Source organism: Mucilaginibacter sp. UYP27 (genome assembly GCF_040547175.1).
Taxonomy (GTDB): domain Bacteria; phylum Bacteroidota; class Bacteroidia; order Sphingobacteriales; family Sphingobacteriaceae; genus Mucilaginibacter.
This window is the reverse complement of the sequence record NZ_JBEPPE010000001.1, coordinates 57,672-115,342: the sequence shown is the minus strand read 5'-3', so window position 1 is coordinate 115,342 and position 57,671 is coordinate 57,672. Positions and strand designations below refer to the sequence as shown.

General features: G+C 43.4%; 48 protein-coding genes (2 of these 48 cut by a window edge). 38 read left to right on the top strand and 10 right to left on the bottom strand.

The features are described 5' to 3' along the window. From ABIB39_RS00425 to ABIB39_RS00405, 5 genes are all read right to left on the bottom strand, one after another. Nucleotides 1–142, bottom strand: partial view of a glutaminyl-peptide cyclotransferase gene (locus ABIB39_RS00425; RefSeq protein ID WP_354426616.1) — the 5' end (the start) only. It extends 938 nt beyond the left edge of the window; 142 of the gene's 1,080 nt are visible here — the first part of the coding sequence; its start codon is at nucleotides 140–142; its stop codon lies beyond the left edge, outside the window. Beyond that, nucleotides 117–485: a YraN family protein gene (locus ABIB39_RS00420; protein WP_354426615.1), complete on the bottom strand. Its 369-nt coding sequence runs from the start codon at nucleotides 483–485 to the stop codon at nucleotides 117–119. Before ABIB39_RS00420 ends, ABIB39_RS00425 begins: the two co-directional genes overlap by 26 nt. Continuing rightward, nucleotides 485–2,419, bottom strand: coding sequence for a DNA primase (dnaG, locus tag ABIB39_RS00415; RefSeq protein WP_354426614.1), 1,935 nt, complete (start codon nucleotides 2,417–2,419; stop codon nucleotides 485–487). Before dnaG ends, ABIB39_RS00420 begins: the two co-directional genes overlap by 1 nt. 11 nt (nucleotides 2,420–2,430) lie before the next feature. Continuing rightward, complete coding sequence (locus ABIB39_RS00410; RefSeq protein ID WP_354426613.1) at nucleotides 2,431–2,889, bottom strand: WapI family immunity protein; 459 nt, start codon at nucleotides 2,887–2,889, stop codon at nucleotides 2,431–2,433. A 212-nt stretch (nucleotides 2,890–3,101) separates the two neighbouring features. After that, nucleotides 3,102–3,962 carry a transglutaminase-like domain-containing protein gene (locus ABIB39_RS00405; protein WP_354426612.1) on the bottom strand — a complete coding sequence of 287 codons (861 nt, stop codon included), beginning with the start codon at nucleotides 3,960–3,962 and terminating at the stop codon, nucleotides 3,102–3,104. Nucleotides 3,963–4,007: 45 nt separating this feature from the next. Here ABIB39_RS00405 and ABIB39_RS00400 point away from each other — a divergent pair, with 45 nt between their 5' ends. Next, nucleotides 4,008–4,793, top strand: a complete 786-nt coding sequence (locus ABIB39_RS00400; protein ID WP_354426611.1) for an O-methyltransferase — start codon at nucleotides 4,008–4,010, stop codon at nucleotides 4,791–4,793. 106 nt (nucleotides 4,794–4,899) lie between these two features. On the opposite strand, the gene ABIB39_RS00395 is transcribed toward ABIB39_RS00400, so the two are convergent. Further along, nucleotides 4,900–6,036 carry a BamA/TamA family outer membrane protein gene (locus ABIB39_RS00395; RefSeq protein ID WP_354426610.1) on the bottom strand — a complete coding sequence of 379 codons (1,137 nt, stop codon included), beginning with the start codon at nucleotides 6,034–6,036 and terminating at the stop codon, nucleotides 4,900–4,902. A 112-nt stretch (nucleotides 6,037–6,148) separates the two neighbouring features. Between ABIB39_RS00395 and ABIB39_RS00390 the strand changes: the two genes are divergently transcribed. The 21 genes from ABIB39_RS00390 to ABIB39_RS00290 all read left to right on the top strand — a co-directional run bounded on the left by ABIB39_RS00390 (nucleotide 6,149) and on the right by ABIB39_RS00290 (nucleotide 28,595). Next, nucleotides 6,149–7,129, top strand: a complete 981-nt coding sequence (locus tag ABIB39_RS00390) for a deoxyhypusine synthase family protein (protein ID WP_354426609.1) — start codon at nucleotides 6,149–6,151, stop codon at nucleotides 7,127–7,129. A gap of 426 nt (nucleotides 7,130–7,555) precedes the next feature. Further along, on the top strand, nucleotides 7,556–8,824 hold the full coding sequence (locus ABIB39_RS00385) for a c-type cytochrome (RefSeq protein ID WP_354426608.1): 1,269 nt from the start codon (nucleotides 7,556–7,558) through the stop codon (nucleotides 8,822–8,824). Nucleotides 8,825–8,865: 41 nt separating this feature from the next. Next, on the top strand, nucleotides 8,866–11,949 hold the full coding sequence (locus ABIB39_RS00380; RefSeq protein ID WP_354426607.1) for a TAT-variant-translocated molybdopterin oxidoreductase: 3,084 nt from the start codon (nucleotides 8,866–8,868) through the stop codon (nucleotides 11,947–11,949). Nucleotides 11,950–11,976: 27 nt separating this feature from the next. After that, entirely contained in the window at nucleotides 11,977–13,449 is a 1,473-nt protein-coding gene (gene nrfD / locus ABIB39_RS00375; RefSeq protein ID WP_354426606.1) for an NrfD/PsrC family molybdoenzyme membrane anchor subunit, read from the top strand. Nucleotides 13,450–13,451: 2 nt separating this feature from the next. Further along, on the top strand, nucleotides 13,452–13,988 hold the full coding sequence (locus ABIB39_RS00370) for a DUF3341 domain-containing protein (RefSeq protein ID WP_354426605.1): 537 nt from the start codon (nucleotides 13,452–13,454) through the stop codon (nucleotides 13,986–13,988). Next, nucleotides 13,981–14,556: a c-type cytochrome gene (locus ABIB39_RS00365; protein ID WP_354426604.1), complete on the top strand. Its 576-nt coding sequence runs from the start codon at nucleotides 13,981–13,983 to the stop codon at nucleotides 14,554–14,556. The genes ABIB39_RS00370 and ABIB39_RS00365 overlap by 8 nt, the downstream gene beginning before the upstream one ends. A 12-nt stretch (nucleotides 14,557–14,568) precedes the next feature. After that, nucleotides 14,569–15,819, top strand: coding sequence for a quinol:cytochrome C oxidoreductase (locus ABIB39_RS00360; protein ID WP_354426603.1), 1,251 nt, complete (start codon nucleotides 14,569–14,571; stop codon nucleotides 15,817–15,819). 48 nt (nucleotides 15,820–15,867) lie between these two features. After that, on the top strand, nucleotides 15,868–17,067 hold the full coding sequence (locus ABIB39_RS00355) for a cytochrome c oxidase subunit II (protein ID WP_354426602.1): 1,200 nt from the start codon (nucleotides 15,868–15,870) through the stop codon (nucleotides 17,065–17,067). 115 nt (nucleotides 17,068–17,182) lie between these two features. After that, nucleotides 17,183–18,973, top strand: coding sequence for a cytochrome c oxidase subunit I (locus ABIB39_RS00350; RefSeq protein ID WP_502916180.1), 1,791 nt, complete (start codon nucleotides 17,183–17,185; stop codon nucleotides 18,971–18,973). 142 nt (nucleotides 18,974–19,115) lie between these two features. Further along, nucleotides 19,116–20,177 carry a COX15/CtaA family protein gene (locus ABIB39_RS00345; RefSeq protein WP_354426600.1) on the top strand — a complete coding sequence of 354 codons (1,062 nt, stop codon included), beginning with the start codon at nucleotides 19,116–19,118 and terminating at the stop codon, nucleotides 20,175–20,177. Then, nucleotides 20,174–21,064 carry a heme o synthase gene (gene cyoE / locus ABIB39_RS00340; protein WP_322230817.1) on the top strand — a complete coding sequence of 297 codons (891 nt, stop codon included), beginning with the start codon at nucleotides 20,174–20,176 and terminating at the stop codon, nucleotides 21,062–21,064. The genes ABIB39_RS00345 and cyoE overlap by 4 nt, the downstream gene beginning before the upstream one ends. Continuing rightward, on the top strand, nucleotides 21,061–21,639 hold the full coding sequence (locus ABIB39_RS00335) for a cytochrome c oxidase subunit 3 (protein WP_354426599.1): 579 nt from the start codon (nucleotides 21,061–21,063) through the stop codon (nucleotides 21,637–21,639). Before cyoE ends, ABIB39_RS00335 begins: the two co-directional genes overlap by 4 nt. A 9-nt stretch (nucleotides 21,640–21,648) precedes the next feature. Beyond that, nucleotides 21,649–22,368: a cytochrome c oxidase subunit 3 gene (locus tag ABIB39_RS00330; RefSeq protein WP_354426598.1), complete on the top strand. Its 720-nt coding sequence runs from the start codon at nucleotides 21,649–21,651 to the stop codon at nucleotides 22,366–22,368. Between the two features lie 19 nt (nucleotides 22,369–22,387). Continuing rightward, nucleotides 22,388–22,735: a cytochrome C oxidase subunit IV family protein gene (locus tag ABIB39_RS00325; RefSeq protein ID WP_354426597.1), complete on the top strand. Its 348-nt coding sequence runs from the start codon at nucleotides 22,388–22,390 to the stop codon at nucleotides 22,733–22,735. Further along, nucleotides 22,735–23,433: an SCO family protein gene (locus ABIB39_RS00320; protein ID WP_354426596.1), complete on the top strand. Its 699-nt coding sequence runs from the start codon at nucleotides 22,735–22,737 to the stop codon at nucleotides 23,431–23,433. The genes ABIB39_RS00325 and ABIB39_RS00320 overlap by 1 nt, the downstream gene beginning before the upstream one ends. A gap of 103 nt (nucleotides 23,434–23,536) precedes the next feature. Next, nucleotides 23,537–24,112 carry a DUF420 domain-containing protein gene (locus tag ABIB39_RS00315; protein ID WP_354426595.1) on the top strand — a complete coding sequence of 192 codons (576 nt, stop codon included), beginning with the start codon at nucleotides 23,537–23,539 and terminating at the stop codon, nucleotides 24,110–24,112. An 11-nt stretch (nucleotides 24,113–24,123) separates the two neighbouring features. Further along, complete coding sequence (locus tag ABIB39_RS00310) at nucleotides 24,124–24,399, top strand: CAMCR motif-containing small membrane protein (protein WP_354426594.1); 276 nt, start codon at nucleotides 24,124–24,126, stop codon at nucleotides 24,397–24,399. Nucleotides 24,400–24,470: 71 nt separating this feature from the next. Beyond that, nucleotides 24,471–25,133, top strand: a complete 663-nt coding sequence (locus tag ABIB39_RS00305) for a DUF2461 domain-containing protein (RefSeq protein ID WP_354426593.1) — start codon at nucleotides 24,471–24,473, stop codon at nucleotides 25,131–25,133. Between the two features lie 22 nt (nucleotides 25,134–25,155). After that, nucleotides 25,156–25,983 carry an OmpA/MotB family protein gene (locus ABIB39_RS00300; RefSeq protein WP_354426592.1) on the top strand — a complete coding sequence of 276 codons (828 nt, stop codon included), beginning with the start codon at nucleotides 25,156–25,158 and terminating at the stop codon, nucleotides 25,981–25,983. Between the two features lie 92 nt (nucleotides 25,984–26,075). Next, the gene (locus tag ABIB39_RS00295) at nucleotides 26,076–26,906 is read left to right on the top strand and encodes an amidohydrolase family protein (protein WP_354426591.1); all 831 of its coding nucleotides are present in this window, start codon (nucleotides 26,076–26,078) and stop codon (nucleotides 26,904–26,906) included. 27 nt (nucleotides 26,907–26,933) lie between these two features. After that, on the top strand, nucleotides 26,934–28,595 hold the full coding sequence (locus ABIB39_RS00290; RefSeq protein ID WP_354426590.1) for a tetratricopeptide repeat protein: 1,662 nt from the start codon (nucleotides 26,934–26,936) through the stop codon (nucleotides 28,593–28,595). A gap of 1 nt (nucleotide 28,596) precedes the next feature. Here ABIB39_RS00290 and ABIB39_RS00285 read toward each other — a convergent pair whose 3' ends face one another. Then, the gene (locus tag ABIB39_RS00285; protein WP_354426589.1) at nucleotides 28,597–29,949 is read right to left on the bottom strand and encodes an APC family permease; all 1,353 of its coding nucleotides are present in this window, start codon (nucleotides 29,947–29,949) and stop codon (nucleotides 28,597–28,599) included. Nucleotides 29,950–30,330: 381 nt separating this feature from the next. Between ABIB39_RS00285 and ABIB39_RS00280 the strand changes: the two genes are divergently transcribed. Both ABIB39_RS00280 and ABIB39_RS00275 read left to right on the top strand, forming a co-directional pair. Beyond that, a complete protein-coding gene (locus tag ABIB39_RS00280; RefSeq protein ID WP_354426588.1) occupies nucleotides 30,331–31,128 on the top strand; it encodes a glycoside hydrolase family 16 protein in 798 nt (265 codons plus the stop codon). A 291-nt stretch (nucleotides 31,129–31,419) separates the two neighbouring features. Beyond that, complete coding sequence (locus ABIB39_RS00275) at nucleotides 31,420–32,760, top strand: NHL repeat-containing protein (RefSeq protein ID WP_354426587.1); 1,341 nt, start codon at nucleotides 31,420–31,422, stop codon at nucleotides 32,758–32,760. Nucleotides 32,761–32,805: 45 nt separating this feature from the next. Here the strand turns inward: ABIB39_RS00275 and ABIB39_RS00270 are convergent, their stop codons facing one another. The 3 genes from ABIB39_RS00270 to ABIB39_RS00260 all read right to left on the bottom strand — a co-directional run bounded on the left by ABIB39_RS00270 (nucleotide 32,806) and on the right by ABIB39_RS00260 (nucleotide 36,829). Continuing rightward, a complete protein-coding gene (locus ABIB39_RS00270; RefSeq protein ID WP_354426586.1) occupies nucleotides 32,806–35,691 on the bottom strand; it encodes a glycoside hydrolase family 38 N-terminal domain-containing protein in 2,886 nt (961 codons plus the stop codon). An 88-nt stretch (nucleotides 35,692–35,779) separates the two neighbouring features. Next, on the bottom strand, nucleotides 35,780–36,568 hold the full coding sequence (gene truA, locus ABIB39_RS00265) for a tRNA pseudouridine(38-40) synthase TruA (protein ID WP_354426585.1): 789 nt from the start codon (nucleotides 36,566–36,568) through the stop codon (nucleotides 35,780–35,782). Nucleotides 36,569–36,580: 12 nt separating this feature from the next. Beyond that, complete coding sequence (locus tag ABIB39_RS00260; protein WP_354426584.1) at nucleotides 36,581–36,829, bottom strand: hypothetical protein; 249 nt, start codon at nucleotides 36,827–36,829, stop codon at nucleotides 36,581–36,583. A 268-nt stretch (nucleotides 36,830–37,097) separates the two neighbouring features. On the opposite strand from ABIB39_RS00260, the gene ABIB39_RS00255 reads away from it, so the two are divergent. The 14 genes from ABIB39_RS00255 to ABIB39_RS00190 all read left to right on the top strand — a co-directional run. Next, a complete protein-coding gene (locus ABIB39_RS00255; RefSeq protein WP_354426583.1) occupies nucleotides 37,098–37,919 on the top strand; it encodes an alpha/beta fold hydrolase in 822 nt (273 codons plus the stop codon). Between the two features lie 178 nt (nucleotides 37,920–38,097). Continuing rightward, complete coding sequence (locus ABIB39_RS00250) at nucleotides 38,098–39,612, top strand: sialate O-acetylesterase (protein WP_354426582.1); 1,515 nt, start codon at nucleotides 38,098–38,100, stop codon at nucleotides 39,610–39,612. A gap of 8 nt (nucleotides 39,613–39,620) precedes the next feature. Continuing rightward, nucleotides 39,621–40,370, top strand: coding sequence for an SGNH/GDSL hydrolase family protein (locus ABIB39_RS00245; RefSeq protein ID WP_354426581.1), 750 nt, complete (start codon nucleotides 39,621–39,623; stop codon nucleotides 40,368–40,370). A 31-nt stretch (nucleotides 40,371–40,401) separates the two neighbouring features. After that, nucleotides 40,402–41,829, top strand: a complete 1,428-nt coding sequence (locus ABIB39_RS00240) for an SGNH/GDSL hydrolase family protein (RefSeq protein WP_354426580.1) — start codon at nucleotides 40,402–40,404, stop codon at nucleotides 41,827–41,829. Further along, nucleotides 41,810–44,386, top strand: a complete 2,577-nt coding sequence (locus tag ABIB39_RS00235; RefSeq protein ID WP_354426579.1) for a glycoside hydrolase family 38 C-terminal domain-containing protein — start codon at nucleotides 41,810–41,812, stop codon at nucleotides 44,384–44,386. Before ABIB39_RS00240 ends, ABIB39_RS00235 begins: the two co-directional genes overlap by 20 nt. Before the next feature lie 207 nt (nucleotides 44,387–44,593). Further along, a complete protein-coding gene (locus ABIB39_RS00230) occupies nucleotides 44,594–46,918 on the top strand; it encodes a GH92 family glycosyl hydrolase (RefSeq protein WP_354426578.1) in 2,325 nt (774 codons plus the stop codon). Between the two features lie 5 nt (nucleotides 46,919–46,923). Continuing rightward, a complete protein-coding gene (locus ABIB39_RS00225; RefSeq protein ID WP_354426577.1) occupies nucleotides 46,924–48,309 on the top strand; it encodes an SGNH/GDSL hydrolase family protein in 1,386 nt (461 codons plus the stop codon). A 13-nt stretch (nucleotides 48,310–48,322) separates the two neighbouring features. Continuing rightward, on the top strand, nucleotides 48,323–49,150 hold the full coding sequence (locus ABIB39_RS00220) for an alpha/beta hydrolase (protein WP_354426576.1): 828 nt from the start codon (nucleotides 48,323–48,325) through the stop codon (nucleotides 49,148–49,150). Between the two features lie 300 nt (nucleotides 49,151–49,450). After that, nucleotides 49,451–51,202, top strand: coding sequence for a RagB/SusD family nutrient uptake outer membrane protein (locus ABIB39_RS00215; RefSeq protein WP_354426575.1), 1,752 nt, complete (start codon nucleotides 49,451–49,453; stop codon nucleotides 51,200–51,202). Between the two features lie 16 nt (nucleotides 51,203–51,218). Continuing rightward, nucleotides 51,219–51,656 (top strand): DUF5004 domain-containing protein, encoded by a 438-nt coding sequence (locus tag ABIB39_RS00210; RefSeq protein WP_354426574.1) that lies wholly within the window; start codon nucleotides 51,219–51,221, stop codon nucleotides 51,654–51,656. A 21-nt stretch (nucleotides 51,657–51,677) separates the two neighbouring features. Continuing rightward, nucleotides 51,678–52,685: a DUF4961 domain-containing protein gene (locus ABIB39_RS00205; RefSeq protein ID WP_354426573.1), complete on the top strand. Its 1,008-nt coding sequence runs from the start codon at nucleotides 51,678–51,680 to the stop codon at nucleotides 52,683–52,685. 94 nt (nucleotides 52,686–52,779) lie between these two features. Then, a complete protein-coding gene (locus tag ABIB39_RS00200) occupies nucleotides 52,780–55,875 on the top strand; it encodes a SusC/RagA family TonB-linked outer membrane protein (RefSeq protein WP_354426572.1) in 3,096 nt (1,031 codons plus the stop codon). A 26-nt stretch (nucleotides 55,876–55,901) separates the two neighbouring features. Next, nucleotides 55,902–57,608, top strand: a complete 1,707-nt coding sequence (locus ABIB39_RS00195) for a RagB/SusD family nutrient uptake outer membrane protein (RefSeq protein ID WP_354426571.1) — start codon at nucleotides 55,902–55,904, stop codon at nucleotides 57,606–57,608. A gap of 39 nt (nucleotides 57,609–57,647) precedes the next feature. After that, a protein-coding gene (locus tag ABIB39_RS00190) for a SusC/RagA family TonB-linked outer membrane protein (RefSeq protein ID WP_354426570.1) crosses the window boundary here: on the top strand, nucleotides 57,648–57,671 show its beginning. Its footprint extends 3,093 nt past the window's final position; only the first 24 of its 3,117 coding nucleotides appear in the window; the start codon lies at nucleotides 57,648–57,650; the stop codon falls past the right edge of the window.

Below are 57,671 nucleotides of genomic sequence, written 5' to 3'. Positions count from 1 at the left end.
CTTTGTAGTTGCTGCCCGCATCGGGGCTAATGGTAAATTCGTCTTCTTTTTTATCGGTTCTACAGCTGTAGGCCAGCATTGCTATTACTGCGAAAAGTGCTATGCGTTTATTCATCTTAAATGGCAGAAGGCCAAAAGGCATCTTCAATATGTTTTAGTGTGTGGTTACTATTACGGTCAAACAGGATAGATATTATATCAAACCTAACTTCTCCCTGGTGATCCATCAAATATATGTACTCGTCGGCAGCTTCTACCAGTAAACGCTGCTTGCGGGCGTCAACAAAATCTTCGGGTTCGCCAAAGGCATTGCCGGTGCGGGTTTTAACTTCGGTAAATATAATTATCCCGGCTTTATAGGTAATCAGGTCTATCTCGGCTTTGCCGAAAACCCAATTCTCATCCATTATCTCATACCCATTGGCTTCCATATGTGCCTTAGCCATTGCTTCGCCTTTTTTGCCGAGATCGTTATGGGATGCCATTATTTAATAATTACCGAGCCTAAGTAATCGGAAATGGTTTTCTCTACCTTTTTCATGTGCATGTATTGGTTCAGCAGAATTTCCTGGTCGGCCTCTCCTGTGGTCGTCTTTAGTTCGTTACGCAGGTTAAGTAAGATCTTGCCTACTTTTTGTTTTTTTAGGTGGAAGATAGCACCCAGAATGGTGGCCTTCATATTAACTTGCTCATCGGGTACCAAAATTTTATGCATCTCGTACCAGTTCTCGCTCAATACGTATTTTGTAGCCAGCATGGTTACCACCAGGTCAACAATGCCCTTATCATGGTAATGGATAAAATGCTGTTCTTCGGGTAATACACCGTTCTCTACTTCCTGTCGGTAGATCTCCATGAACTTTTTAGTTTCCGGTTGCTCAAATTCCACGTCGCTCAACTCGGCTATCATAAACGGACCGATGTAGGTATTGGCAATGCCATCCCAATCGATCATCTTGTTGCCGTAATGTAACAGCAAGCGTACTATCTCGCGCTCCTGCGTGTCCGATTCTTTGGCAATATGCTCCTGCGGCTCGTCAAAAAACAAAAGGTCTTCCGGCGTGGCATCTGGCCTGCGGTTTTGATTCTGCTGTTGCTGGCTATCCTTTCTTGCCTTGGCCTGGCGCATTTTATTCAGTTCGGAAAGCAGCGCGCGCTCATCAATTTCCAGTCTGTTACTGCACTCTTTCAGGAACACCGAAGCCTTGATAGAATCGGGGATCTTGGCGATGCTTTCTACGATCTCGCGTATAACCTCGGCCTTTTTTATCGGGTCGTTACCAACATCCTTTAGCAGGATCTCGGTCTTATATAAAATGAAATCTTTTTTGTTTTTATCAACGTGCGTTTTAAACGCATTGGTGCCAAACTTCTGCACGTACGAATCCGGGTCATGCCCATCCGGAAACAGCACCACTTTTACGTTTAGGCCTTCCTCCAATATCATATCCAGCCCGCGCAGGGATGCTTTGATACCCGCCGCATCGCCATCATAAAGTATGGTGATGTTTTTGGTAAGGCGGCCTATTAGCCTGATCTGCTCTACGGTTAAGGATGTACCCGACGATGCCACCACATTTTCGATACCCGCCTGGTGCACCGATATTACATCGGCATAACCTTCCACCAAATAACAATTATCTTCTTCACGGATGGCTTTCTTAGCAAAATATAACCCGTAAAGGATGCTCGATTTATGGTAGATCTCCGACTCGGGCGAGTTTACATACTTAGGTACGTTCTTGTCGTTTTTTAAAGTACGGCCGCCAAAGGCGATAACCCTGCCTGTAAAACTGTGGATTGGGAACATCACCCGGCCACGGTAACGGTCATAAAGCGAACCATTATCCCGTTTAACAGACAGGCCGCTTTCTACTATAAATTCTTCCTTGTATCCTTGTTTAAGTGCTTCGCCCGTAAAGGCTTCCCATTGATCGGGCGAGTAACCCAACTCAAACTTTTTGATGGTATCGTTGGTAAAGCCGCGCTCTTTAAAATAGCTGTAGCCAATGCTTTTGCCTTCATCGGTTTCCAGCAGGCTCTCGTGGAAAAACTTGGCCGCAAAGCCCGATACGATCATCAAACTTTCGCGGTGGTTTTGTTCCTCCAGGTTCTCGGCCGATTCTACCGTTTCCTCTACCTCAATGCCGTATTTTTTGGCAAGCCATTTCAATGCTTCGGGGTAGGTAAATTTCTCCAGCTCCATTAAAAAGGTTACAGCGCTGCCACCCTTGCCCGACGAGAAATCTTTAAAGATGCCCTTGGCCGGCGATACCGTGAAAGACGGTGTGCGCTCGTTAGCAAAGGGAGAAAGGCCTACGTAGTTGGCCCCTCGCTTTTTCAATTGTACAAATTCGCCAATCACCTCCACAATATCTGTGGCTTCCATTATGCGGTCTACGGTGGGTTTGGTGATCATGTTTTTAAAAGCTACGCCCTAAAATTACCTATAACTGGGTATTGTTGAAGAATTGTATCTAACATTTTAATAAACCCGGGGATATAAGATTGATCAAAATGGAGTGTGAAATATAATTTTGCACAATATTCCGAAGAGCTACCATAAGCTATGCCTTCTAATTCAAAGTTTCCATTACCATTTCCTTTAATTTCAAAAGATAACTGATTTTCGCGGTCTTTAAATAATGTAGAGGCAGTTAAATTATGATACAAGTAATCGAATTGATTTCTTAATTCTTTAAATTCTAATGTCATTAATTCGGCGATATATGTACCCGAAAAATCTCCACATCCGACACTTATTTCTGTCCTAAGCCAATTATTATCCCAGTCAAGATCAGAGTTATATGTTATATATTCCAATACTTCAATTTTAAGGCTATCGCCGAAAGTTCGGATTTCAAAATACGTTGTCAAACTGTCGTCCATGTTTTAGGGTTACAAAAGTAATTGTTAAGCGGGTAAGTCTTTGATTAAATATAGAAAAATATCTGCAATATTACTCAGCCCGCGACACTTCGTGCGCGTCCTTCTCTGCGCAGCAGATAGGGTTCTAAAACATATTCTCAAAAAAATCACCCCCTCTTTGCGCAGCAGAGAGGGGGCAGGGGGTGAGTCAACTCGTAAACTTCGCTAAAAAGTTATCCACCCATTATATCCAACAACTCATTTAACTCGTCTACCTTTTCTGCTGAGCCCAGGTGCTCGTAGGCACTGATGAGGTTGCGGATAACGCGTTTAATAATATCAGAGTTGGAGCAGGGCTCGTAAAATTGCTTATCGAACTGAAGGTTCAGCTGTTTCAGGAACATATCCACATCCCTGCGGCCAAAAATGAAACCTTTATTAAACGCGTTGATATAGAATAGGATGCCGCCTTCAAATTCGTTTTCGCGGCTTTCGTCAAGATAGGCAAGTATAAAATGCTGCGGCAGGTTTACACCATAAACCGGGATATCCAGCTTTTGGGCTATGATGGAATAAATGATGGCTAACGAGATCTGGTTGCCTTTTTTAATATCCAGCACCTGGCTTATGTAGCTGTTTTGCGGGTCGCGGTGGTTGGTGGTGTTGCCACTAAAGCCGTGGATGCTGTAAAAAACATGGTTCATCAGCTTAATCTGTTCCACCGGGCTGGCCTCGTTTGTCATCTGGATCCAGATATCGCGCTTAATGGATTCAATCTGGTTTATTACCTTTTGCTCATCAAGATCAGGGTACTGATAGCGGTTAACTATCAGGATGCCTTGTAGCAGGTCGAACGCGCCGCTCTGGTGCCAAAGCTTCAGGTCGTTTTTTAAGGTGCCGAACTGGATCTCGTGTACAAGGTTGGCAATACGTTCCTGCTGTATGGGGTCAAAGGCTTGCTCAAAAGCACTTTCCAGGTAATTGATAGCCTCGATACCATAAGATAGCAGTTTTTCGTGAACGTGGCCGAAGATCTCAGCGTCCGGGTCGTCCAGCAAACGGATAAGTGAATTTACTTCTGTAGGATTTATCATATATCTCTTAGCTAAAATACTAAACCTTTTAATAGTTTTACAGCTATGTTCAATTTAACGTTCGCAAAAGATTTTCTGTTGCACAGGCTTACGTCAAAAAATCGTCATGGTTTGCACTCGCCATTTGTTTACCGACTGGTAGACCAGGTTATATATGATAAAGCGGATAAACCTGTTTATCAAAAAATAGAGCAGGAGCGCGATAACCTGCTTACAGATAACCGCTCCATCACCGTTACCGATTTAGGTGCAGGATCGCACGTGAACAACAACAAGCAGAAAAAGATAAGCGCTATCACCCTAAACGCGCTTAAGCCGCCTAAGCTTGCTAAATTGCTTTACCGACTGGCCGCGTCAACAAAACCTAAAAGCATTGTTGAACTGGGCACTTGCCTGGGTATTACCACGCTTTATCTGCAGGCCGCCGCGCCAAATGCAAAAGTGTACACCTTAGAAGGCTGCCCCCAAACCGCGGGTGTTGCCAAAGAGGTATTTAGCAGGGCAGGGGCGAAAGAGATTAAGGTAATAACCGGCAACTTTGACGATACCCTACCGGATGTTATTGCCGGACTGGATAAGCTCGACTTTGTGTACATAGATGGCAATCACCAGCGCGACGCTACCCTACGGTATTTTGAATGGTGCCTGCCAAAAGTGCACGAAGATACCATGCTAATATTTGACGATATTTACTGGAGCGACGGCATGAAACAAGCCTGGGCCGAGATAAAGGCCAACCCCCAGGTAACCGCCACGGTAGATTTATTTTGGATAGGCCTGGTGTTTTTTAAAACCGGCCAGGCGAAGGAAGATTTTAAGATAAAGGTGTAGGGGATGTGCGGATTTCAGATGTGCAAATGAATAATACCTAATCTGAATTTTTTGATATTCGCTTGCTTCTAATTTGCACATCTGCACATTGAAATCTGCACATCTTCTAAAACGCTTCGCCTAACCCCACATAAACCCCGCTTTGCCTGCTTTCGCCGGGGCGTTTTTCGCCAACACCGTAATCTACGCGGATGCTGAGGCCTTTTTGCACATCAAAAAAGTAACGCAGGCCGCCACCGTAATTCGGCTTTAGCTGGTTCAGGTTAAAATCTTTGTTAAATACTTCTCCGCCGCCTATAAAGCCTACAATGCCGAAACGCTCAGTCATGCGGTAACGCAGTTCGGTTTGGCCTGCCAACAGGTTACGGTCGCGGAAACGGCCGTTGTAATAGCCACGCATCATTTCATCGCTGCCTAAAGCAGGCAGCAGGTAAAATGGCGATTGGCTGCCCGTCATGTTCTGGCTTTGCACGTCAACCCCTAAAACAAACTTTTTGCTTAAGGCAAAGAAATGCGTAACCTCTATATTTAAAAAACCGCCGCTATAACCGCAATTGCCACCCACTCCGTTCATGATGTTTAAATAACTGGTTAGCGTACCGCCGCTTGTGGTATAGGTGTTGTTGTTGCGGCTATCTAATGTAAAGCTTGGGCCAAAGTAAAGTATAGTACCCCCGTTTTTACCTTCGATGGTAGGGTCTGTAGCGAAAATGCCGCCGGGCTGCTGGTCGTGAAAGCGGTAGTCGTAACCACCGGCCACTAATCCCACATAAATATAATCGCCTATCTTTTTCTCCCCTGTAAGAGTAACGCGGACGCGTTTCTGGCCAAGGCGGTCAGCGTCGGCTTTGTCAGTATTATTGCCTATTCCGTAAAAATCGAACGGGAAATTGATGTACCCAATTGCCCCGGTAAAATGGTAATTGTTGTTAGGTGCCCAGTAGCTGCTGCTTAGATTTACGCGGCTTTGCCCCTTAGTGGTCAATGTGGCATATGCAAAAATGTTAGATACACGGGTGTTCTTGCTTATAGTATCGGTATAAAAAGAATACAGGGCCGAGCCACCTCCTTCCAATCCTGTTTCGGGTGCCGAACTGATAACCGGTAGCAACACAAAGCTGCCGCGTTTGCTGGTATCTTTCTCAAAATACATTCTGCGGATGAATTTTGGCAGGATCTTTACCTGCGCGAAAGCGGGTATTATAGCTACGGAAAGTATAAAAATGAGGATAAGTTTTTTCATGGGCTGTAGTGCCGCAAAGGTAATTTTAAAGCACTTGTTTTGTAGAATGTGTAATTTAAAATTCTGATGTGCGCAAAATACCTACTTTTGCAAAATAATAACAGGAAATAATATGAGCACAGCAAGAGGCCCTATATCTCAATTTATAGAGAAAAACTACCTGCATTTTAATGCAGCGGCATTAATGGATGCAGCAAAAGGTTATGAAACGCATTTAACCGAAGGCGGCAAAATGATGGTGACCATTGCGGGTGCCATGAGCACTGCAGAACTGGGCATTTCCCTTGCCGAGATGATCCGCGAGGGTAAAATTGATATTATATCATGTACAGGTGCTAACCTGGAAGAGGATATCATGAACCTGGTAGCGCACTCGCACTACAAACGCGTGCCAAACTACCGTGACCTTAGCCCGCAGGATGAGTGGGACCTGTTAGAGAACCACTACAACCGTGTTACCGATACCTGTATCCCCGAGGAAGAAGCGTTCCGCCGATTACAGAAACATATTTACAAGATTTGGAAAGATGCAGATACCGCCGGAGAACGCTATTTTCCGCATGAGTTTATGTACAAAATTTTGCTGAGCGGAGAGTTGGAACAATACTATGAGATTGATCCTAAAAATTCGTGGATGCTTGCAGCTGCCGAAAGGAACCTGCCTATTGTTGTGCCAGGTTGGGAAGATAGCACCATGGGCAACATCTTTGCATCGTACGTTATAAAAGGGGAAGTGAAAGCGACCACCATGAAAAGCGGGATCGAATATATGGCATGGCTTGCCGATTGGTACCCTAAAAACTCGGGTGGAAAGGGCGTCGGCTTTTTCCAGATAGGTGGTGGTATTGCCGGCGATTTCCCTATTTGTGTAGTGCCGATGCTTTATCAGGATATGGAGATGACCGACATCCCTTTTTGGAGCTATTTTTGCCAGGTGAGCGATTCTACAACATCATATGGCTCGTACTCAGGCGCGGTACCAAACGAAAAAATTACCTGGGGTAAACTGGACATCAACACCCCTAAATTTATTGTAGAAAGCGACGCTACAATTGTTGTTCCGTTGATTTTTGCATGGATTTTAAAACAATAATTTTTGCTGATAATTGACAAGGCCCTTTGGATACCCAAAAGGCCTTGTCTGTTTTCGCAGATGTAACATTAGCAACTAATGGTTGATGTTGTTATTAGAATTCAAAATTTAATATAGTTTTACTGCGGTAATGATTTACTCGTCAATAATTACTTGGATTATAAAACAATAAATAGGTTTTCAAAGTATCTTTTTAATAATCCTTTTCGTCAGCTACTGTCCACAATTTGTAAAAACAGCCTTAATGGTTATTTAAAGGCGTTTTATCGATAATTTAGAACGATTATAAATTAGATTTTGGTGTCATTATATTGTCAGCGATACAGCAATAAATTATACTTTTGTGCCTGAAAAAGTGGGTAAATCAAACACCTCTACGTCAGTTTAACACTTATATATAAAAATTATTTAGCATAAATACCTTTTATGAGAAATATCTCATTGATTTTTAAACAGTTTTCAAGGTCGGTTTTACTCGTTGCCGGTTTGGTTGTTGTAGGCTTAACAGCCCACGCGCAAGCAGACGCAGCAAAAGGTGAAGCTATATTTAAGGCCAAATGTACAGCGTGCCACAAAATAGATACGCGTATGACCGGCCCGGCCTTAGGTCCGCAGCTTACATCAGAAACCGATGATGCTTATTTAACCAAATGGATCCAGAACAACCAGGCATTAATTGCTGCAAAAAACCCTAAGGCCGTTAAGATATTTAACGAGTTTAACCAGGCGGGCATGACAGTTTTTGCTGAGTTAAGCGATGCTGATGTTGGTAATGTTATTACCTACATCCGTGCCGATTGGAAAAAGATCCAGGCAGATCAAGCAGCAACTCCCAAAAAACCTGTCGACGAGGCAACCGGCCCGAGCGCTTTAGTTGTCTGGAGCTTGTTAGGTGTGATTGTTATCGCTTTCATTGTGATCCTTGTATTGAACAAAGTAATTGCAACGCTCGAGCGTTTGTTGCTTAACAAAAAAGGAATCTTCGAAGAAGAAGTTGTTGAAGAAGGAGAAAAAGCATCGGTAGATAAATTAGCTACGGTTAAAAAGCTTCTTAAAAACAAAAAACTTGTATTCTTTATAGTGCTTTGCGGTGTTGTTGGCTTAGGCAGCTTTAGCTGGGTAACCATGTGGAACACTAACGTACACCAGGGGTACCAACCGGTACAGCCTATCAAATACTCGCACGAGTTGCACGCAGGTGCCATGAAGATAGAGTGCCAGTACTGCCACACCGGTGCATTCAAATCTAAAAACGCTTCGATACCATCATTGAACGTTTGTATGAACTGTCACAAATCGGTTAAAACAGAATCGCCGGAGATACACAAAATTTACGATGCTTTGGGTTACGACCCTAACACCGCTAAATACGATAGCACTAAAGCTAAACCAATGCAGTGGGTACGTATTCACAACCTGCCTGACTTGGCTTACTTTAACCACTCGCAACACGTTAAGGTTGGCGCAATTAAATGCCAAACCTGCCACGGCCAGGTTCAGGAAATGAAGGAAGTATATCAATACTCTCCGCTCACCATGAAATGGTGTATCCAGTGTCACAAACGTACCGAGGTTAACGGTAAAGGCAATGCTTACTATGATAGCATACTTGCCGCCCATGATAAAATTAAAAAGGGCGAAAAGGTTACTGCAGCAGTGTTAGGCGGTATCGAGTGTGCTAAATGCCACTACTAATAATTATCAAGAACAGTACATTACAGTTTATATAACTATAAATGGATAGCAATAAAAAATACTGGAAAGGTTTAGAAGAACTGAACAAAACGCCAGAATTTGTTGAGAAAAATAAACACGAATTTGCCGAGCCAATTCCTATCGAAGAGGTTTTAAGCGGAGGTGGCCTTATGGGCAAAACCCCCCGCCGCGACTTTTTAAAGGCGTTAGGCTTTGGTGTGGGTGCGGTTACTTTAGCGGCTTGCCAAAAAGTACCTGTACACAAATCGATCCCTTACTTAATTAAACCGGAGGAGATAACCCCGGGTGTAGCCAATTACTACTCGTCAACATATGATGGTAGTGCGATATTGGTTAAAACCCGCGAAGGCCGCCCTATTAAGGTTGAAGGTAACCCTAACGATCTTTTATCAAAAGGTGGTTTAAGTGCGCAGGCACAGGCATCAGTGCTTGAGCTTTACGACACCAGCCGCGTTAAAGACCCTCAACTAAACGGTAACGACAGCAGCTGGTCTGAAATTGACGCTTTTGTAAAAAACAAACTTGCGGCAGTTGCGGCAAGTGGTAAAACCATTAGCATCGTATCATCAACTGTACACAGCCCGTCTACACAAGCGGTTATTGCCGAGTTCATCGCAAAATACCCTACTGCAAAACACGTACAGTACGATGCAGTATCCTATACAGGTATTATAAAAGCTAACCAAAACAGCTTTGGTAAAGCGGTATTACCTCATTACAATTTTGATAAGGCTGACATCATTGTAAGCTTCGCGGCAGATTTCCTTGGAACATGGATCTCCGGTGAGGAGTTTACCCGTCAGTACGTATCTAATCGTAACAACAAATCTCTCGAAGAGAAAAAGATGTCACGTCACATCCAGTTCGAGAGTGGTATGAGCCTTACGGGTACCAATGCCGATGTGCGTATCGCCATCAAACCATCTGAAGAAGGTGTTGCTTTGGTAAACCTGTATAATGCAATATCAGGCACAACCTTACCGGGTTCAAAAAAATTAACTACAGCTAACGCAGATAAAGCCATATTATTAGTAGCGGCAGAACTTAAAGCAGCAAAAGGTAAAGCCTTAGTTGTAGCTGGTTCTAACGATGTTGCGACACAGGTATTGGTAAATGCCATCAACTCTTTATTAGGCAGCTACGGCACTACTATCGATCTGGATAATCCGTCCCGCCAGTATGCCGGTAACGATGGTGCCATTGTTGATTTTATTACACAGGCAAAAGCAGGTGCAGTAGGCGCGGCATTATTCCTTGATGCTAACCCTGCTTACGATTACCACAGTGCGGCAGCAGTTGTTGACGCGTTGAAAAATGTTAGCCTTAAAGTTTCATTCTCTGATCATACAGACGAAACCGCAGCGCTTTGTACCATTATTGCACCAAACCACCACTACTTAGAGTCGTGGGGTGATGATAGTTCGGTAGAAGGTTACTACACTGTAATGCAGCCAACCATTAACCCGGTTAACAATACCCGCCAGGCCGAGCAAAGCCTTTTGGTATGGGCTGATAGCGCAACTAAAGATTATTACACATTTGTAAGGAATAACTGGAACACTAACTTATTAGCTAAAGGCGGTTTATCCGGCCAGGCAGGTTGGGAAACCTTATTACAAACAGGTTTAGTATTGGCAGCACCGGTTGCAGCCGGCTCATACACCTTTAATTATGACCTTAACGCGGTTGCACAAACCGTGTTAGGCCAAAGTGCTAAACTTGCCCAAGGCGGTAAAGTAGAATTACAGGTTTACCAAAACACAGCAATGCGCGATGGTAAAAAAGCAAACAACCCTTGGTTGCAAGAATTACCTGATCCGGTTTCTAAAGTTACCTGGGATAATTTTGCAGCGATGTCTCCATCAGATATTAAAACGATGGGCCTTGATGAGTTTGAAGTTGTTGAGATTACCGCTAAAGGATACACGGTAACATTGCCGGTATTATCACAACCGGGCCAGGCGCCGGGTACTGTATCTGTAGCTGTTGGTTACGGCCGCACAGCAGCAGGCCTTGTTGGTAACAACGTAGGTAAAAACGCTTATCCATTCCTTAGCTTCCTTAACGGTACGTTCCAAACAAACGCATCGGCAACGGTTAAAGCCACAGGCGATATATTCCCGCTTTCGCAAACACAAACGCACCACTCTTTTGAGGGCCGTAACGTTATCCGCGAAGCAACCTTTACCGAGTATAAGAAAGATGCCCGTGCAGGCAGCGGTAAAGAGGGTGAAGAAGAAAAGATGTTTGACCTTTGGGAAAACACAAATGAAGATCGTATCCACGCGCGCCCGGTTTACGACTGGGTTATGGCTATCGACTTAAATGCATGTACAGGTTGTGGCGCTTGCGTTGTAGCTTGTAGCGCAGAAAACAACATACCTGTTGTTGGTAAAGATGAAGTTGGCCGCCGCCGCGAAATGCACTGGATTCGTATTGACCGTTACTACAGCTTCGAGCAAAATGGCGACGCTAAGGTTGATGGCCGTTCAGGTAAAGTAACACAAGAGAAAGAAATAGATAAACTGGCCGACTTTAGCAACGTTACCGTTGTGCATCAGCCAATGCTTTGCCAGCACTGTGACCACGCACCTTGCGAAACAGTTTGTCCGGTTTTAGCTACTACGCACTCATCTGAAGGGTTAAACATGATGGCATACAACCGTTGTGTTGGTACACGTTACTGTGCAAATAACTGCCCGTACAAAGTGCGCCGCTTTAACTGGTTCAACTATTGGAACGATTCTCGTTTTGATAACTACTTAAACAACGAGCATACCCAATTAGTACTTAACCCTGATGTTACTACACGTTTCCGTGGGGTTATGGAAAAATGTTCGATGTGTGTACAACGTATCCAGGCAGGTAAATTACAGGCCAAAATAGAAAAACGCCCGCTTAGGGATGGCGAAGTTAAAGTTGCTTGTCAGCAAACTTGTTCTGCAAACGCTATCGTGTTTGGTAACAGGAACGATCCCAACTCTGAAGTTTCAAAAGCTTTGAAGAGCGAGCGTACGTACTACGTACTTGAAGAACTTAACGTAAAACCGGGTATTGGCTACCAGGTGAAAGTTAGGAACACCGGAACTGAATCATTGGCTTAATTTTTACATCGAGATATATAACAACATATGGCTCATCAACATGAATCAATAATCAGGGAACCGTTAATGACGGGCAAAGACATGACCTTTGCCAAGATCACTAATGACATTTTGTTCCCTGTGGAAAATAAACCCAACAAAGCGTGGTGGATCGGTTTTACCGTATCATCATTAGGCGCATTGTTATGGGTAGTGTCTATCAGCTATACCTTTTGGTTTGGTTTAGGCGCATGGGGACTTAACAAAACTGTAGGATGGGCCTGGGATATCACCGGTTTCGTATGGTGGGTAGGTATTGGCCACGCGGGTACACTAATCTCTGCGGTGCTATTGATCTTCCGTCAAAACTGGCGTAACTCCATTAACCGTTCTGCCGAAGCGATGACTATCTTCGCGGTAATTTGTGCCGCTACATACATTGTAGCACACATGGGCCGCCCCTGGTTAGCATACTTCACATTACCGCTGCCAAACCAGTATGGCTCACTTTGGGTAAACTGGAACTCGGCGCTGATGATGGACGTGTTCGCGATCTCAACTTACTTCTCGGTTTCATTATTGTTCTGGTACACAGGTTTATTGCCTGATATCGCTTCAATACGTGACCGTGCAACAGGCTTACGTAAACGCATCTATTCAATACTATCATTCGGTTGGACGGGCTCATTAAAAACCTGGCAGCGTTTCGAAACAGTATCATTGATACTTGCAGGTATCTCTACACCACTGGTACTATCGGTTCACACCATTGTATCGTTTGACTTTGCTACGTCATTAGAGCCGGGATGGCACACCACCATTTTCCCTCCATACTTCGTTGCGGGTGCTATCTTCTCTGGTTTCGCGATGGTGCAAACACTGTTGCTGGTAACCCGTAAAGTGTTAGGTTTAGAAAATTATATTACCATGTTCCACATCGAATCGATGAATAAGATCATCTTATTAACAGGTTCTATCGTGGGTGTGGCTTACATTACCGAGTTCTTCATCGCATGGTATTCTGGTGTCGAGTATGAGCAATATGCTTTCATAAACAGGGCAACCGGGCCATACTGGTGGGCTTACTGGAGCATGATGAGCTGTAACGTAATTTCTCCGCAGCTGTTCTGGTCAAAGTACTTACGTACAAATATTAAATTCTCCTGGTTCCTGTCGATCATCGTGAATATAGGTATGTGGTTCGAGCGTTTCGTAATTATCGTAACCTCGCTACACCGCGATTATATCCCGTCAAGCTGGGCTATGTTTTACCCAACCTGGGTTGACGTTAGCGTATTCATCGGTTCTATCGGGTTATTCTTTACCATGTTCCTGTTGTTTATAAGGGTGTTACCTTCAGTAGCAATTGCCGAGGTAAAACTATTGCTTAAAACATCGAGCGAGCAGGCTAAGAAAAAACTGATCGAAGAAGGCCACCTTGAGCCTGCTGAGGTTAAGTATTACAAGGAGTCGTTAACAAAGTTCGATAGTGTAGACATGGCTGATTACGAAAAAGTATAAAGATGAGCAAGACTAAAATGATATTAGGCCTTTTCGATGACCCGGATGATATGATGCAGGGCATTGATAACTTACAAAAGGCAAGCATCCCTATCTACGATATTTATACGCCGATGCCTATCCACGGTATAGAGGATAAAATGGGTGTTAAAGATTCAAGATTAGGTTACGCGGCATTTTGCTTTGGCTGCCTTGGCGCTACAGTAATTTTCAGCATGATCTATTATATGCTTGTGCACGATTGGCCTATGAACGTAGGTGGTAAACCAAGTTTTGCAATACCAAACTTTGTACCGTTTACATTTGAGTGGACCATCCTGTTTACCGCATTTGGTATGACGCTTACATTTTTTGCCGCAACACACCTGTTTCCGGGCCGCGCGCCACGTGTTATGGACCTGCGTGCAACGGATGACCGTTTTGTAATAGCTGTTGATGCTAAAGGAAACGTACCGCACGAGGATATAACCAATTTATTAAAACAAGCAGGAGCAGTAGAAGTAAAGCATAACGAAAGAAAATATGTTAGCTATGAATAAACTTAGAATATTGGGCACAACGGCTATGGTTATTGCTGCATCGATCGTTATTACATCGTGCAAGGATAAGCGTAGTACCGGTTGGGAGTACGCCCCCAATATGTACGAGCATAAGGCATTTGACCCGGACCAGGCCAATCCAAACTTTAAGGATGGCAAAACAGCGCAGTTACCGCCGGCAGGTACTATACCTTTAGGCTTTAAACGTTTTGATTATCCAAACACACGCGATGGTTATGATAAAGCAAGCCTTGAGGTTGCAAACCTTATCGCGAATACCCCGCAGCATTTGGCAGAAGGCAAAGCGTTTTTTACCACCTTTTGTTCGCCATGCCACGGTATCACCGGGCAGGGTGATGGTTTAGTTGTGCAGCACGGTTACCCGCCGCCGCCATCTTACTCAAAAGGCCAGTCGTCTCGTGGTGGTGCAATGAAAGATCTTACCGACGGTAAAATATATCACACTATCACTTATGGTGTTAATGCGATGGGTTCATACGCATCACAGGTTGCGCCCGAAGAACGCTGGAAGATTGTACTATATGTACACCATTTACAAACTTTATAAGATCAATTTTTAATGAAGACTCACAATAGTATAGAAGAACGTTTTCAATTTACCGGCACCCTAAAAACAGTAAGTTTAGTGGGGATTGTAATTGGCATATTAGCAGTTGCATTTGGCTTTGTAGCGGGCGACGTACAACACACTTATAGCAACCTGTTGCTAATGTCGTACTACTTTGTTTGTGTTTGTATTGCAGGTGTGTTCTTTTGTTCATACCAGTATGCTGCGCAAGCGGGCTGGTCGGCTTCCCTAATCAGGATCCCACAGGCATTTGCCAGGGTTTTACCTTTTGCAAGCCTTATTTTAATAGTAATTATAACTTTTGGCCTGTTAAACGACCATGAAGTTATTGAGCACGGTAGGAAAGAAATGGTACCATACCTGTATGCTCACTGGGCTACACATGGTTTGACCATTCCCGGCAGCGAAAATTACGATGCCATCATTGCGGGTAAAGCGCCATTTTTAACTATCAAGTTCTTCTACGGGATGCTTATTGTATTGTTAGGCGCTTACAGCTACTATGGCTGGGCTTTAACAAAAGCATCTGTTGACGAAGATACCGAAGGCGGCATGAGCAACTACGATAAAAGCTTTAAACTGGCTTGTACGTTCTTAGTGATCTTTGGTTTCACCTTCCCGATCTTTGCATTCGGTGTTATCATGTCGTTAGAGGCACACTGGTTCTCTACCATGTTTGGCTGGTACAACTTAGCAGCCATGCACGTAAGCGGGTTAGCTATTATGGCGCTGATCATGATCTACCTGCAAAAGAAAGGTTACATGCAGTGGTTACATGTAGATCATATGCACAGTATAGGTAAACTGATTTTCGGTTTCTCTATCTTTTGGACGTATGTATGGTTTGCACAGTTCTTCCTTACCTGGTATGCAAATATTCCGGAGGAGTCTGTGTATTTCTACAAAAGGTGGGAGCCCGAATATAAATTCTGGTTCTGGCTTAATATCGTCATGAACTTTTTAGCACCATTGTTACTGTTGATGTCTCGTGATGCTAAACGCGTAATGAGCCGTATGATGTGGACATGTTTGCTATTAGTTTGCGGCCACTGGTTAGATTACTACATCATGATTATGCCGGGTACGGTTGAAAAACCAGGTTTTGGTGTTGAGGAAATTGGTATATTTTTAGGTTTCGTAGGGTTGTTTACGTTCTCGGTATTAACTGCGTTAAGCAAGTTTGAATCACTTATACCTAAAAAACATCCGTTCCTGCAAGAGAGCCTGCATCATCACATATAATAATTGTTAAATTTGCAACCGGATACAGCAATTCAAATAACCAATAAAATGGGATTCAAAAATTTATTCAATTCTAAAAAAATACTTTCGCTTTTAGCTGTGTTTATGCTTTTGGGCACGAGCATGCTTTTTGCCCAGGGTACAGAATCAGCCGGCGCTACCGCTTCACCTGCAACTGATGCAGTTAAAGACAACGGTTTAGCAACTGCAGGTTACTACATCCTGCTTTTCCTTATCGTTTGTTTTATTATCGGGATAATTGGAAAGATACTTCGTGTGTTCGATCTAACCCAGCAGATCCAAAATAAAAAACCTATCAACTGGAACAATGTAATGGGCATTTGCTGCCTTGTGTTCCTTATTGCAGGCGCTTATGGTGCCTATTGGGAATTTACTGTACATGGCGCCATGATTTTACCGGGTGCGGCTTCAGAGCATGGTGTTAAGATAGACGAGATGTTCTGGACTACCACCGTGTTAACCATGATCGTATTTGTAGTTACCCAAATCTTGCTGTTCACGTTCCTTTTCAGATACCGTTACAATGCAAACCGCCGTGGCCATTTCCTGCCGCATAACAATACCATTGAAAAAGTTTGGACAATAGCACCAGCTATCGTGTTAACTATCCTGGTTATCTTCGGTTTCTTTACGTGGCAAAAAATCACAGATAATGTTGACGCTAAAGGCGAACCGGCTTCTATCAATGTTGATATTACCGGCCACCAGTTTGCATGGGAGTTACGTTACCCGGGTAAAGATGCCCGTTTAGGTAGAACTGACTATAAATTGGTTAGCGGTACAAATAAATTAGGGATCAACTTTAAAGATAAATTCTCTTACGATGATTTGCAGGCAGATACCATGTACTTGCCGGTACGTAAATCGGTTAGGTTAAACATACATGCGCAGGACGTTATCCACAGCGTTTATATGCCTCACTTCCGTGTACAATTGAACGCTGTACCGGGTTTACCAACCTTTTTTAAATTTAAACCAACCATTACAACTGCAGAGATGCGTATAAAATTAGATAAGCCTAATTTTGAATACGAAATACTTTGTAACAAGATTTGTGGTGGTGCCCATTATAACATGAAAAAAGTTGTACGTGTGGTTACAGAGGCTGAATACCAGGCATGGTTAAGCCAACAGAAACCGTATCTGACAGACGCGATTAAGAAAGATCTTAAATTTGCTGCAGAGAAAAAACAAGTACAATCAAACAGGTTAGCGTTAAACAATTAATACAAAAAGATTAGCGAGTATGTCAACATTAGCAGTTCACGATCACGGAGTAGCACATCACGAAGAGGATCACGGACACCATAAAGCAACTTTCCTGAATACCTACGTATTCAGTATGGATCACAAAATGATTGCCAAGCAATTCCTGATTACAGGTATTACGATGGCTTTCATCGCCATGATCCTTTCTGTCCTGTTCAGGATCCAATTAGCTTACCCTGAGAAAGCCTTCCCTTTAATGGAAACATTGTTAGGCCGTTTTGCGCCGGGTGGCCGTTTAGATTCTAACTTTTACCTCGCATTGGTAACCATACATGGTACCATCATGGTATTCTTTGTATTAACAGCAGGCTTGAGCGGTACTTTCGCCAACTTACTTATCCCATTGCAATTAGGTGTACGTGATATGGCATCTCCATTCATGAACATGTTATCATACTGGTTCTTCTTTATCGCCAGTGTTATCATGTTATCCTCATTCTTTATACAAAAAGGCCCTGCAAGCGGTGGCTGGACGATTTATCCGCCACTATCGGCACTGCCTAAGGCCATGCCGGGTTCAGGTTTGGGTATGACGCTGTGGCTGATCAGTATGACGTTGTTTATCGCGTCACAACTAATGGCGGGTATAAACTACGTGAGTACTATTCTTAACATGCGTACAAAAGGTATGGACCTTTGGAAAATGCCGTTATCTGTATGGGCATTATTCTTAACTGCTATCCTGGGTGTATTATCATTCCCTGTATTAGTAGCGGGCGTTGTACTATTGATATTTGACCGTAGCTTCGGTACCAGTTTCTACTTATCAGAAATTGTATTGAACAGTTCGCAGGTACAACCTTTTGAAGGTGGTAGCCCTATTTTGTTCCAGCATTTGTTCTGGTTCCTGGGCCACCCTGAGGTGTATATTGTAATTATGCCTGCGATGGGTATCTCATCAGAGGTCATGTCTGTAAACTCTCGTAAACCTATCTTTGGTTACCATGCGATGGTTTACTCACTAATAGGTATTACCGTATTATCTTTCATTGTATGGGGTCACCACATGTTTGTTACGGGTATGAACCCGTTCCTGGGTGGTGTGTTCATGATCACTACATTGATCATCGCGGTACCATCGGCAGTAAAAACATTTAACTGGCTTGCCACGCTATGGCGCGGTAACATCCGTTTTACATCGGCAATGTTGTTCGCTATTGGTATGGTGTCATTCTTTATCTCTGGTGGTTTAACAGGTATTTTCTTAGGTAACGCGGCACTGGACATCAACTTACATGACACATACTTCGTAGTAGCCCACTTCCACTTGGTAATGGGTTCGGCGGCTATATTTGGTATGCTTGCGGGTGTTTATCACTGGTTCCCTAAAATGTTTGGCCGTATGATGAACGAGCGTTTAGGTTACCTCCACTTTTGGTTAACCTTTATCGGCGCTTACCTTGTATTCTTCCCAATGCACTTTATGGGCTTGGATGGTGTGCCACGCCGTTACTACGCGTTCACGGAGTTTGAATCAATGAAACAATGGCTATCTGTAAACACATTTATCACCTGGGCGGCAATCATGTCGGCAGTGGCGCAGTTAGCCTTCTTGTTTAACTTTATACACTCTATTTTCTGGGGTAAGAAAGCAACACAAAACCCTTGGGAAGCAAATACCCTGGAGTGGACCACACCTGTCGAGCATTTACATGGTAACTGGCCGGGCGAGATCCCAACCGTTTACCGTTGGCCGTATGACTACAGCAAGCCAGGTGCTGAGCATGACTTTATACCACAAACAACCCCGCTTTCTGAAACAATGAGTTCTAACCTTCCGCACGACTTTGAAGATAACCCGATAGGTTTAGAGGAGCACACCAAATGGACAAGTACTCAAAAAAGCAACGAAGAAGTAAAATAATAATATACTGATCTGATCTTTTAGGGTACCTTTTCCTAATTTGATAATTAGAGAATTTGAAGATTTGAAAATGTTGATTTCAAATTGCTCAATTTTCAAATTTTCAAATTGAAAGGTACCCTAATTTGTTAGAAATATTTAGATGAGCATAAAGGCACCCGGGAATAAGTTTCTAAAGTTCAATCTCATAACCATCATCCTCCTATTTTTAGTGATACTGGCAGGAGGGGTAGTGCGTAGCACGGGTTCTGGTATGGGTTGTCCCGATTGGCCTAAGTGTTTTGGAAGGTATATACCACCAACCAGCATATCTGAACTACCGGTCAACTATAAAAAAACGTATTCGGATAAACGCCTGGCCAAAAACCAAAAGTTTGCAAAAATGCTGGATATTTTTGGATACAGCCAACTGGCGATGCGCATCCGTAACGACAAATCTATTTTGGTGCCCGAGGAGTTCAATACCGCCCGCACGTGGACAGAATATATTAACCGTTTAATTGGGGCCGCATCGGGTTTGTTTTTACTGCTTTGTGTTGTGTACTCCTTTAGATATTGGAAAACCAAAAAGCTCATTGTTTTCCTAAGCATATTTAATGTGTTCCTGGTAGGTTTTCAGGCATGGTTAGGATCTATAGTGGTATCAACCAATTTGGTTGCGTGGATAGTTACCGTGCATATGCTTATAGCACTGGCAATTTTAGCCATCAGCATAACAACGTACCACATGGCAAAAGTGCAGGGCAGGTATAAAGTAGAACGCAAGCCATTTGTGGCGATTGTGACCCTGTTGGTGTTAGCACTGAGCATTTTGCAGATAACATTTGGGACTGAAGTGCGCGAAAAGATAGATGCAGTAGCAAGCCATTTAGAAGGCAGCTACCGCGATAGTTGGGTACAGCGTGCCGGCGATATTTTTTCGCAGCACCGCGATACGGCCGTAATAGTTTTGATATTAAACCTTGTTTTATACGCGCTGATCCGCAAGGGCTTTAACAAGCATTCGGTACAACAGCAGTTAATGAGTTTTACGTTTTTAATGATAATGCTGCAAATAGTTACCGGGATATTTTTATCGTACTGGGCTTTACCGCCGTTTGCACAGGCGGCACACATTGTATTGGCGAGTTTAGTATTTGGCGCCCAATTTTATTTATTGTTAAATTTATTTAGTTCGGTAAACGTGCAGGGGGCAGGGAAATGAAATGGAGTGACTTTTCTAAGCTGATTAAAATGCGACTAACATTGTTGGTAGTGTTTTCGGCGTCTATTTCATTTATTATAGCGGTAAAGGCTAACGGAGGTAACACTTGGGGCTCGCTTTACAGCACAACCATGTGGATAAACTGGGCTAAGCTGGTTATTGGCGGTTTTTTAGTTACATCTGCAGCTAATTGCTTTAACGAAGTAATAGAGGTTGACTTGGATAAATTGATGAAGCGCACCATGGACCGCCCGATGCCCGCAGGTAGGATGACAAACGGCCAGGGGTTGGTTTTAGGATTAGGAATGGGGATGGCCGGCACTTATTTGTTGGGTAGTTTAAATGTCCTTACAGGTTTGTTATCCGTATTCTCTATTATATTATATGCATTTGCGTACACGCCGTTAAAGCGTAAATCGCCCATAGCGGTTTTTGTTGGCGCTATACCTGGTGCGTTACCTGCTTTAATTGGTTATGTTGCAGGCCAGCCACACGGCAGGATAGACGAGATAGCTTTGATTTTATTCGCCATACAGTTTGTTTGGCAGTTCCCTCATTTTTGGGCTATTGCCTGGGTGTTGGATGATGACTACAAGCTGGCCGGTTTTCGTTTATTACCAACCGGCAAACGCAACTTAACAAGTGCCGTAATTACTTTTGCAGCTACTGTTATATTATTGCCTGTAAGCTTGTTACCATATTTTAACCATAATGGCGGCATTGTTCTTGCCATAGTGTCATTGGTAATGAGCCTGATATTTATATACCAGGCTTTTAATTTAATGCGTACGCTGGAAATTAGCAGCGCCAGGAAGTTAATGTTTGGCTCTTTTTACTATTTGCCTGTAGTGCAATTAGTGTTTTTATTTGATTTTATAGGAAAATGATGGCTCAGATACAGAAAGAAGACAGATATAACCTGGCACCCAAAAAATTCAACATGTGGATCTTCATATTCACTTCGTTTATGTTTTTTGCGGCGTTAACCAGCGGTTTTATCGTATACGTGGGTGGCAGTAAAGCGCATGGTATCAACATTAAGTTGCCCGATGCTTTTATGTACAGTACCGGCGTAATTATATTAAGCAGCATCACAATGTTCTTAGCGTCGCAAGCCGCTAAAACGCTTGAGCGGGGTAAACAGCAATTTTATTTAGCTTTTACCATTGTTTTAGGTGTGGCCTTTTTTATTATCCAGTTATCCTCATGGTCGTACCTGATAAAAAATGGCGTTTACTTTAGTAACCCAAATGCATCGCAATCTTTTATATATGTGTTCACCGGGATGCATTTACTACACATTTTTGCCGGCTTATTGCTGTTGGCTAATACGCTTTGGCGTAGTACCCGCAGTATAGAGCAGGTTAAAAATTTATACAGTGTGCAGATGTCCTCTATTTTTTGGCATTTTGTCGATATTATATGGATTTATCTGTATGTTTTTTTACTTTTGAACCAATAACAAAAACTCATGAGTGCACAAGTATCACCTATTGATGAAGTAAAGACAACGCCGTGGTCTGGTGGCAGATCGCCGTTTAATGTCGAGTATGGTAAAATGATGATGTGGTTTTTCCTCCTTTCGGATGCGTTTACCTTTTCATCGTTATTAATAGCCTACGGCACGTTGCGTTTCAGCTCGAGCAGCTGGCCGGCACCAGACCTGGTTTTCCAATCAGTACCTGGTTTGTATGATAGCGGTAAACCACTTGTATTTGTGGGTTTAATGACATTTATCCTAATCCTTAGTTCGGTTACAATGGTATTGGCTGTAGAAGCAGGCCACCGTTTAGCTAAAAAGGAAGTTATGTGGTGGATGTTTGCAACCATTATTGGTGGTTTTACATTTTTGGGTTGCCAGGCGTTAGAATGGAGCCACTTACACCACGAAGGTTTTTGGTGGGGAAATATCCCGGATATGGAAGAATTGAAGCACCTGTTTAAGGGCGGAAACGAGGCTACATATGGCACCTACGCGCAGCAGTTTGCAAACTTATTTTTCACCATTACCGGTTTCCACGGTTTCCACGTATTTAGCGGCGTTATCATTAATATCATTATTACTATAAATGTGTTGGCCGGTACCTACCAAAAACGAGGTAGCTATTTAATGATCGAAAAAGTTGGCCTTTACTGGCACTTTGTAGATCTGGTATGGGTATTCGTATTTACTTTCTTTTACTTAGTTTAAAAATTTAACTGATAAATATATGTCATCAGAAACAACTGAAATTCACCACGATGATCACGGCCACGGTGAAGGAATGACCAAAAAGAAGATAGTACAGATCTTCCTGGTATTATTAGGGATAACTGTAGTTGAATTTATTATTGCACTTTGGTTAGTGCCTGCAAACTACATTCCTTTGCATTATGCTAACCCTATATACATTGTATTAACCCTGTTTAAAGCGTTTTACATAATAGCATATTTTATGCACTTAAAGTTCGAAAAGATAGGTTTGGCGCTGTGTGTCATTGTACCGATACTATTCATCATTGGTTTAATATTGGTGCTCACAAATGAAAGCCACTACTGGGTAGATTTGCGAAAATAATGCGTAAAGCTTCCTTCCCGAAAAAAATAATTGTCCTGGTAATGATATTAGCTTTACCGGGATTTTTATATTATTTACTTACCGCTAAGGGGAAGAACAGGTATAAACCGCTGTCGTTTTTTGGCCCCAAGCAAGTAGCTAAAACCGGCCATAAGGTTCATGGAGATTTTATCCCCGATACCATCTATCATAAGCTAAGCGATTTTAACCTGGTAGACCAGAACGGCAAAATGGTATCGTTTAAAAACTTTGACAAGAAGATCTTTTTGGCAAGCTTTTTTTATACTAACTGCCCAACGGTTTGCAACGAGGTAAATAAGAATATCAGCGAGTTGGTATATGCTTACCGCAAAAATCCGATGGTGTATTTTACATCGTTCACAGTTGATCCAACGCGCGATACGCCGCAGGCCTTAAAGAAGTACTCGGCTAAGTTCGAGGAAACAAGGAAATGGTTATTCCTTTCCGGCGATACCAGCACCACCTACAACCTTGCCCGTAACGGCTTTTTAGTGAACGCGGTACAGGCCGGTAAAGACGATTTTATTTATAGCGATAAGTTGATACTGATAGATGCGGAAAAACGCATCAGGGGGTATTATTCCGGGACATCAGCCGCGGATCTTACCAAGCTGAACGATGAGATTAAAGTGCTGATAGCCGAAGAACTGCGCAAGGTTGATAAAGCACTTTATTAGAAACAAGATATAAGAATAAAGAGACAGGGCAAAAGCCTTGCTTCGCAATACACAATAAACAGGATCCTGACTCTTGCGTCTTGATTCTTGACTGTCAAACAACATGACCGATAAATTCATATTCCGATTTGTTGCCGGTGTAACCATATTTGTTATAGCCGTGGTAATTGTGCTTAACCGCCATTTGATACCCGGGCCGGCAACGCCACCAGCATTTACGCCCTATTTGCCATTGCTTAACGCGATATTGAATGGTACATGCAGTGTTTTGCTTTTAACGTCGTTATACTTTATTAAACAGGGTAATATTACCGTTCATAAACGATTAAATATACTTACGTTTTGCCTCTCATCGTTATTCCTGGTATCGTACATCCTGTTCCACTACCTTATGCAGCACGATACGATGTACGGTGATACTAACAGCGATGGCATATTATCCGCCGATGAGCGCGCAACTGCAGGTAGTTTGCGAACAATTTATCTTTCGCTATTAGTGCCACACATTATCCTTGCGGCTGGTGTTTTACCGTTGATATTGTTAAGTTTTTACCGTGGCTTACAAATGCAGGTTGCAAAACATAAGAAACTGGTAAGATGGGCGTTTCCTATATGGTTATTCGTTACAGTATCGGGCGTTGTTGTATATTTGATGATCAAGCCGTACTACCATTTTTAATACATGCTAAAATGAAAAAATTGAAGTTTTTATATCTTGCATTGGTCTTAGGTTTATTGGTAATAAACGTTGTGCCGGTTAAGGCGCAATGTGCCATGTGTAGCGCCAATGTGGAAACCAACGCTAAAAGTGGCGACAATAAAACCAATGGTTTAAACAATGGTATTATGTACTTGCTTGGTGCGCCATACCTTGCCGTTGCAATAGTGGGTTACATTTGGTACAAAAAATACCGCCGTAAAGATGTTGACCTAAACGTGCCAAGGCAAAAGCTTAATCTTAATTAGGCTTTAATTCATAGATAATGGTTCATAGATCATCGCGGTCCGCAGTTGATCATAGTAAAATGTATTTTTGGATGATACAATCCCAAACGCTTGATTTTTTAAAAGAGCTTGTTGATAACAACAATAGGGAGTGGTTCCAGGCTAATAAAGAGCGCTACGACAAGTCCCGCGAAAACCTTATTGAGTTTGCTGCCAGCGTAATTGAAAAACTGCACCAGGTAGACCCAACTGTTAGTGCCGATCTTGACACTAAGAAATGTGTGATGCGCATCTACCGTGATATACGTTTTAGCAAAAATAAAACGCCTTACAAAAACAACTTCGGTATCAGTTTGCCAACCTTGGGCTCTAAACTGGGTGGGGTAGAATATTACCTGCAGATCCAGCCCGGTAAATCATTCATAGCCGGTGGTTACTGGATGCCCGAAGCCGAACACCTGAAAGCCATCCGCCAGGAGATTGATTATAACGCCGCCGATCTTAAAAAGATTATTGACGACAAGGAGTTTATAAAACTATTCGGCGATTTTCGCGCGCAAGACCAGCTCAAAACAACCCCTAAAGGTTACGATGCCGATAACGAAAATATCGACCTTTTAAAGTTGAAAAGTTTTATAGTCGCACATCCGCTTAAAGATAAAGAAGTAATGGCAGCCAGCGCCGCGCGGGATATTGTGGATATATGCAGCAAGTTATATCCGTTGACTGTGTTCCTGAGAAATGCAATTGCTTAATACACTTAAACTCTATACCAACATGAAATTTAAACACCTGATCTTAGCCGTTCTGCTTGTTTCCGCACTGCAATCATGCGTGGTAATGTCGCCAAAAAAACATAAAGCCCTGTTGGCCGAGCGCGACTCGTTAGCCACGCGTACCACTACATTAGAAGAACAGGTATCAAAACTAATTGCCGATACCTCGCGCATTCATCAGGAATTGGCTACAATTAAAGGCAACTACAGCGGCCTTAATGACAAATATACCGCGCTGGATAAAAACTATAATGCAAGCTCATCAAAAGTGACCCAGCTATCTACCGATTTGCAGAAACGCGAAGCACGCTTAAAAGAGGTAGAAGAGATTTTACGCAAGCGTGATGAAGCTACCACCGCCCTTAAAGATAAGTTGCAAAAAGCCCTGCTCGGCTTTCAGCAAAATGGTTTAACGGTTGATATCCGCAACGGTAAGGTGTATGTATCGTTAACGGATAAATTGCTGTTCCCATCGGGTAGTATTGTTATTGACGATAAGGGCAAGCAAGCGCTTAAGCAATTAGCGGCCGTATTAAACAAAGAAGCAGACATAAACATTGCCGTTGAAGGCCATACTGATAATAAGAAAATCAAGAACCTTGGGCAGGTAAAAGATAACTGGGACCTGAGCGTATTGCGCGCCACATCGGTAACCCGTTACCTTACCGAAACGGAAAACATCGACCCTAAGCGTGTAACCGCGACTGGCAAGGGCGAGTTCCAGCCGATAGATACGGCCAATACACCCGAAGCGCTGTCTAAAAACAGGCGCATAGAGATCGTGCTTACGCCGAAACTGGATGAGCTGTATAACCTGATCACCAAATAGACTTACATATTTGCTCAAATCCCCCAATATATTGGGGGATTTTTTTTGCCTTATTATTTCGATATTGTATGGCCGTACCACCAACGTAGCCTATGTTAAAGATCGACGCACATCAGCACTTTTGGCAATACCATCCCGTAAAAGATGCCTGGATAACCGATGACCTTAAGGCTATCCAACGGGATCTGCTGCCGGTTGATGTTGAGCCGATACTGGAAAAGAACGGTATTGCCGGATGCGTGGCTATACAGGCAGACCAATCGGAAGCGGAAAATGAATTTTTGTTAGGACTTGCAGATAAGCATAGCTTTATAAAAGGTATTGTTGGCTGGATAGACCTTAAAGCCGCCAACATCGAAGAACGTTTGGCATACTATAGCAGCTTTAACCTGATGAAAGGTTTTCGCCACATACTACAAGCCGAACCTGATGAGCAATTTATGCTGTGCAAAGATTTTATGCATGGCATCAGTTTGCTAAGCAAGTACAATTTCACGTATGATATCCTCATAAAACCGAATCACCTACCATACGCTAAAACTCTGGTAGCTGCCTTCCCTGATCAGCGATTTGTGATTGACCACCTGGCTAAACCATATATCAAAGATGGCGGAATACACGGCTGGAAAGAGGACATAGAAGCAATAGCAGCCCAACCCAATGTATCCTGCAAAGTATCCGGCATGGTAACAGAAGCCGACTGGGTAAATTGGAAACCGGAAGATTTTACACCTTATTTCGATATAGTGTTCAATGCATTTGGCCCTGCCCGGGTAATGTTTGGCTCCGACTGGCCGGTATGTAACTTGGCAGGCGGATATGAGGGCGTTTTGAGTATTGTAGAAAGCTATGTCAGCAAGTTAACCATAAACGAACAAGAACTGTTTTGGGGCAAGAATGCGATGGCGTTTTATAAATTGTAATATTGAGGATGTTATGTATCTTCATGCATGATGACCAAACGCCTTATTGCAGCCTTGTTTTTCCTGATATTATTGAGCACGGTATCGGTGAGCAATGCAGTAAACATCGCAGATACTGTTATATATAAAAAAGCTGCTACAGCTAACATGCTCGGCTATCAAATGGGGGATTATATTGCGTATTTTAAAGAATCGCTCATGTACATTCAAAAGAATGATCTCGAGAAAGGCACACAACTTTTTGCCACCGGCATCAACCATATTTATGCGGAAAAGAAAGTGGACCGTACGCTTCCGTATCAAATGCATGAGATATTTAATCTTATTGTTGAAGCAGCCGAAGGCAAATTACCAAAACAGGAGAAGCGTTTGGCCGATGCACTTATTATTGGGATGTTTGGTAAAAACAAACCCTCCGAAAAAACAATGAGGTCATATATGAAATTGGCCGACAATAGCTTGTTTACAAAACGTTTTAAAATTTTATTTGCAAGTTTAGACCGCGATAGCACAATTGAACAACAGGTGGATAAATTATTGGCTGATCATCCACGTTTAGTATCTGCCAGCGTATTAAAAGCCGAGATCTTATTAGGCGTGCAAAAATACGATGAATGTATTAAATATTGTGACAAAGTTATTGAGCTATTACCTGCTTATGCTTACGCGTACAAGTTAAAAGGGGATTGCTTAGCCGGTTTAAATCAATATGAACCCGCAATAAGTGCATATAGCGAAGCGATTCGTCTTTTTCCGGCATATTATGAAGCTGTTTTTGAAAGGTCTACCGCGCTTGTAGATAACGAAGATTATAATGCAGCTATTCCTGGGCTTAAGATGATAAATAATTTAAGTCCATCATATAAATGGAGTGCTTATAACCTGTCTCGTGCTTATAGGTACACTGACAGGCTCGATAGTGCATTATACTATATTAATATGCATATTAAACAGAATCCCGATGATGGAGATGGGTATGACATGAAGGGAGATATATACTATCACAAAGATGATTATAAGACAGCCATTAATTTTTTTGACCAGGCTATACATTTCGATTCCCTGAAAGCTTCCTATTATGAAGATAGGGGAGACGCGCATTTCTACAACGCCTCAATTACTACCGCTTTAAAAGATTTTGAAAAAAGCATAAGCTTAAATAACAACAATGCATACGTTTACCGACGTATTGGAGATTGCTATTATGAAAATAAGGATTATGAGCGGGCGATTGCTTATAATAAAAGGGCCTTAGCTATACAGCCGGAAAGTAAGTACGCTTATGTTTCTTTAAGCATGTGTTATAATAAACTTAATAGATTTGAAGAAGCTGTAAAAGCAAGCAGGCAAGCAATTGCTATAGATAGCACCTACCAAACCGCATGGGGTAATTTAGGTTGGACATACTACCGTATGGGTGATAATAAACTATGTATCGAGTACTCGTATAAGGCAATAGAACTTTATAATGGGGCAACCTACGCCATGTTTAACATTGCCCTTGCAACGTTACGGCAGGGCGATTTTGAGAAAGCAAGAAACCTTTACATCAAGTTTATTAAAGAGTGTAAAGACAATAATTACGTTATAAGTGATGGCGCTGTAGCAGATTTGAAAGATCTTATTGCTCAAAATATAATGGTAAAGGAGTCTCGATATATTATCAAAAATATATTCGCGAAAGAATAGTTTACGCCTTATAATTAGCCGGCTTAAACGGCCATTCCTTATTTATATTGGCTTTTATGAAATACACAACCGTGCCTAATGCAATTGCGCTCAAGCCACCCAGCACCATGTGGAAGCCGGTTGATACAAGTATTCCTATCCATATAGCTATCGCCAGGAAAATAGGTAAGGGGAACAGTGGCATTTTGTAGGGGAAGTTGGTTTCGCTTTTTTTCCTGCGAAGCAAATAAAGCCCTAATGCCTGCGAGATAAACTGAATCAGAATCCGCATGGCTAAAATAGCGCTGATAACATCCGTTAGTTTGAAAAGCAAACTGAATACAAACGCGATACCACCTAAAAATAGCAGGGATACATAAGGGAAATTTCCGGTTGGGTGCAACCGGGCAAAGATCTTAAAGAAGACGCCATCCGCAGCGGCGGCATAGGGGATGCGGCTGTAACCCAAAGTAGCCGAGAACACCGATGAAAAAGCTACGAGCAGTATCAAACAGGTAACAATTTGTGCCGCTGTATGGCCCGATAATTTCTCCATAAATTCGCTCACCACAAATTGGCTGTCTTTAGCCTGGTTCCAGGGTATTACGCTAACAACACTAACATTCATTAGCATATATAATAAAGCAATGCCGGCTATAGAAATAAACATACTCTTTGGTATGTTTTTAGATGGGTTAACGATTTCGCCACCCAAATGGCACACATTATAGTATCCTAAATAGCTGTAAACGCTTTTTACACTGGCCGAACCTATGGCTGCAACAAATACATAATTGAAGTTGAAGCCATCATTAATATGTTTAATAGGTGATAAAAAATTGCCGTGCGCCAGCCCGCCGGCTATTATCCAGATCATGGTAAGTAATACGCCCACCCAAAGTACCACGCTAATTTTCCCTATCGATTCTATTTTTCGGTATAGCAACGCCACGATACATATCACGACCCCGCCGCTCATCATTTTAGCTTCCATATCAGACAGCGGGAATAAATAGGAAAAGTATTTAGCAAATCCAATAGCTGCAGAAGCAATAACCAATGGCGCCTGTATCATGGTTTGCCAAACGAACAGGAAACTCATGAGTTTCCCGGGGCCATTTTTGCCGTAGGTTTCTTTCAGGAAATTGTATGAGCCACCCGCCATGGGGAAGGCCGCGCCAAGTTCGCTCCATACCATAGCATCTATAAACGAGAGCAATGCACCCGCCAGCCAGGCATATAAAAACCAAGGGCCGTTCATGGTACTGATCACCATAGGCAGGGTAATAAATGGCCCTATGCCAACCATATCGGTCATGTTTATGGCGGTAGCGTGTGAAAGGCCAAGTCGGCGTACCAGGGAAGTTTCAGCCATAGGTGTTTATCAGCAAGAATTAATTTCAGTTAATAGTACAAAAATAACTTTAAGCGGCAACGGGCAAAATTTATTGGGTCAGCTATTTGTAAGACTTTGCCTATGATCTTATGTTTTGGTGTACACAATACACTTATTAAATACGGAGAATAAGTATTTAAACATTAAAAAATAATTTAAAAACTATTGGTAAAAATGATTGCTTAAATGCACTTGTTTAGAAAATGTATTAAATATAAGTTAATTGTAATAAATATTATTTGCCCTAAAGGCGATGTATTAAACTTATAAATAACGCAATGTGCTGGGGTAAGCGATATTGGTTTATCTATTCTGATTTTTTAGTATTTGAATTTTTCACCCTTTAAATCATTCATAACCATGAAAAAAATCTATTGCATTGTATTTGTAGCGCTATTTGCGGCCGCATGTACTAAAGAAAAAACGGCAACGGTAGCCCCGCAAAGCGCTAAAGCCCCTGAAAACACTGCATCGGTAACCGACACCAAGCGTGACCAGGCAACCATTTCCTGGAGCGGCTACACCTGGAACGTGAAGGCACCCGCAGGTACAGCAGGCCCCGGCCCCAATTATTGGACAGGCAACAACGTATGGGTTGATGCAAATGGCTGGCTTCACTTACGCGTTTCTAAAAATGCATCTAACAACCATTGGGAGTGTGCCGAAATCTCGAGCACCGCAAGTTTTGGCTACGGTACGTACCAGTGGCAAATTGACGGCCCAATAGCCAATCTTGATAAGAACATCGTTTTAGGCTTGTTCGATTACTCGGGCATCGATGGCCGCGACGAAATAGACATCGAATTTGCAAGATGGGGCAACGCGGCCTGGCCAAACCTAAACTACACCATCTTCCCTAAAGTGGGCGATGCACCTGCACCGGCAAGTTACTCGCAAGAGTTTTCTACACCGGGTGGTACCTACACTACTCACCGTTTTAAAAGAACAGCTACCAGCGTGGTGTTTAAAAGCCTTTATGGTTTCCAAAGCGGCGATACAAACCAGTTCATTACCAAAACCTTTAACAGCCCGGGCACGTCTATCAGTAATAAAAGCATGCCGGTATTGTTAAACCTTTGGTGCTACAACGGCCTTGCCCCATCAAACGGACAAAGCGTAGAGATAGTGATCCACAGCTTTACTTTTACAGCAAACTAATACCATCCCCCTTCTAAATATCTAAGCCGGTCGCTAATTAGCGACCGGCTTTTTTTTTGCCGTTTTTTACCGGGCGGTTAGTTTAATCGACACATTCCCATTGTTTATCTATACCTCGTGTTTTTGTCTGTTTCAAAACACTTGTTTTACGCGTATAGAGGCTTTAAAGGGCTTTTTCCTTAACAAACTTTAACACATGCGTTAACAATCTTTAACAACTGCTACCCCAATTTATGGGGACATTAGCCCTGTATTATCACATCACACAAATTAACTTTTCCCTAATTTTTTATGAAAAATTTTACGCTGCTTAAGCTATTGCTTTTTGTTTTTATTGCCACACTTGCCGCCTGCGGTAAAGGCACATCCGTTACAGGCGACCTGCCTGTTTTGCTTACCAACAACGTTATTATCGACCCAACATCAACCATCGCATACACGGGCGGGGTAATTACCAACAGCGCTGCAGTGTCCGACTATGGGATCTGTTACAGCAGCACCAACCCTACACCAACTGTTTCTGATAGTAAAATACCTGTAACTGTAAATGTATTTTCTTTTAGTGCCAAAATAAAGGGCCTTGCTTTAAACACCACTTATTATGTAAGGACGTACGCCGTTAATACTGCAGGAACAGGCTATGGCGATGTTGTGCAATTTAAAACGGCCGCTACCGATCAGTCTTCTGCTTATGGCACAGTAAGCACCATTGCAGGATCTGCCGAGGGCTACCAAAACGGTACAGGTACGGCAGCATTATTTAACAGGCCCAACGCTGTAGCCTTAGATGCCGCGGGTAATATGTATGTATCAGATTCATATAACTCCGTTATCCGTAAGGTGAACGCGGCAGGCGTTACCACTACTTTAGCTGGTAACGGCACTTTAGGTTACGCTGATGGCCCTGCGGAAAGCGCGCAGTTTTATGCACCGGCCGGCCTGGTTGTTGATGCTGCTGGAAATGTTTTTGTTGCCGATATGGGCAATAATACCATCCGTAAAATTACCCCCGCAGGTGTTGTTAGCACATTTGCAGGTAGTGGCTATGCCGGTTACAGCAATGGCACGGGTACAGCGGCACTTTTTAATGCCCCGGCAGGCCTTGCCTTTGATGCAACCGGTAACTTATATGTTGCCGATAGCGGCAACAACCTCATCAGGATGATCACGCCGGCAGGGGTTGTTACCACAGTTGTTGGCAGCCGGGGCGCAGGTTATGTAAATGGTACAGGTAGCACTGCTATCCTAAATAAACCAAGTAGCATTGCTTTTGATGCCGCAGGTATGATGTATGTTACCGAACCAGTGAACAACCTGATTCGCAAGATTACTAAAGATTATGTGGTTACCACCTTTGCCGGTGGCATAGATACTGCTGCCTTAAAACTTGGTAAACCGCAAGCCATTACAATTGCCAACGATAATATGTATGTTGCAGATGGCAACGGCCGCATCATTAAAATTAGCAAGGATAAGGTGTTAACCATAATGGCCGGTAAAACCGCTACCGGCACAACCGATGGTGATGGCAGCACTGCCTTATTCAACCACCCGCAGGGGCTTACATCAGACAGTAACGGCAATATATACGTAGCCGACTTTGATAATAACCGCATCCGAAAGGTTAAATAAACCAATAAAGAGAAAAGCCGCGTAAAGCGGCTTTTCTCTTTTATACTATTTGCTTTCTACCCTAATGGTTTTTATTCCCTTACCGGGGATGGTAAAGCTATTATCCAATACCGACTTTTTGTCTTCGGCCAAATTGCTGTCCCAAAGTTTAATGCCTATGGGTTGTTGCGAAGTAAATTTCACAGTGCTTTCGGCATCTCCGCTATTCACGATCATCACAATTGTACCGTTACCATCATCTGCCGGTTTTAAAACTTCGGTATAGATATTATCACCTGTAATTTTAAAAGAAAGGCCTTGTTCGTTAGATGATGCGGCCGCCACTATCAATGGTTGATGATTATTAAGCCCTGCCTGGTTTGCCTTTAAACTATTGTAGCCTTGCTCATGCGCCTGTATAAAGTAACGGAATGTAGCTATGCCGTCCTGGTCGGCTTTGAAATTGGTATGCCAAAGGTTGTTCATCACCCATGAATAAATGCCAGATGATTGCGGGGTGAAAGACAGCCATTGCGGCGCAAAATGCAATCCGCCAAGCAAATTGTCTGTCGTGATTTTACCAATCTCAAACAGTGGTGCGTCCGGGCTGCTCCAGGTAACGCCATAGTCGGCGTTTGAAACATCTACCCACCGTTGTTGGGTGTACCAATTATGGTTGGAGTTGGGCAGTTGGTCGGCTTCGGCTGCAATACTTCCCCAAGGGATGCTGTAGCGCACCTGCGCGTTTGGCACATTAAAAGGAAAAGCGAAGTGTACGCTTTCTTTCCTGCGGATGGCTTTTTTATAGATGGTATTTATTAATTCTATCTTATCTAAACCACTTACTAACCGTACTTCTCTTTTTAAACCATTGGTCCCTGGGGCATCAGATGTTACAAGCAAACTAACCACCAACGGTCCTTTTTCTTTTATACTGATGCGGGCGTTGCTGCTGCTTTGCAGGTTCTTCAAGGTATCGCCGGGCAGGTAAATATATTGGTTAAGCGATGCGGTGTCTGATACATAATTATGTGTGCCTTTAATTAGCGTTTGAATATTCCCGTTAGCCTTATCAAGCACTATGCTATACACCCCATTATTTAAGGTATTCGGCGTTGCGATAGCTTTTGTTTTGTTATAGGCTTTGCCCGCGCTAATGGTGTAGGTGCTTTTGCCCATTTGCGGAACAGCCTCGGCCAAAATAGCCAGTTCGCCGGTACTTAAGCGTTGCGATGCTATGCGCTTGCCTGTTGCATCTTTAACCGCGTCGCCTGCCTTGCTGAGTGCGGCAGGCACATAAACCACATCTGTACGAGCCCACATTTGGGTATTGTAAACATCAATGGTATTTGCTGTAGCGGATGACGCTTTGGAGGCTTGTACCATCAACGAATCGGCCATTTTTTGAGCCCTTAACGCGAACGACTGTTTTACCGCCCACTCGCTTTTAACCTTGGCATCATCCGGTTCATCGGTACTGTTGTAAGCGCCCCAGGTATGTTCATTAAATAGCAACAGGTTTTTCCATGTATCGTTGAAGGCACTTGCCGGGTAGGCAGCTTTATTGCGAATGGCCCAGATGGCATCACTTTGCTTTAAAATGTCTGACGCGTTGCGGTTGATTGCAGTTTCTTTGGCGGCTGACGATACACCATCCGTCCAGTATTCGGTATAATCGCCCTGGTAGGACGGTAGCTTGTCTTTGTATTTTTTCTCCAGATCGGTGAAGAATTGTTTTGTTGAGGTGATGATGAGCTTTGGCGATTCGTAATGTTCGTTCCATGCTTTAACAGCATCCGGTAGCTCCGGGTCTATCGGCGCGTTATCGCTCATGGCCCACGTAAGGATGCTCATATCATATGGAAAACCCTTTTGCTCAAGGTCGCCAAGGTATTGGAAAATGTAAGGGTTCAGGAAATTCTCTGTTGGTTTACCCGTGTAAAATGGCTTTGGCTCATCAATGGTAAAAAAGTTGGGGATCTTGGTGCCTTTTAAAGCGTAGCCAATGGAGTAGGGCTGGCACTGCCAAAACAACAATTTTTCGTTTCCCGATGGCGATACCCAATAGAACGGCTTATCTTGCCACTTAGCCAGGTTGCCTATCCTGTCGGATGCATTTGGGCCCGATAGAAAGTATTTGATCCCCGTTTGCCCCGCCTGCGCGGCCAGCCCCCATGATGCCCCCGGTACGTCCCCCTGGAACATCGTATGGATCTCGATCCCCTGTTGGCGTGCCAGCCTTTGCGATTCGGCGAACATCTGCATCAGCTGCCTCGAATCGGTTAAGCTGGTATTGATGTTGCAGTAAGCACCATCAAGGTTTATCCAGCCTTTTTTTACGGCGTTCCAAAAGCGCGCCTTTTTTTCTGGTGAGGATAGTTTAAGGTAGTTATCAACCACCCAGATAGCTTCAGTAGTCCATTTAAAGCGTGCTTCGGCTGGGTAGTTTTGTGTTTTTTTAGCAAGGGCAATGCTTTCGTCAATGTTCTCCATGTGCAATTTTAACACCTTGGCCTGCGTGTTAGTGTAGCCGATATCCACATGCGAATGTGGCAACACATAAACATTCCAGTTACTGCGCGCGGGTTCTACAATACAGCGGGCTTTATATGTTTGATTATCTGTTTTTACAGTAACGCTTGCCTGGGTTGATACTTTAATGGCATCGCCCGGCAGAGCAAGTTCAAATACATCTAAGCCGTCTTTATTTGCTGGTATAGTAATGTGTTCGGTACGGTCATTAAAAGTTACACTTATATCAGCAGCAGCGTAGCTTTTGCCGTTTTTGAAAAGTAACCTTGCCATGCGGCGGGTTTCGCCGTTATATTTTATATAAGCAATGGTTGGTTGCAAGGTTATTGATGTAAAGTTTGCAGCACTTGTTTGGCTATATGTAGTATTGTACGTACTTATTAAAAGTGAGAGCAATAAAACAAATGTGTATTTTTTCATAAAAGTGCTGATATTTTTAATTTTAACAGTTTGTAAAAACGTTGTAGATATGGGAGCAATATATAAATAAAATGAATGATAGCTATCGCTATTGCCAGTTGGCCATTATTCGTAAAAAGGTATTGCGTAACGGGATATCCAGATAAGGGTAGGTAACCTTACTAAGGTACAAACCCTGTGGGTAGGCCGGTTTAATTACCTGGGGGAACTGTGGGTCTATCAGATGCGCTTCAAACTCATCAACACTAAGTTTACCGCTGCCGATATCAATCAATTTACCGGTAATTATCCGTACCATTTTGCCCAGGAAACGATTAGCAGAGATGTGGAAACGGAGCCTGTCGCCCGAGGTATCTGTAAAAACCTCAGCCGCAATAATGTTGCAGATAGTATGCTGGTTCCGGCCGGGCATTTTACAAAAAGCGCGGTAATCTGTATATTGTAATAACAATTTTGCCGCTCGGTTCATACTGTCCACGTCCCAGCTTTTGATGGGATACATAGAACTGAAACCACTAAGAAAAGGGTCTTTGTAGGTATGGATAAAGTAATCATAACTCCGCTGTACGGCATCAAAACGGGCGTGTTGCTTTGCATCCACAGGAATGATATCAAACACCGCGATATCATCGGGCAACAAATTATTAAGCCTGAACGCCAGGTCAAAATCCCAGGTATCCGCTATATCCAGGTGGAAAAAGAATTGGCTGGCATGCACCTGCGCGTCGGTACGGCCACAACCTATTATCTGAAGGGGCTTCTTAAAAACCTGGCTCAGGCATTTTTCTAAAACTTGCTGTACGCCTATCCCATCCGGATGGATCTGCCAGCCGCTGTAGTTGGTGCCATGGTAACCTATATGGAAAAAGTAGCGCAACAGTTGAGTGGGTTAATCGGTAGTTTCGTCGTCGCCTGCTTCCGCATCATCGGTTTTTTCAGGTTTGGGCAGGTTAGCTTTCAGCATTACACGGCCCTTTTTAGTTAGGGTACAGGCAGGCGAACGTTTAGCTTCTTCGCCTTTGCCAATATCTATCAGGTTGAATTTTTTTAGTTCTTGCAAGTCGGGTTTGGTTATGTTAATAGCCAGGCCTTTTTCGGCAATAACTTTTAACGCGGCAACCACTTCTTCGTGTTTCATAAATATTGTATTACAGCTGCAAAGATATTGCTTTATAAATAAGAAAGGCCATTGCTTTCTTGCACCTCCGCTAACCTATAAATTAAGTGTTTTTTGCAAATAATGATATGATTTTGGCATTTGTGGCCAATCATACTATGCACATTGTGCTATGTATAGTATATTTAGGTGTTCAATATACACTAAGCAATATTGGGAAGTACGATATCCCGGTTAGGAATATATCGGACAAAATTTATCACAACAATCACCTTTAAAAAAAACCACAATGAGTACGATCAAAGTAAAAGACGGGACCGAAATTTATTATAAAGACTGGGGTACCGGGCAACCGATAGTTTTCCACCATGGCTGGCCATTAACCGGCGATGATTGGGACGGGCAAATGATGTTTTTCCTGGAGCAGGGTTACCGGGTTATAGCGCATGACCGCCGCGGGCACGGCCGTTCAAGCCAAACAGCAATAGGCCATGATATGGACACCTACGCGGCCGATGTTGCTGAACTTACGGCAGCACTTGATCTGAAAGACGCCATACACATTGGGCATTCTACAGGTGGGGGCGAGGTTATCCGTTACGTTGCCAAATACAATAAAGGGCGTGTAGCAAAGGCTGTTTTGATCAGCGCTGTTACCCCAATTATGGCACAAACCGAGGGTAACCCGGATGGCATCCCGATGGCTATATTTGATGAGATCCGCCAGGGTACGGCTTATAACAGGCCGCAATACTTCCAGGATTTTACCATGCCGTTTTATGGTTATAACCGCGAGGGTGCTAAGGTATCGCAAGGAGTAAGGGACAATTGGTGGCGCCAGGGAATGATGGGCGGCATTAAAGCGCATTACGAGTGTATCAAGGCATTTTCGGAAACGGATTTTACCGAAGACCTGAAAAGTGTTGATGTACCCGTACTTGTTTTGCACGGCGAAGACGACCAGATAGTACCTTACCAACTTACCGGCGTAAAAGCAGCAAAGCTTGTAAAAGATGGTACGCTGATCACTTATCCGGGTTTCCCCCATGGTATGCCTACAACGGAAGCAGCGACAATCAACAAAGATCTTTTGACATTTATTAAAGGCTAAATAAAGACTTTTTTGGTCATTTTAGGTCAAAAAACGCCTTGGAATTAAGTTTTCAAGGCGTTTTTGTTATCAATAGTTAAAAAAGGGTGTTAGTTATCGATTTTGCTAAATTGATTTAGTAAAAATTAAAAGCTTTATATACATTTGTTACTTTAAACCAATACCAACGCTATATTAAATGTTTAAAGCTTTACCGTTTTTTTGTACGATATGCTTTCTTGTGCAAGTTGGTTTTGCGCAGCCGGCAAAAACGGCAGCGGGCAACCCGGTAACATTTAAGGTTAACCAGGTATTGCAAAGCAATATGGTTATACAGCAAAACAAACCGTTTAAAGTTTGGGGGGATGCCACCGCCGGTAATACTGTTTCTGTTAAGGCAGATTGGATGGTAACAGGAATAAGTGTTACAGCAAATGCCGATAATAAGTTTTTAGCCATTATCCCGGTGCCCGAAGCCAGGCCCGGCGATTTTACGGCTCACCAAATAAGCGTACAAAACGGCACACTTACCATAGTTTTATCTAATTTACTTGTAGGCGACGTCTGGTTTTTGAGCGGGCAATCTAACATGCAGTTTCCCATGAAAGAGGTGAAGGATGCCGCCAGCGAAGTCGCTAAGGCGCAGGATGCTAATATCCGAATCCTAAATGTAGGTTTTAACTGGAATACCAAGCCCATAGATACGATTAAAGGCGAATGGCAGGTTTGCTCGCCTGAAACGGTGAAAGAATTTAGTGGCGTGGGCTATTATTTTGGAAAGGGGTTGCAAAATAAGTTGAACATCCCAATCGGCCTTATCTACACCGGCATTGGTGGCTCTTGGGAACAGGCCTACGTGGCACAGGACGTAATGGCAGCCGATACTATGCTAAACAGGGCTTATTTAAAGCCTTTTTTTGACGATCCAAAGTCGAAAGAAAAGCTTGACGGGGTGTTTTCGTTCGATAGAGTTTACCAGCCCTTTCTGATCCACAACGCCATGATCTATCCGTTTTATAACCTGTCTATAAAAGGCATTTGCTGGTACCAGGGCGAGTCTAACCGCGCCGAGCGGGATAGTTATTTGCAACTGAGTTATGCTCAGATAAAGAGCTGGCGCAAAGCATTTTCGCAGGGCGATCTGCCCTTTTATTATGTACAGGTTGCCCCACATGCTTACGGTAAAATGGATTCTACCCTTAACGATTATGCGTTTTTCCGCGAAGTGCAGGAGAAGGTATCAAAAATGGAGAATACTGCTATGGTGGTTACTATGGATGTAGGCGATGCAAAAAATATTCACCCCATAGATAAAAAGCCGGTAGGCGACAGGCTTGCACGTACGGCCCTGAACCGCACTTACGGCGTGCTGAGCGTTAACTATGAAGGCCCGCATGTAGATCATGTGCAGTTTTTGAGGAAGATAGCTATCATAAATTTCATCCCCTCCAGTATAAAATCGGGGCTGCGCACAAATGATGGGAGTGCGCCAAAATACTTTATGTTAGCTGGTGAGGACCATAAATTTTATCCTGCGGACGCAAAGATCAATGGTAATATTGTTGAACTGATTGCCAGGCAGGTTAAAAAGCCTGTAGCCGTGCGTTATGCCTTTACCAATTATCCTGTAACAAATTTCGAGAACGGCGATGGCCTGCCTGCGGTACCTTTCCGCACGGATGATTGGCCCGAACCTGTTATCGTGAAAAAATAATACCTGATATGAAATCGTTTAAAATATTATTATGCCTGCTGATGGTTGCAACGCTTAAAGCAAATGCCCAGCAAACCGAAGAGCAGAAAAAAGCCGAGGCTTGGGCTAATTTCCAAAAGGCGGTAGAAGAACGCTACCATAACGATTGGGCCTGGCTTAACCGTTACGCGGGCGACAACCTGAAGATGCCCGCACCTGCGCCCGGCGAAAAACGCGTGGTTTATATGGGTGATTCAATAACCGACAACTGGATCAATACCGACCCGGATTTTTTTAAATCGAGATCATACATAGATCGTGGTATTGGGGGGCAAACAACCCCGCAAATGCTGGTTAGGTTTAGGGAAGATGTAATAAACCTGCAACCTAAAGTGGTTATTATACTGGCGGGTATAAATGACATTGCCGGCAATACGGGCCCGTCTGTTTTAGAAAATGTAGCGGGCAATATCTTCTCGATGGCCCAACTGGCAAAAACTGCTAATATTAAGGTGATACTTTGCTCGGTTTTACCTGCCTATGCTATTGGATGGAAACCGGGTGTTGATCCTAAAGAGCCTATTGCAAAGCTTAATGCTATGTTAAAGGATTACGCATTGAAAAACAAGTTAGGCTATGTTGATTACTATTCGGCTATGGTTGATGATAAGTTGGCTTTGAGGGATGGATTAAGTACAGATGGCCTGCACCCAAACCTGGCAGGGTATAAAATAATGGAACCACTTGCCGACGAGGCAATTAAAAAGGCGTTGAAATAGTCTTTTTGGACCAATCGCTAAAACGATTTATATGATAAAACACTTATTGAGGACATTTATATTGATCTTTTCTGCCGGGGTAGCTACTTCAGTTAACGCCCAGCAGGTAAAGTCTTTTAAGGCAGGCGACAGGGTAGCATTTGTTGGTAACAGCATTACCGACGGGGGGCATTACCATTCGTACATATGGCTTTATTACATGACGCGGATGCCCTACATGCGGGTGGATTTTATAAATGCGGGTATAGGCGGGGACGTGGCAAAACAGATTGACGAACGCCTTCAAGAAGATGTATTTGATAAGCATCCGACGGTGATGGCGCTTACCTTTGGTATGAACGATACGGGCTACCAATGGCTTACAGGAGCAAAAGCCGACTCGAATTATAACGCTAAAATCGCCACGTCATACCAAAGCTTTTTAGAGATCCAAAAACACCTTAAAGCACACCCCACAGTACGCAAAGTGATGATCGGTTCGTCACCTTATGATGGTACTTCTAAGATAAAACCGGGTGTTATTTTTAATAAGAACGCGGCTATGCAACGCATTGTCGGTTTTCAAAAGGATGCCGCCAAAGCAAACGGCTGGGAGTTTATGGATTTTAGCAAGCCCATGATCGCCATAAATAAGCAGCAGCAATTACAGGATTCTACCTTCTCGATGCAAAGTTTCGACAGGATCCACCCAACGGTAGACGGGCACATGGTGATGGCTTACCTGTTTTTAAAAGCGCAGGGTTTTACAAACATGAAAGTTGCCGCGGTTAATATCGATAGCAAAAAAAATGCGGTCATCAATAACGAGAATTGCTTGATAACCGGGCTAAGATCTGACAAGACCGGGCTTAGCTACACTTACAAGGCCAACGCGTTGCCTTATCCAATTGATACCTTGGTGCAAAGCATCGGTAAACAGGGGCGGTCGCAAGCTGACGGTTTAAAATTAGTGCCTTTTCAGCAGGAGTTTAACCAGGAATTATTACAAGTACAAAACCTAAACGGTGGTAATAAATACGAATTAAAAATAGATGGCAAATTGGTTGGTATATGGGCGGGTAGTCAGTTGCAAACAGGCATAAACCTGGCTGAAGTGCATGTAACCCCACAGTATCAGCAAGCGCTTGCCGTAATGCACCTGAACGAGGAGCGCTGGGCAGTAGAACGCCGCCTGCGCGAGTACTGGTGGCTGCACTATTCCATCCTGAAACCACACGGCTTGCTGCATAATGATGGCGAAGCAACTATAGATTCAGTACAGCATTATGCTAAAAAGGATTTCTTTGTAGGCGCTGTACTAAATACTTATTACAAAGCCCGCCTGAAGCCCATACGTGATGCATGGCAAAAAGAAATGGACCTGCTTACCAACCAAATTTACCTTATCAACCGCCCGGTAGCCCATAAAGTGGAAATACTGAAGGTTAATACAGATCAGCATGTACTTACTCAAAAATAAGATCTTAAAATTTATAGGGGTATCGGCCTGTGCCCTTTTTATCGGCACCAATGCGTCAGCACAAACTGCCTATTATATCGATGGTTACCATGGCGGCATTTGGGGGCATTACCCCGACTGGAATACCCGCTTTATGGCCGAGCTGCTGAAAAGCAACCCAAACTGGAAGATCAACATCGAGCTTGAACCTGAAACATGGGCAAGGGCACAAGCCGTAGACCCGGCTGCCTTTACGGATTTTAAAGCCCTGTTTGCAGATCAGTCGCTTAACGGCCGTATCGAATATGTTAACCCGGCTTATGCACAAAGTTATAATTATAACATCTCCGGCGAGAGCATCATCCGCCAGTTTAGCTATGGTATTGGCTTGGTGAAAAAGCATTTCCCGACCGCTGTTTTTAGCAGTTACTCGTCCGAAGAACCTTGCTTTACAAGCGCGTTACCACAGATACTAAAATCGTTTGGGTTTAAATACGCATCGCTTAAAAACCCAAATACTTGCTGGGGCGGGTACACCCGCAGCCATGCCGGCGAATTGGTAAATTGGATAGGGCCCGATGGTAGCTCTATCATTACCTCGCCAAGATACGAGGGCGAAAAATTAGCGCCGAGATCAACCTGGCAGACCATCGCCTGGAATAACTCGCCGCAATATATCAACGCTGCCTTTGCCGCAGGCATGCCGCACCCTGTGGGGATGACCTTACAGGATGCCGGCTGGAAAAATGGCCCATTTATAGGCAAGGGCATCAAAAATGGCATAACAAGTATTTATACTACCTGGCGTAATTACTTTGATAACATTGCCAAGAAAGACGAGCGGCAGGACTGGAAACTATCGCAAGAAGATATCCAGGTGAGCCTGGTTTGGGGTTCGCAGGTGATGCAGCAAATAGCCCAAAAAGTGCGCGTTTCAGAAAACAAGTTGATAGAAGCCGAGAAAATAGCATCTATCGCAAAAATATATGCAGGGTATAAATGGCCGCAGGCAAAGCTCGATTCGGCATGGCGCACCTTGCTGCTGTCGCAACATCATGATTGTTGGATAGTGCCCTACAACGGTAAAAAGGGCGATACCTGGGCAGATAAGGTAGTCGACTGGACAGCTAATACTAACAGAATTTGTGACAGCATTATTAATAACGCCCAGGCGCTAATCAACAATAAAACGTCCTCCGGCAATTATTTCACAGTTTACAATACCACAGGTATTGATCGTGATGAAGTAGTTTTTATTGAGGCACCTAAGGGTATCGATATAAAGCAATTATCTATATTCAACAGTACAGGTTTACAAATGCCCGCCCAGTTAGGCAGTGATAAAACAAAGTTGTTTTTTAAAGCGCAGGTACCTGCAATGGGGTATGCCGTTTATCAATTAAAGGCGCAACAAGTATCGGTAATAAAGGGCGCGTCGGTTACTGTTTTGAAAAATGGTCTTTACCTGATGGAAACAGATCTGTACAAGATCATTATCGACCCGGCGCATGGCGGCGCTCTCAAAAGCATTGTAGCCAAAACATTAAACAATAAGCAGTTTGTAGATCAAAAAAATGCACGTGCCTTTAATGAGATTCGCGGTAATTTTTATAACGGCGGTGGGTTTAAGTCTACTACTGATAATCCGGCTAAGGTTGAGATAATTGAACAAGGGCCGCTGCAAATTAAACTATCTATCAAAGGCACTTTAAACGGTAGCGATTACACGCAGTTATTAACCGTGACACAAGGAAATCCTCGTATAGATCTCAGCGTAAATATCAATTGGAAAGGCAACCCCGGCATTGGACAGGCAACCCCGCCAAACACTTACAGACTGGATAACCCCGAAAAAGCTTTTTACAACGACAAAGAAAAGCTATTGGCTTATTTTCCGCTAAACCTTTCACAACAAAATGTCTACAAAAACGCGCCGTTTGATGTTACTGAAAGTAAACTAAATAACACCTTTTTCACCCGTTGGGATAGCATCAAAAACAACATCATTTTAAACTGGGTGGATGTTACTGATCAGGATAACCAATATGGCATGGCCCTGTTTACAGACCATACAACCAGTTACGCGCATGGCGAGAATTTTCCATTAGGGTTAAATATCCAGTACTCGGGTTTGGGCTTATGGGGAAAGGACCATAGTATCACCGGCCCAACTACCATTAATTATGCCCTGGTACCGCATGCTGGGAAGTGGGACAAAGCCGCCATCCAGCAGCAAAATAACGAGTGGAACGAACCGCTGTCGGTAGCAGCACTGTCATCTGTACCAACGTCATCTGGTAAATCGCTGGTTAAAGTACCTTTTGGTTATGAAATTTCGGCAGTTAATTTTGATGGGAATGATATGATGGTACGGTTGTTTAATACAGGGGCGGCTAATGTAAAAAGCAAAGTCACCTTCAATTGCAAGGCCGATAAAATTGTATTAAGTGAATTGAATGGTAAGTCAGTAGAAACGATGGTCGCTAAGAAAACGAAAAACGGGGAAACATCTATAAGTATAGCAATGCCAAAATTCGGGATCCGCACAATTCGTTTGGTAAATGCAAAGGGCATTTAAAAGCTGGCTTAACATCAACATATAAAATAAATTCTATAAAATTTGCTAAATCGTTTTTTCTTGTATATTTGGACGTATTAATACCAATTAATAAACAACAACCGATTTTATCTAGTCACACTATAATTTGATGATTGGAGTTTGGGCAAAATAGCTGGTTATGCTATTAGCTTAAGAATTCGGGCAACCCAATTATTGTTCATTACAATGTTTCGTAATATAAAAAAATACCTTGCAGTAAGCATTTCGCTCGGCCTTGCCGCGATGCAGCCGCTGTGTGCGCAAAACCTTGCCAAGTACGTAAACCCTTTTATAGGTGCCAGTACCAGCACGGCAGATGCAGGCGTCTATCATGGACTTGGTAAAACCTTCCCCGGTGCAACAACGCCTTATGGCATGGTGCAGGTAAGCCCTAATACTATTACCGGTGGAGACAATGGCTCGGGCTACAGCTACGAGCAGAAAAGCATCGAAGGGTTTGCCTTTACGCAAATGAGTGGTATAGGGTGGTATGGCGATCTTGGGAATTTCCTGGTGATGCCAACCACGGGCAAGCTTAAAACAAAGGCCGGTACCATTGCACATCCCCAAGGTGGCTACCGCTCGCAATATTCAAAACAAAGCGAAAAGGCATCGGCGGGGTACTACAGCACCTTATTAACAGATTATAACATTAAGGCAGAAATGACAGCCGCGCCACATAGCGGTATGCTGCGTTTCACGTTTCCTAAAAATACATTATCGCGCATCCAGATAGATCTTGCCCGTAGGGTAGGTGGTACATCAACCTTGCAATATGTAAAGGTGTTAGATAACTACACCATACAAGGCTGGATGAAATGTACGCCAGATGGTGGCGGCTGGGGTAACGGGGACGGGCATGCCGATTACATGGTTTACTTCTTTGCTAAGTTTAACAAGCCACTGAAAGATTTTGGTGTTTGGAGCGCCGATATCCCCGATAATTGGGTGCGCAAGCGCGAAGAAGTAGGCAGCGACAAATACCAGGACAAAGTAGCTAATGCTGCTATACTAAAAGGTATCAAAGAAAAGCAAGGCAAACACCTTGGTTTTTACTCCCAGTTTGCCACCAAAGCGGGCGAACAGGTGCTGATGAAATCGGGCATTTCGTTTGTTAGTATCGCGGGAGCAAAAAATAACCTGCTTGCCGAAATTAAGGACTGGAATTTTGATGCCGCACATCAGCGCGCCGTTGCCTTATGGGATAAGGCTTTAGCTAAAGTAAGCATCCAGGGTGGTACGGTTGATCAGAAGAAAGTATTTTATACCGCGCTTTACCATACCATGATAGACCCGCGCATCATCAGTGATGTAGATGGTAAATATCCCGGTGGCGATGGTAAATCGTACTACACCACGGCATTTAAAAAGCGCACGATATTTAGCGGATGGGATGTTTTCCGCAGCCAGATGCCTTTGCAAACCATCATCAACCCATCGTTAGTTAACGATCTGATGAACTCGATGGTTACCCTTGCCGATCAAAAACAGAAAAACTATTTTGAACGATGGGAGCTATTAAACGCCTACACGGGCTGTATGCTGGGCAACCCCATGACCTCCGTTTTTGCTGATGCGTATGCCAAAGGGATCCGCAATTATGATGTAAATAAAGCTTATGCATTGTCTGTTGGTTCAGTAGAGAAATTCGGTAATGGCGATAAGGGCTATACGCCGGGTGGCATTGGTATTGCACAAACTTTGGAGTATGCTTACAACGAATGGTGTGTTGCGCAGCTGGCCAGATGGTTAAAACATCCGGCAGATGAGAAAAAATATGCTGCGCGAAGCCTATCCTACCAAAATATTTTTGATAAGGATAAAGGATGGTTCCGCCCCAAGGACGAGAACGGCAAATGGGTTGCCTGGCCCGATTCTGGCAGGATGACGCAATGGTATGGCACTTTCGAGACCAACCCTTATCAACAGGGCTGGTTTGTACCGCACGATGTTAATGGCATGGTGCAGTTAATGGGCGGTAAAGAAAAAGTACTTGCCGATTTGGACAACCTGTTTGCCAAAACACCCGATAACATGATGTGGAACGATTACTATAATCATGCTAACGAGCCGGTGCACCATGTACCGTTCCTTTACAACCGTTTGGGCCAGCCGTGGCTTACTCAAAAGTGGACGCGCGAGATCTGTCGCCGTGCATACAAAAACTCGGTTGAAGGTTTGGTAGGTAACGAGGATGTTGGGCAAATGTCGGCATGGTACGTGTTGGCCGCTACAGGCTTGCACCCGGTTTGCCCCGGCGATACCCGCCAGGAGATCACCAGCCCGGTGTTTGATAAAGTAACCTTAAAACTCGATCCAAAATATGCTAAGGGGCAATCCTTTACCATATCGGCGAAAAATAATTCGGCCACAAATATTTACATACAAAGCGCGAAGCTTAATGGCAGCGCATACAACAAATGTTACCTCGATTATAAAGATTTGGCAGCGGGCGGTACATTGGAGCTTACCATGGGCGCGCAGCCAAATAAAAACTGGGGTACAAACTAAATTTTATGAAGAAACTCTATTCGCTGTTAATTGGTATTGGTTTAAGTGCCGGCGTTAGCGCCCAAAATATAGCGCCGTTTAAAACCGGCGACAGGATAGCCTTTGTAGGTAACAGCATTACCGATGGCGGCCACTATCACTCGTACATCTGGCTATATTACATGACGCATTTCCCAAACCAGCGTATCACGTGTTATAACGTAGGTATTGGTGGTGATGACATTAACCAGATGGCTTACCGTATTGATGCCGATGCGCTGGCCCGCAAGCCAACCGTTTTAACGCTTACCTGGGGGATGAATGACACCGGTTATTTTGAATGGTACCGCCCGGATGGACAGGACTTTATTGATAAGCGCCTCGTTAACAGCTATAAAACCTATGCGGCGCTCGAAGACAAACTGAAAAAACATACGGAGATCCGCAAGATATTGATAGGTGGTTCGCCGTATGATGAGACCACCAAATTCACCAAGAAAAATATCTACCCGCATAAAAGCGATGCTTTGGCCAAAGTGATAGATCACCAGCGGCAATCAGCAAAAAATAACGGCTGGGGCTTTGTAGATTTTTTTCACCCGATGGATGCGATAAACAAGAGCGAACAGTTAAAAGACAGCACATTTAGCCTAACCCCTAACGACCGTATCCACCCCGATAATAACGGGCACCTGGTAATGGCTTACCTTTTTCTTAAAGCCCAGGGACTAAGTAATAATGTAGTGGCTGATATTAATATCAACGCTACCGGTAAAACGGTATCAAAAGCGGTTAATTGCACGGTTCTAAATTTAGCATCTACAGCTAAATCTTTATCATTCAATTACCTGGCAAAATCCTTACCATACCCTTTAGATACCATTCCGCGCGGTTGGGGTAACAACAAAAAACAATCGGATGCATTAAAGGTGGTACCGTTTAACGATGAATTTAACAGGGAAATGTTGACCGTAAAAAGCCTTTCAAACGGCCAATATGACCTTTTGATCGACGGTGAAAAGATGGGCAGCTGGTCGGCGTCGGCATTTGCCAATGGTATTAACCTGGCCGAGATCTCTACCACCCCGCAATATCAGCAAGCTATCCAGATCCGCGAATTGAACGAGGAGCGTTGGGAAATTGAGCGGCGCCTGCGAAATTACATGTGGATGGAGTACGACTTTTTAAAGGATAAAGGGATGCTGTTTAAAGATAGCAACGCCGCTATGGATTCGGTTAAGATCCATTCCGCAAAAAATATTTTCGTGAACGGCAATAAAGATAATTACACCCGCGCCCGCTACAAAAATGTACGCGATGCCTGGCAAAAAGAAATGAATGTATTAACAGACCAGATCTACGCCATTAACAAACCGCAAACCCACCACATTCAGATAGTTGCTTCAAAATAACATTCCTATTAAGATGAATACTAAAAAAATATTTACGCTTTTTTTGATCTGTGCAGGCTCGTTTTGGCTAAAAGCTACCGCCGGTAATGTTGATACTGCCTTAACCCATAGCACGGTTATGAATAAAGATATGAAAGCGGTGGTTGTAAAACCGGCGGATTATTCAGTATCAAAAAAATACCCGGTAATGTATCTTTTGCATGGGTTTAGCGGTAACTACAGCGACTGGATCAAAAAGATCCCCGCTATTACAAAACTGGCAGATACCTATCACATGCTTATAGTTTGCCCCGATGGCAATTTTGCCGGCTGGTATTTTGATAGCCCGATAAGCAAGGAGTGGATGTATGAAACCTACATAGGTACCGAATTGGTAAGCTATATTGATAAACACTACTCAACCATAGCCAATCGTAAAGGAAGGGCCATTACCGGCCTAAGTATGGGCGGCCACGGCGCACTTTTCCTGGCATTTAAACACCAGGATATTTTTGGTGCTGCAGGCAGCATGAGCGGGGTTGTTGATATACGCCAGTTTGCCGATAGTTACGGTATTGAGCAGGTTTTAGGCAAGTACAGCGAACACCCCGAGGTGTGGGAGCAGCACTGCGTAGTTAGCTTGGTGTACCTGCTAAAACCAAACGCGCTTGCCCTAACGTTTGATTGCGGTTACGACGATGGCATGTACAGCGGTAACCAGGAATTACACGAAAAATTGATGGAACGGAAGATTCCGCATGATTACACAGTAAGGCCGGGAGGGCATTCCTGGGAATATTGGGGGAACTCTATAAACTACCAGTCGTTGTTTTTTAGCAGGTATTTTAATAGCGAAAAATAATTTAGAAGAATACTTTTTAAAAAGATTGCTTATTTCCTTTATAAAACTTATTAAAATGTTAAACAATTGCTGCCGAAGGCTGTAAATTATTAAAAGTTAAAAAAAGCCATAAAAACTTTGCTAAATCGTTTTTACGACTTATATTAGCACATAATTACAAACCAATAATTATAAACCATTTATTTAAATTTTAAGGCAGCGTATTATCGTGCAATCTTTTGAAGTTTGCTAAAACGATTTTTAACGCTTAAACTATAAAATATCGGGGCCTAATGGGCTTTTAATGTATAACCCTATAGTATGAAAAAAATTTACTTACAGTTATTTGCTTGTTCCTTCTTTCTGGTGTTGTTTGTTCTTGCATCCTGCAAAAAAGACGGCTTCCTGGGGCAAACAACAACATCTAACCTTACCGAAGAAACTGTTTTTAAAGATAGTGCCAACACCGTGCGCTTTTTAGCAGGTATTTATGAAAACGTTGGGTTTAGCGCATCTGCAAGCCGCTTTACTTACGGGCCTAATGCTTTCAATCAAACACCAAATGGCGGCTTAGATGCTTCATCAGATGAGGCAGAGGTATTTAGCTCGGGTGGTTCTACCGCATTAGCCTGGGAAACAGGTACCATTAATGCAGCGGTAGTTACCGATGATGCTTATAAAAAATCATACACTAATATCCGGTCGGTTAACCAACTGCTTAAAAACCTGCCAAAGTCGCCCATTAACTCATTTACAAAAACACAAATGGTGGCTGAGGCCCACTTTTTAAGGGCTTGGTACTATTCTATTTTGCTTAAACATTATGGTGGTATCCACTTGGCGGGCGATAGTTTATTTAACTATACCGATAAGATCCCCGCGGCCCGTAATACTTATGAGGAGTGTGTAAATTATATCCTTGCCGAATGTGACCTTGCAGCGCAGGATCTGCCAAACGCGCAAAGCGGCATCAATTATGGCCGTGCTTCAAAAGGGGCTTGTTTGGCTTTAAAAGCCCGTGTGTTATTATATGCTGCAAGCCCGCTATTTAACGAAGCGCCGCTTAAAGGCACCAAAAATGATGCTGTAGTAGGGTATCCTTCATATGATAAAGAAAGATGGAAAAAAGCACAGGATGCCGCCGCCGCGGTGATAGGCCTGGGTGCATACTCGTTAAATTTAGATAATTCTACGCCGGGTGTTGGTTTTCGCGACCTGTTTACTAAGCGTTATAATACCGAATATATTTTCCAGCTAATGAGACCCAATGACAATGTGGATCTTGAAAACCTTTTTCAGCCGCCATCACGTACAGGTAAAAATGGAGCATTCCCTTTACAAGGTTTGGTTGATGCCTTCCCAATGAAGAATGGTAAAGCTATTACAGACCCCGCATCAACGTACAACCCGCAAGACCCGTACGCCGGCCGCGACCCGCGATTGGATTACACCGTTGTGCGCGACCAAACTTTAATGCAAAACAGGCTTGTATCGGGCTTTTCGCCAGTAAATATCTTCCAGGGTAATTTTAACGGTACCAAAACCGGTCCTGATGCAGTTCACGTGGGTACATCTACAGGATATTATACCAATAAAATGCTATCGCCAAATGCTGTAGCCAATGATTTTATCCATCGTACAGAAAGATGTTTGCCGTTAATTCGTTTCGCTGAAATGTATCTTGACTACGCTGAGGCGGCCAATGAATATAATGGGCCGGATGGAACTGTTTATACAGCAGTTGAAAAGGTGAGGGAGCGTGCGGGGTTGTCGCCATACCAGTTGCCCGCCGGTTTAAGCCAGGTGCAAATGCGCGAGGTTATCCGTAACGAACGCCGTGTAGAGCTTGCTTTTGAAGAGCACCGTTTTTGGGATGTACGCCGCTGGAAAATTGCCGAGCAAACCGATAATATTCAAACCAAAGGGATGGAGGTTAACCGCGATGGTAGTAATGTTACTTATAAAATTTTTGATGTACGTAAACGAAATTTCCGCCCGGCAATGTATCTGTGGCCTTTACCGCAGGCCGAGGTGGCAAAATCGCCAGATGTGATCCAAAACCCTGGTTATTAATTTTTATATACAGTTGATGAAAAGTAATCATAACATAAAAAAGATGCTGTTGCTGCTTGTAGTAGTAATAATGGCGGCATCATGCAAAACAGAAAAGGTACTGCCAAAACAGGAAGCCCTGAAAGATATAACCGGCAGCTGGCAGGTGATAAAAGCAACCCGTAACGGTACCGACCTGGCCGGGCTGGTTGATTTTAGCCAGTTTAGGATCCAGTTTGAGAATGGTACTTATAAATTGATAAGCAAACTGCCATTTATTGTTAACAAAGACGGTGCTTACGCGCTTGACGACCCTTTATACCCGTTTAAAATAACGTTTACAGCCGCAGGTGCCGAACCACTTTCGACCGCTTTTACCTATCCTATTGTGAACGGCAAAAGGCAGCTATCATTAACGTTTAGCCCGGGCTGTGCCAACAACTCATATGTGTACGTACTGCAGCAAACTAATTAATAAACAGCAAAAAAAAATACTATGATATCATTTTTACATATAAAAGGCAAGGGGTTGTGGAGAGCATGTGCCTTTCTGATATTGGGCATAGTGCTTGCTTGTTGCGGTGAAGAAATTACCAGCCTTGAGCAACCAAATACTGCCGTAGTTGGCAGCAATATTAATATTAAAGTCAACTTTAAGATCCCAACCGCAGGTGACGGAACGGGCAATTACCTAATATTTGCCATGCTGGTGCCAAAGGGATGGAAAATGGCAGACAACGCCAAAATTAGCTACAGCAGTCAGTCGCTGGGCGGCGGCACTATGTCTCTTCTTCCGGCAAACTCACTGCCTAAAAATGGTGGTGGCTTAAGCTGGCCTGCCTATACCAAAAAGATGTTTGGCAACGCCGGCAACCTCATTGATGATATGGAGTGGGTGGTTTATCAATCAGAAAAAAACTACGCGTATGGCGGTGGTTTTACTTTTGAAGGCAATGTAACTATAAACCTTAAAGTTGCTGCCGATGGTAACCCCACAATTGTAAAGTTAAGTTACGTTATATCTGATAGTGTCAATGCTTATACAAGCAACGAGTTTGGTACCTATTACAGCCAAATAAATTCGCCCACATGTTTTGAAGCTACGGGCGGCACAGGCGATCTGGTAGATTTTTGTAACCCGCAACTTACGGTGATAGATCCGCCAAAATCATTAGACAACGATTTTGTTTCGCTAACCTTTGATAATACAGTAGTAACTACAAGCCTTAAAGATGAGACTGAAGTTTACCTGTGCGCAACGGCTTACACCAATGATGGTAAAACAATAAAAGTTTGCGAGCAAACAGATAAAACCAGAATGGCGGAGACAGCACCTAACAGCAAACATTACCGGATAACTTTTTGGCCAAAAGCACTATTTAATACAACTGATGCGCAAACTATAACCAAGATAGAGTACTTCGTAACCGATAAAACGGGTACGAAAAGGGTTGGGTATGGTAACACTCAGGATCCGTTTGTGTACACCTTTAAGTGCGGATAAACAGCCTTTTATACTACCGGTGCGTTTATAACAACCTATTTACGCCCTGCTAAAACGATATTTTATTTTTTGCCAACAATTTAAACTTTATACAATGGCTAAATGCTACTTAAGTAAATATTTTACGGCTTTAGTGATGCTAATGCTGGCGCTGGTAACAACCGGCCGCGCCATGCAGCAGGATACTATAGCAACGTATGTTGCACGCCCCGGTATAGCCGGCGGAGTTGTGCTTGACGAATATGGCAAGCCGTTTAAGGGTGTCAAGGTATCTGTAAAAGGTAAAACCGATATGATAACTACCGATGGGGCAGGCCACTTTGAAATTACCGCCGCCAATAACGCTGTATTGGTATTTATGTACCCAAATTACAATGTGCAGCAAGTTACGGTAAAAGGCGACCGCGAAATTACGGTTAGGCTTATTGATACCTATATCAAAACGCCGGCAAAGATTGATGTTTTGTATGGCACAGCCGATGCAAGCAAAAGCCTTGGCGCTATATCAACAATTTACACCAACCAGCTTACAACTACGCCTGCAACATTATATACATATGCTTTGCCCGGGCAGCTTGCAGGTTTGTATACACAACAGTTTAGAGGGTTTGCGGCGCCGCAAACGGCTGCCCAAACACAAAGCGACTTTATTGGTAACGTAGTGTTACACAACAACTATTCGGCTAATGATAATACCGAGTTTGGCTTGTCATTACGCGGGCAGGCTCCAATTACTATCATTGATGGTGTGCAGCGAGAAATATCTTCTCTCGACCCGGAAAGTATCGAGTCGGTTTCAGTTTTAAAAGACGGGCTTTCTACTATCCTTTTAGGCGTAAATAGCTCAAGGGGTGTTATATTGATAACTACTAAGCGAGCCCTGGCAGGTAAGCCACGTATCTCATTCACGGCGCAAACCGGGTTGCAAACTTCATTGGGCCTGCCAACACCTTTGCCTGCATATCAGTATGCCTACCTGTATAACGAAGCATTGCAGAACGACGGAAAAATACCTATTTACAGCGGCGCAGATATCGCAGCTTACCGCGACCATTCTGACCCAAGCCGCCACCCGGATGTTAACTGGTACAATACCCTGCTTCGCAAAAATTCGCCTATGAACAGCTACAAGCTTAATGTAAGCGGCGGTACAGATATTGCCCGTTACAACGTATCGTTAAACTACCTTAACCAGGATGGGATGTTTAAAACAGCGGCAGAATCACCATACAACACCAATAACAACCTTAGCCGCTACATCATCAACTCAGATCTGACGGTTAACGTAACCAAAAAGTTTGTTGTAGATCTGCAAATGTTTGGCCGTATCCAATCTGGTAACCAGCCGGGCGCAGGGTATGATAATATCCTTGGTCAATTATATTCTACACCGAATAATGCTTATCCTATTTATAACCCCGATAACTCTTTTGCAGGTACAACAACATTTAATAACAACCTTTTAGCGCAATCGCAATACTCGGGTTACCAGCGTACCAACAGTAACGATGTATTAGCCAACCTGGATCTTACCTATGATATGAGCAGTGTAACCCCTGGCCTTTCCGGCAAGGCGAGAGGTAACCTGGCACTTTCTTCGCAGAGTGCTTTGTTTAGATCGTTACAAAACAATTCTTTTTTAATAAAAACCGATGACACCTATGCCGCTGTGGGTACATCGTCATCACAGAAAAATGTTTTTAGCAGTGTATCAAGCGCCCGTTATTCATTCGCGCAGCTATCATTAAACTACGACAGGACATTTGGTAAACATAATTTTACGGGCCAGGCATTATACGATACCCGTTCGGTAAACCTTAACTTCGATTTAACCAGCACAACCACCAACGAGGCGTTTAAAGCAGGGTACAACTACGATGGTAAATACTTTATAGAAGGCGCTGTAAACCGCAGCGGTTACGACAGGTATCCGCCAAATAAACAATTCGGCTTGTTTTACGCCGGAGGTTTAGGCTGGCAAATGGCTAAAGAAAGCTTTATTAAAGATAACTTTAGCTGGATAAACTCATGGAAATGGCGTGCTACTTATGGCCGTACCGGTAATGCCAACGTAGATAACTTTGGCTACTATAACTTCTTACAAACTTACGGCTCGCCAAATGGCTACCAATATGTTACAGGTAATGTACGTGCCGGTGTGCAAGGTGAATTTGCCAATCAGTTAGCTAATCCGCTTATCAGCTGGGAAAAAGCAGATAAGATAGACATAGGTGCCGACATTGAATTGTTTGACAAACACTTTAAAATTACTGCAGACTATTATCACGACAGGTATAAAGATCTGTTACAAATACGTGGCCGCAATAGCTTATTGTTAGGAACACCATACTCGGTAGAAAATATCGGTGTAGTGCTTAACCAGGGCGAGGAACTGACGCTAACCTACCAAAACCATATCAATAACTTTAATTATTTTATATCGGGTAATGCCTCGCTTCAGTATTCAAAGTCTGTTTATAGCGATGAAACACCAACGCCATACCCTTGGTTGCGCCGTACGGGCCAGTCAACCGGTGCTATATATGGCTACACGGCTTTAGGTTTCTTTAAAGACGCGCAAGAGGCTGCTACAAGTGCAACCACCACAGGTTACACCGCGCAGGCAGGCGATGTAAAGTACCAGGATTTAAATAACGACGGGGTAATTAACCAATTTGATATCTCAGCCATCGGCAATAAAAAACCGCTATTTTTTTATGGCGCATCATTAGGGTTTAACTACAAAGGGTTCAGCTTTAGTATGATCGTTCAGGGTGTTAAAAACCGCGAGATCTTATTCAATAACTCTATGGTGAACGGCTTTGCAGGCATCGGCTTCCTGGGGCTTAATTACGCAGGCCAGGGTTATGATAACCTAACCGGCAGGTGGACGCCCGAAACATCGGCAACTGCAACGCTTCCACGCTTGTCTTTAGGTAACGCCAACAACACGGCAAACTCTACCCTTTACCTGCGCAGGGGCGACTACTTGAGGCTTAAAAATGCAGAGGTAGGCTACAACCTGCCTTATCAATGGGTACATAAGTTAAAATTATCGGGCGTAAGGGTATTTGCGAATGGCGAAAACCTGGTAACCTTATATGGCTACAAAGGGATAGACCCTGAGGTAAGCAACGGCGCTTACCCCATACAAAGGGTAGTAAACGCAGGTGTTACTGTTAAGCTTTAATTTTTGGCCATTAAAAAATTATGATCATGAAACATCAAAAAAATATTATAGCAGCCATAGCACTGATATTGGCAATTGCAGGTTGCAAAAAGTACGAGCAGGTCCCGGTTGATAAAGTTGGGATAGATAAAATTTTCGACCCGAGGGATTCGGCCGGTTCAAATGCGCAGAAATACCTGTACGGGATTTACTCGGTATTAAAAAATGGCCATAACCGTGTGGCGGGCGATTATCTCGACGCCGCATCTGACGATGCTATTTCTTCAGCATCGAGCCCAACCAATGTGGTTACCATACTTTCCACCGGTGCTTACAACTCCTATAGTTTACCTAACGAAGAAAACCTTTTTGGCTCATACTATGCAGGCATCCGCCAGGCCAACGAATTTGTAAACCATATTGATGTTGTGCCTGTACTGGCCAAGTATAAAGGCTATTCGATGAAATATGTTTGGAAGAGCGAAGCGCGTTTATTGCGCGCGTATTTTTATTTTGAACTGATAAAACGTTATGGTGGTATACCGTTAATGGGTAACAAGGTATATACCATTACGGATGATATAACCTTGCCACGCAACAGCTTTGATGATTGTGTTAAATACATTGTAAGCGAGTGCGACGCTATAAAAGATACGCTGTTAACATACCCAATTGCCGACCCGGATGCCGATAGCCACCGCGTAACCAAAGGTACCGCAATGGCATTAAAAGCACGTGTGTTGTTATATGCCGCAAGCCCATTATTTAACGGTGGCAACATTGATGCGTCAAACCCCTTAACAGGCTATACCGATTTTCAGGCGTCGCGATGGGCTGCCGCTGCCGCCGCCGCTAAAGATGTAATGGACCTGGGCACATACTCGTTATTACCGGAATTTAAAGATGTGTTCCTGACACAGAACAACCCCGAAATACTATTTATGCGCCAGGGCGATAATAGTAACAGTGTAGAGACTACCAACGGGCCTGTTGGTTTTACCGCAGCAACTGGTAAAGGCCAAACCAGCCCAACGCAAGATTTGGTTGATGCGTTCCCGATGGCGAACGGTTTGCCTATTGGCGATGCTGCATCAGGCTATGATAGCAACAAGCCCTACACTGACCGCGACCCAAGGCTTACCAAAACCATTCTTTATAACGGTGCAGATTGGTTAAACACGCAATTACAAACCTACGAAGGTGGCCAAAGTAAACCGAATGGTGCTTTGCAGCAAACCAAAACCGGCTACTACATGCGGAAGTTTATGGGCAATTTTGAGAACACCAACAACTATAGCGCCCACAGTACAGATTGGCTGATCATGCGTTATTCTGACCTGTTATTAGGTTACGCCGAAGCGCTTAACGAATCTGCCGGGCCAACTACCGACGTTTATAACACTTTAATAAGTACACGCAAACGTGCGGGTATTAGAGCTGGTGCAACTAACCAATATGGTTTAAAAGCCGGCATGACAAAAGATGAAATGCGCACCGTAATACAAAGTGAACGCCGCGTTGAACTCGCTTTCGAAGAGAACCGCTATTGGGATATTCGCCGTTGGAAACTGGCCGAAACCAATATGAACCAGCCACGCAAAGGGGTTAGTATAGTAAAGGTGGGTGCTATATTTAATTATAACCCGATAAATGTACTGGCGACCAAGTTTATTACGCCAAAGATGTATTTGTACCCTATCCCGTATGACGAAGTGCAAAAGAACCCTAATATGAAACAAAACCCCGGATGGTAACTACCAAACAGGCAATTTAAACCAATTAATTAAGCAGTTATGAGAAAAATAATACTTTTCTTT

Coding starts and splice junctions, on each gene's coding strand:
- ABIB39_RS00205 (WP_354426573.1), top strand. CDS start 51,678: ATGATATCATTTTTACATATAAAAGGCAAGGGGTTGTGGAGAGCATGT.
- ABIB39_RS00330 (WP_354426598.1), top strand. CDS start 21,649: ATGAGTGCACAAGTATCACCTATTGATGAAGTAAAGACAACGCCGTGG.
- ABIB39_RS00250 (WP_354426582.1), top strand. CDS start 38,098: ATGTTTAAAGCTTTACCGTTTTTTTGTACGATATGCTTTCTTGTGCAA.
- ABIB39_RS00380 (WP_354426607.1), top strand. CDS start 8,866: ATGGATAGCAATAAAAAATACTGGAAAGGTTTAGAAGAACTGAACAAA.
- ABIB39_RS00370 (WP_354426605.1), top strand. CDS start 13,452: ATGAGCAAGACTAAAATGATATTAGGCCTTTTCGATGACCCGGATGAT.
- ABIB39_RS00315 (WP_354426595.1), top strand. CDS start 23,537: ATGACCGATAAATTCATATTCCGATTTGTTGCCGGTGTAACCATATTT.
- ABIB39_RS00255 (WP_354426583.1), top strand. CDS start 37,098: ATGAGTACGATCAAAGTAAAAGACGGGACCGAAATTTATTATAAAGAC.
- ABIB39_RS00270 (WP_354426586.1), bottom strand. CDS start 35,691: ATGAAAAAATACACATTTGTTTTATTGCTCTCACTTTTAATAAGTACG.
- ABIB39_RS00285 (WP_354426589.1), bottom strand. CDS start 29,949: ATGGCTGAAACTTCCCTGGTACGCCGACTTGGCCTTTCACACGCTACC.
- ABIB39_RS00365 (WP_354426604.1), top strand. CDS start 13,981: ATGAATAAACTTAGAATATTGGGCACAACGGCTATGGTTATTGCTGCA.
- ABIB39_RS00310 (WP_354426594.1), top strand. CDS start 24,124: ATGAAAAAATTGAAGTTTTTATATCTTGCATTGGTCTTAGGTTTATTG.
- ABIB39_RS00360 (WP_354426603.1), top strand. CDS start 14,569: ATGAAGACTCACAATAGTATAGAAGAACGTTTTCAATTTACCGGCACC.
- ABIB39_RS00320 (WP_354426596.1), top strand. CDS start 22,735: ATGCGTAAAGCTTCCTTCCCGAAAAAAATAATTGTCCTGGTAATGATA.
- ABIB39_RS00395 (WP_354426610.1), bottom strand. CDS start 6,036: ATGAAAAAACTTATCCTCATTTTTATACTTTCCGTAGCTATAATACCC.
- ABIB39_RS00235 (WP_354426579.1), top strand. CDS start 41,810: ATGTACTTACTCAAAAATAAGATCTTAAAATTTATAGGGGTATCGGCC.
- ABIB39_RS00345 (WP_354426600.1), top strand. CDS start 19,116: ATGAGCATAAAGGCACCCGGGAATAAGTTTCTAAAGTTCAATCTCATA.
- cyoE (WP_322230817.1), top strand. CDS start 20,174: ATGAAATGGAGTGACTTTTCTAAGCTGATTAAAATGCGACTAACATTG.
- ABIB39_RS00355 (WP_354426602.1), top strand. CDS start 15,868: ATGGGATTCAAAAATTTATTCAATTCTAAAAAAATACTTTCGCTTTTA.
- ABIB39_RS00325 (WP_354426597.1), top strand. CDS start 22,388: ATGTCATCAGAAACAACTGAAATTCACCACGATGATCACGGCCACGGT.
- ABIB39_RS00405 (WP_354426612.1), bottom strand. CDS start 3,962: ATGATAAATCCTACAGAAGTAAATTCACTTATCCGTTTGCTGGACGAC.
- ABIB39_RS00200 (WP_354426572.1), top strand. CDS start 52,780: ATGGCTAAATGCTACTTAAGTAAATATTTTACGGCTTTAGTGATGCTA.
- ABIB39_RS00335 (WP_354426599.1), top strand. CDS start 21,061: ATGATGGCTCAGATACAGAAAGAAGACAGATATAACCTGGCACCCAAA.
- nrfD (WP_354426606.1), top strand. CDS start 11,977: ATGGCTCATCAACATGAATCAATAATCAGGGAACCGTTAATGACGGGC.
- ABIB39_RS00280 (WP_354426588.1), top strand. CDS start 30,331: ATGAAAAAAATCTATTGCATTGTATTTGTAGCGCTATTTGCGGCCGCA.
- ABIB39_RS00290 (WP_354426590.1), top strand. CDS start 26,934: ATGATGACCAAACGCCTTATTGCAGCCTTGTTTTTCCTGATATTATTG.
- ABIB39_RS00220 (WP_354426576.1), top strand. CDS start 48,323: ATGAATACTAAAAAAATATTTACGCTTTTTTTGATCTGTGCAGGCTCG.
- ABIB39_RS00210 (WP_354426574.1), top strand. CDS start 51,219: ATGAAAAGTAATCATAACATAAAAAAGATGCTGTTGCTGCTTGTAGTA.
- ABIB39_RS00350 (WP_502916180.1), top strand. CDS start 17,183: ATGGATCACAAAATGATTGCCAAGCAATTCCTGATTACAGGTATTACG.
- dnaG (WP_354426614.1), bottom strand. CDS start 2,419: ATGATCACCAAACCCACCGTAGACCGCATAATGGAAGCCACAGATATT.
- ABIB39_RS00275 (WP_354426587.1), top strand. CDS start 31,420: ATGAAAAATTTTACGCTGCTTAAGCTATTGCTTTTTGTTTTTATTGCC.
- ABIB39_RS00420 (WP_354426615.1), bottom strand. CDS start 485: ATGGCATCCCATAACGATCTCGGCAAAAAAGGCGAAGCAATGGCTAAG.
- ABIB39_RS00295 (WP_354426591.1), top strand. CDS start 26,076: ATGTTAAAGATCGACGCACATCAGCACTTTTGGCAATACCATCCCGTA.
- ABIB39_RS00300 (WP_354426592.1), top strand. CDS start 25,156: ATGAAATTTAAACACCTGATCTTAGCCGTTCTGCTTGTTTCCGCACTG.
- ABIB39_RS00225 (WP_354426577.1), top strand. CDS start 46,924: ATGAAGAAACTCTATTCGCTGTTAATTGGTATTGGTTTAAGTGCCGGC.
- ABIB39_RS00400 (WP_354426611.1), top strand. CDS start 4,008: ATGTTCAATTTAACGTTCGCAAAAGATTTTCTGTTGCACAGGCTTACG.
- ABIB39_RS00385 (WP_354426608.1), top strand. CDS start 7,556: ATGAGAAATATCTCATTGATTTTTAAACAGTTTTCAAGGTCGGTTTTA.
- ABIB39_RS00390 (WP_354426609.1), top strand. CDS start 6,149: ATGAGCACAGCAAGAGGCCCTATATCTCAATTTATAGAGAAAAACTAC.
- ABIB39_RS00230 (WP_354426578.1), top strand. CDS start 44,594: ATGTTTCGTAATATAAAAAAATACCTTGCAGTAAGCATTTCGCTCGGC.
- ABIB39_RS00195 (WP_354426571.1), top strand. CDS start 55,902: ATGAAACATCAAAAAAATATTATAGCAGCCATAGCACTGATATTGGCA.
- ABIB39_RS00240 (WP_354426580.1), top strand. CDS start 40,402: ATGATAAAACACTTATTGAGGACATTTATATTGATCTTTTCTGCCGGG.
- ABIB39_RS00245 (WP_354426581.1), top strand. CDS start 39,621: ATGAAATCGTTTAAAATATTATTATGCCTGCTGATGGTTGCAACGCTT.
- ABIB39_RS00305 (WP_354426593.1), top strand. CDS start 24,471: ATGATACAATCCCAAACGCTTGATTTTTTAAAAGAGCTTGTTGATAAC.
- ABIB39_RS00260 (WP_354426584.1), bottom strand. CDS start 36,829: ATGAAACACGAAGAAGTGGTTGCCGCGTTAAAAGTTATTGCCGAAAAA.
- ABIB39_RS00215 (WP_354426575.1), top strand. CDS start 49,451: ATGAAAAAAATTTACTTACAGTTATTTGCTTGTTCCTTCTTTCTGGTG.
- ABIB39_RS00410 (WP_354426613.1), bottom strand. CDS start 2,889: ATGGACGACAGTTTGACAACGTATTTTGAAATCCGAACTTTCGGCGAT.